Source organism: Pseudonocardia sp. P-1 (assembly GCF_058111925.1).
In genome coordinates, this window is record NZ_CM176614.1 from 1,761,229 (window position 1) to 1,817,344 (window position 56,116).

Here is a 56,116-nt window from a genome sequence, read left to right on the forward strand (position 1 = left end):
GGCGAGGTCCTCGACGCCGCGCACGACCGGGATCCGCGGCGCGGTCGCGGCGACGAGGTCGTCGGCGTCGGCGCCGTGCACGAGCAGCGTCGCGCCGCAGTCGTCGAGCATGTAGCCGACCTCGGCGGGGGCCAGGCGGTAGTTCAGCGGGACCGCGACCGCGCCGAGCCGCCACGCCGCGAAGCAGGTCTCCAGGGTGGCGACGGCGTTCACCCCCAGCCAGGCGACCCGGTCCCCCGGCCCGACGCCCCGCTCCGCCAGACCGCCGGCGATCCGGGCGGCGCGCCCGGCCAGCTCGGCGTGGTCGACCGCCCGTTCCCCGTCGGACAGGGCCGGCGCGTGCGGACTGATCCGCGCGCGGCGGGCGGGCCAGGTGCCCAGCCCGAGGCCGGGACCGGTGATCGGGCTCATGGGGCTCCCTCGCTCCTTGATATCAACTAGCTTGATAGCAAGGTGCTTGCCATGGGGTCAAGCATCGCCGTCCGGCGGGATCCCGTCGCGACCGGCCAGCGCGGCGAGGCACCGTTCGAGGGCGTCGGCGAACACCTCGGCCTGGTCGGGCTCCAGCGCGTCGAGCATCCGGCGCTCGACGACCCCGGCCGCGGCGTGGCAGCGGGCCAGCGTCGCGTCGCCGTGCGGGGTGAGCCAGACCTGCAGGATCCGGCGGTTGTCCGGGTCCGGCCGGCGCTCGACGATCCCGTCGCGCTCCATCGCGGCGACGAGCTGCTGCATCGCCTGCGGGGTCACGAAGTGCCGTCGCGCGAGCTGCGCCGAGGACAGCCCGCCGCGGCGCTCCAGCACGCTGAGCGCGGTGTACTGGGCCAGCGTCACGCCCAGCGGGCGCAGCGCCTCCTCCATCCGGGCCCGCTCGGCCATCTGCAGGCGCTTGACCAGGTAGGTCAACCGCTGCCCCCGCGTCCCCGTCGGTACCGACGCCGCATCCGTCACGTGTGCGATCCTAACGATCGTGGCGCTGATCACAAGTAACTTGCTATAAAGCTGCTTTCCATCTCACGGAAGGCAGGGAGCTGCGATGACGCACCCCCGGTTCTCCTCGACCCAGCGCCGGCGCGCGGTCCTGTCGAGCTATCTCGGCAGCCTGATCGAGTACTACGACTTCCTGCTGTACGCGACGGCCTCGGCCGTCGTGTTCAACGCGGTCTTCTTCTCCGACCTCGACCCGCTGGTCGGCACCGTCGCCGCCTTCGGCACGCTGGCCACCGGATACCTGGCCCGCCCGCTCGGCGGGATCGTGTTCGGCCACTTCGGGGACCGGGTCGGGCGCAAGAGGATGCTGGTCATCAGCATGGTGCTGATGGGGGTGGCGAGCACCCTGATCGGCCTGCTCCCGACCTACGCGCAGGTCGGCGCGCTGGCCCCGGTACTGCTGATCGTGCTGCGGGTCGTGCAGGGCGTCGCGGTCGGCGGGGAGTGGGGCGGCGCGGTCCTGATGTCGGCCGAGCACGCGTCGTCGCGGCGGGGCCTGTGGGCGAGCTTCACGAACGCCGGCGCGCCGAGCGGCATGGTGCTGTCGACGCTGGTGCTGGCGCTGTCGGCGGCGCTGACCGGGGACGCGTTCCTCACCTGGGGCTGGCGGATCCCGTTCCTGCTGAGCGTGGTGCTGCTGGGCATCGGCCTGTTCGTCCGGCTGTCGGTCACCGAGACCCCGGTGTTCGCCGCGGCGGCCGCCGCACAGCCGACGACGCCGGCCCGCGCCCCGCTGCTGGAGGTGCTGTCCCGGCCGCGCAACCTGCTGCTCGCCGTCGGCGTGGGGTTCGGGGCCTTCGTCGCGCAGGGGACGCTCACCACGTTCCTGATCTCCTACGCCGTCGGTGCCGGGTTCGAGCGCCAGACCGTGCTGAACGCGCTGACGCTGTCCTCGCTGGTCGCCAGCGTGGGGATCATCGGCTTCTCCGCGCTGTCGGACCGGGTCGGACGACGGCCGGTCGTCCTGGGCGGGGCGGTCGCCACCGGGCTGTGGTGCGTCGCGATCTTCCCGATGATCGACACCGGCTCGGCGGTGCTGCTCACCCTCGCCGTGGTGGTCGGGCAGGGCGTGACGCACGCGGCCTGGTTCGGGCCGTCCGCGGCGCTGTACTCGGAGATGTTCTCCACCGGCTCGCGCTACACCGGGGCCTCCCTGGGCTACCAGATCTCCGGGATGGGCGCGGGCCTCTCGCCGGTGCTGTTCGCGTCGCTGCAGGCCGCCGGGTTCGGCACCGGGACGCTGTCGGCGGTGATCGGGCTGCTGGCGCTGGTCTCGGTCGGGTCGGTGCTCGCCCTGCGCGAGACCTCCCGCGACGGGCTGGACGACCCGGACGTCCCCGCCCCCGCCGGCACCACCGGGAGGACCGCGACCCGCTGACCCGGCGGACGGGCCTCAGGTCCGGGCGTCCTGCGGGGCCGCGGTGGGTGCCGGTAGGCGGGACGCGGCCACCGCGACGACCACCGTCACCAGGGACACGCCCGCCGCGACCAGGAAGGCCGCGTGCACCCCGGCCGCGTCGACGCCGGCGCCGGCCGAGGCCAGCGTCATCACGGTGATGAACAGCGCCGTCCCCGCCGCGCCCGCGACCTGCTGCAGCGTGGTGAGGATGGCGCTGCCGTGCGAGTACAGCTCGCCGGGCAGCGAGCCGAGCGCGTCGGTCATCAGCGGCGTGAACATCAGCGCCAGCGCCGCGGACAGGCCCACGTGCAGCACCACGACCAGCCAGATCGGCGTCGCCGCGGCCAGGGTGGTGAACCCCCACATCACGATCGCGAGCAGGACCGAGCCGGGCAGCACCAGCGGACGGGCGCCGACCCGGTCGTAGGCCCGGCCGACGAACGGGCCCAGCAGCCCCATCACGAGCCCGCCCGGCAGCACCACCAGGCCGGCGACGAACGCGCTGTCGCCCAGCACCTCCTGGATGTAGAGCGGCAGCAGGATGATCGCGCCGAACAGCGACATGAACCCGGTCGCGACGAGCACCAGCGACAGCGAGTACCGGCGGACCGCGAACGGGCGCAGGTCCAGCAGCGGAGCCGTGCCGGTGCCGCGCTGCAGGCGGACCTGGCGGTGCACGAACACCGCCAGCGCCGCCGCACCGAGCACCAGCGGCACCCACGGCAGCACCGCGGTGTGCGCGCCCCCGGCGGCGGACTCGCCGATCGCGGACAGCCCGTAGACGATCCCGGAGAACGCGACCGCCGAGATCAGGACCGAGGCGACGTCGAGCGGGGCCCGCGTGGTCTCCGCGGCCACCCGCAGCCGCAGCGCCCCCGCGACCAGGGCGACCAGCGCGATCGGCAGCACGATCCAGAACATCCAGCGCCAGCCCAGCGCGGAGAGGATCACCCCGGACAGCGTCGGGCCGACCGCGGGCGCCACCGCGATGACGATCGAGATCGTCCCCATCGTCTGCCCGCGGCGGCTCGCCGGGACCAGGCGCAGGATCGTCGTCATGAGCAGCGGGATCATCACCGCGGTGCCGGTGGCCTGCACGACCCGTCCGGCCAGCAGGAACCCGAACGCCGGCGCGACCGCGCACAGCAGAGTGCCGGTGCTGAACAGGCCCATCGAGGCGAGGTAGACCGACCGCGGCGGGAACCGCCCCAGCAGGTAGCCGGTGATCGGGATGACCACGGCCATCGTCAGCAGGAAGCCACTGGTCAGCCACTGCGCGGTGGCCGGGGTGACCCGCAGGTCGGCGATCAGCGCGGGCAGCGCCACGCTCATGATCGTCTCGTTGAGGATCATCACGAACGCCGAGCCGACCAGCAGCGAGATGATCAGCAGGGCTCCGGCGGGCAGCCGCTCGGCGTCGCGGCCGGCGGCCGGCTCGGTGGTCACAGCGTGCTCCTCGGTACGTGACGGACGCGCCCACCCGCGGCGCCGGCACACGGCGCGGCCGGACGAGGGGGTGGCGGTGTGCGAGTGCACCACGGCCGGGCGGGCGGTGGCGAGCCGTTTCCGCCCGGGCGCGGAGGGGGACAATGGCGCCATGTCCACCTACGACGTCGTCGTGGTCGGGGCCGGTCCCGCCGGCTGCGCCGCGGCACTCAACGTGCTGCGGCTGCGACCGTCGGCGTCGGTGCTCCTGCTCGACGCCGCGGCCTTCCCCCGCGACAAGACCTGCGGCGACGGCGTCGCGGCCGAGGTGTTCGACCTGCTCGACGAGCTGGGTGCCACCGGGGTCCGGGCCCTCGGCGTCGCGGCACCGCGGCTGCGCCTGCGCACCCCCCAGGGCCGGGTCGTGCACCGCACCGCACCCCGGCCGAACCGGGTGGTCACGCGGCTGGAGCTGGACGCGGCGCTGGTCGACGCGGCCGTCGCCGCCGGGGCGCAGCTGCGCCGCCACCGGGTCCGCACCGTCGTCCCGCACGGCGACCGGGTGCTGCTCGACGACGACGTCGTCGCGAGGATCGTGATCGGCGCCGACGGGGCCCACTCGGTGGTCCGCCGCGCGCTCGGCGCGCCGGGCGTGCCGCCGTCGTCGACGGCGGTGGCGATCCGCGGGTACACCCCGGTCGCCGCCGAACCGGGGACGCTGTCGATCGAGTACGCCGGCGGCGCCGTCCCGGCCTACGCCTGGTCGTTCCCGATCGCGGGCGGCGGCGCGAACGTCGGCTACGGCGTGTTCGACGAGCGCGGCGCCGGGAACCGGGCGTCGCTGCTGGAGCGGCTCGCCGCGCTGCTGCCCGGCCAGGAACCGGACCCGTCGACGCTGCGCGCGCACCACCTGCCGCTGTCCACCGCGCCCCGGTTCCAGCCCGACGGCCGGGTGCTGCTGGCCGGCGACGCCGCGGCGAAGGTGAACCCGCTGACCGGCGAGGGGATCTTCGACGCCGTCGCCTCCGGGATCCTCGCCGGGCGCAGCGCGCTGCGCGGCGACGACGCGGGCGCCGCCCACCGCGCCGCCATGGAGCGGACCTTCGCCCGCCACCACCGCCACGTCGGGACGCTCGCCCGGCTGGCCGCGCGTCCCGCGTTCCTCGACGCCGCGATCGGCGCCGCCGCCCGGAGCAGGCGGGTGTTCGACTGCGCGGTCGAGCTGGGGCTGGCGCGGGGCACGGTCTCCCCCGCCGCACTCGCGGTCGTCGCCGCGCACCTGCCGGGTGCCGCGCTCGGCGGCGCGGTCCGGCGCCGCGCAGCCGCCCGCCCCGGGGTGTGAGCCGGTACCGGCCGACGGGCCGCGGCCGCCGGGCTCCGGTAGACAGGACGGCATGGAACAGGTCGTGCTGCTGGACGACGACGGCAACCCGGTCGGCGTCGCGGACAAGGCCACCGTGCACGGTGCGAGCACCCCGCGGCACCTGGCGTTCTCCTGCTACGGCGTCGACGACGCCGGCCGGCTGCTGGTGACCCGGCGCGCCCGCACCAAGACCGCCTTCCCGCTGGTCTGGACCAACACCTGCTGCGGGCACCCCGCCCCCGGCGAGGACATGGCCGACGCGGTGCACCGCAGGCTGGCCGACGAGCTGGGCATCCGCGCGACCGAGCTGCGGATGGTGTTACCGGACTTCAGCTACCGCGCGTCGCAGGACGGGATCGAGGAGAACGAGCTCTGCCCGGTGTTCGTCGCCCGGATCAGCGGCGAGCCCGAGCCGCGCCCCGACGAGGTCGAGGACGTGGCCTGGTGGAGCTGGTCGCGCTTCCGCGCCGCCGCCGACGACCCGGCCTCCGGGCTGTCGCCGTGGGCGCGGATGCAGGCCCCGCTGCTCGACGTGCTGGCCGACCCGCTGCTGGTCGGCGCCCGGGGCTGAGCCCGGGACTGGTGGAATGGGCGGGTGGTCCCCGACCTGTCCCCCGACCTGTCCGGCGCACTCGGCGCCGCCCTCGACGACGCGCTCGACCGGGTCCCCGCCGCGCGGCTCGCGCCGGTGGTCGACCGGCTGATCCGCGACTACCGCAGCGGCACCGTGCCCACCGCGCCGATCCTGCGCACCGACGACGACGCGGCGGCCTACGCCGCCTACCGGATGCCCGCGACGCACGCGGCGGTCGTCGACGTGCTGGAGCGGGCCGCCGCGCGGGTGCCGGAGCCGGTGTCGCTGCTCGACCTCGGCGGGGGGACCGGTGCCGCGGTGTGGGCCGCGGCGCAGGTGTGGCCGTCGCTGGAGCGGGCCACGGTGCTGGAGGCCGCGGCGCCGGCCCGGGCGCTGGGGCGCAGGCTCGCGGGCGGGGCTCCGTCGGCGCTGCTGCGCGGCGCCCGCTGGGAGGCCGCGGTGCTCGGCACCGCCCCGGCGCTGCCGGACACCGACCTGCTGACCGCCTGCTACCTGCTCGGGGAGCTGCCGGTGCCGGTGCGCGACGCCGTCGTCGACGCCGCCGCCCGGGCCGCGCGGGTGGTCGTGCTCGTCGAGCCGGGGACGCCGGCCGGGCACGCGCGCATCCTCGACGCCCGTGCCCGGCTGCTCGCCGCGGGCCTGACCGTCGCCGCGCCCTGCCCGCACGACGGCGCCTGCCCGGTGACCGGTGACGACTGGTGCCACTTCGCCGTGCGCGTCGGGCGCAGCTCGCGCCACCGGGTGCTGAAGGCCGGCTCGCTGGGCCACGAGGACGAGAAGTTCTCCTACGTCGTCGCCGTGCGTGACGACGACGGCACCGTCGGACGGGCCCCGGGCCGGGTGGTCCGGCACCCGCACACACGCAAGGGACTGGTGACTCTGCGTGTCTGCGAGGCGGACGGGACGCTGCGGGACACACCCGTCCCACGCAGTCGCAAGGAGCTGTTCCGGCACGCCCGTGACACCGCGTGGGGCGACGCCTGGCCACCCGGGTGAGCCCTCCGGGTTGCTCGCAAGCGGGAGAGGCGAACGTCACAGACCGGACGCGCCGAGGAACGTTGTGAATCTGTAACACCGACCGGCATCGTGGGCGACTGACCGGGCGAGACGGCCATCAGGTGGGCCGCGAGCAGCAGCATTCTCACAGATCGAGCACGACCATGAACGACTTCGTCACCGGCGCCCCCGCCGACCGCCTGCCCACCCTCGTCCGCACCCGTACCGGATACCGCGTGTACGACCCGGCCCTGATCACCGGCACCGACTACGTCGTCGACGACGCGGGCGACCTCGTCTACACGAAGCTCCCGGCCGGTGCGATGACCGGCACCGCCGTCGTCGCCGCCGCCGTGGTGGCGCTCACCGTGGGTGAGAACAGCTGGTCCTGGTCGGCGCTGGCGTTCCTCGTCTGCCTGCCCGTCGCGCTCGGGCTGGCGATCGGGGTGCTCTCGATCATCCACGCGGTCACCGACCCGGTCCGGGCCTACCGCGCCCGCACCGGGCACACCCGTTTCGCCCGCGACATCGCCGCGACCGACCCCGCCTCCTGGCAACTCTGCGCACGCGCCGAGCGGCTCGCGGCGACGCCGTCGTGGCAGGCGGGACGGATCGACCCGACCCGCACCCTCGGTGTCCTGCTGTGGACCGCCGTGGCCGGTGGGGAGGCGTGGGCCGCCGACGCGCTGACCCAGCTGGCCGAGCCGGCGACGGGCCCGGACCTCACCTCGGTCTGATCTCGGGTCCAACCGCCCCCACCCGCCGCTCGAGCCCCGCGTCATGTCCCCAGGGTCACCCTCGTAGCGCTCTACGCCCCGAAAGTGACACTGGGAGCAACAGCAGCAGGGGAAGACGGGTCAGACGGCGTAGCGGGCGACGGGGAGGAGGGCGTCGACGTCGCGACGGTCGGAGTCGGTCGCGACGCAGGCGCGCAGCGCGCGTTCCAACGCGGCCTCGTCCAGCCCGGTCCCGATCAGGACCAGGGTGGTGCGGCGGGGCTCGTCGGGGTCCCACCGGCTCCGGCGGAACCGTACGTACCGGCCGACGGTGTGCAGGTCCCAGCGTTCCCGGTCCGGGGCGGCGGCGAAGCGCACCGAGCCCTTGATCCGGTACAGCCCGGACGGCCGGGCGTCGAGGAGGTCCTGCAGGCGGGCGGCGTCGAGCGGCTCGTCGCACAGGAACGTCAGGCTCTGGTAGCCGGCGTGCAGGTGGTGGGAGTGCGGCTCGTCGACGCGCTCGCCCAGCATCAGCTGGCGGCCCGGCACGATCTCGATGTCGAACAGCAGCGCCGGGTCCACCGCGCCGTCGCGGACCGGGACGATCAGGGCCCGCGGGTTCGCCTCGCGGCACAGCCGCCGGACCCGCCACAGCGGCCCCGGCCCCACCCGGTCGATCTTGTTCAGGACCACGAGGTCGGCCATGCCGACGTGCTTGTCGAGCTGGGGGTGGCGGCGCCGCGAGTCCTCGAACTCCGCGGCGTCGACGACCTCGACGAGCCCGCCGAAGCTCAGGTGCTGGCCCAGCGCGTCGAGCACGAGCTGGACCAGCGTGCCGGGCTCGGCGATGCCGCTGGCCTCGATGACGACGACGTCGATCTCGTCGCGGCGGCGGGTCAGCTTCTCCAGCACCGAGGAGACGCCGCCCTCACCGACCTCGCAGCACAGGCAGCCGTTGCCGAGCCCGACGACGTCGCCGGCCTGACCGGCCACGCGCAACGCGTCGATGCCGACCGACCCGAAGTCGTTGACGACCACGCCGATCCGCGCGTCCCCGCCCGCGGCGAGGAGGTGGTTCAGCAGTGTCGTCTTGCCGGCTCCGAGGAATCCGGCCAGCACCACGACCGGGATCTTCCGGGGCATCCGTCATGCCTACCACGTGCGTGTCGACGCACCGTGACGTGGTCGTGACCCGTCACGGACCTGTCCGGGGACCCCGATCGGACCACTACAGTGCGGCCATGCCCGACACAGCTGCCGGACGCCCGCCACGCGGAGTGATCGCCGTCGCCGGAGAAGCCCTCGTCGACATCGTCCCCGCCCCCGCGCAGGGGTACTGGGAGCTCGCGCCCGGCGGCAGCCCCGCGAACGTCGCGGTCGGGCTGTCCCGCCTCGACGTGCCGGCCCGGATGCTGGCCCGGCTCGCCGACGACCTGCTCGGGCGCAAGCTGCGCGACCATCTCGCGGACAACGGCGTCGACCTGTCGCACTCGGTCAAGGCGGACGAGCCGTCGTCGCTGGCGATCGTGGAGCTGGCCGCCGACGGGCAGGCGTCCTACGACTTCCGGATCGCGGGCACCGCGGACTGGCAGTGGACCGACGACGAGCTCGCCGGTGCCCTCGACGACGGCCCGGCCGGCCCGGTCGTCGCCGTCCACTCCGGATCGCTGGCGCTGACCACCGCGCCCGGTCACGACGCGCTGCGCGAGCTGCTCGCCTCCGCTGTGGACACCGCGACGGTGAGCTACGACCCGAACTTCCGGCCGCTGCTGATGGGGACGCCGGAGGAGATCCTGCCCGGCGTGCACGAGCTGCTCGGCGTGGCCGACGTGGTGAAGGTCAGTGAGGAGGACCTGGGCTGGCTGCACCCGGGCCGCGAGCCCGGCGACGTCGTCGGCGAGTGGCTCGAGCTCGGTCCGGCGGTCGTCGTGGTCACCCTCGGGGCGAACGGGGTGCTGGCCGGGACGTCGTCGGGGCTGCACCTGGTGCTGCCCGGCCGCGCCGTCGAGGTCGTCGACACCGTCGGTGCCGGGGACAGCTTCTCCGCGGCGCTGCTCGCCGGTCTGCACCGGCGCGGGCTGCTCGGTGCGACCGCCCGCGACGACCTCTACCGCATCGACCGGCCGACGCTGGAGGCCGTGCTGACCGAGGCCGTCGCGGCGTCGGCGATCACCTGCTCGCGGCACGGCGCGAACCCGCCCACCCGCGCGGAGCTCGACGCCGCGGTCTGAGCCTCAGCGGTGCTCGCGGGCGAGCATCGCGGTCTGCGCCTGCTGCTCGGGCTCCGACAGCTCGCGCGGCTTCCGGTCGGGGAAGTCGCGGGGCTGCCCGGTCGCGGCCGAGCCGGGCGGCAGGCTCAGCGTGGCCACGGTGCTCTGCGGCAGCGCCCACTGCCGGGCCCAGTCCATGTGCATCGCGGTGGGGCCGCCGGCGTTGCCGAAGTAGTCCAGCTGCATGGTCATGTTCATCGGGCGCGGCGGGAACTGGTCGGTGTCGGTGTTGGAGTACCACTCCTTCCCGTTCACGTACGCGGTGATCTTCTCCGGGGTCCATTCCAGCGCGTAGGCCGACCACTGCGTCGAGTCGTGCTTCACCGACCCGTAGTCCTGGTCGTTGCCCGGTCCGTAGTGGAGGAAGAAGCTGGTCTTCTGGCGGGAGTCGTCCATGATCTCCATCCAGTCGACCTCGCCGCCGACCGGGAAGTCCTCGGCCACCGGCCAGAGCAGCAGCAGCGCGTTGATCCCGCCCCGGCCCTCGTCCGACTTCACGCAGGCCTCCCAGCGGCCGTAGCGCTGGCCGGGGTGCCAGCTGACGGCGCCGGTGTTGCCGTCGGCGTCGGCGGAGATGGTCATCGCCCCGTCGGCGACGGTGACCGCCTCCGGGGTGCGGGTGCCCTTCTTGTTGTGGCCGGGCTCGGGGCCGTAGGGGTGCCAGTCCGGCGGGACCGTGGTGCCGTCGAAGTCGGACTCGCGGGCGGGCGCGCCCCAGCCGAGCTCCTGCGCCGCGGTCTCGGTGCAGTGCGACGACGCCGGGGGTGCGGCGGAGTCGGCCGGGGTCTTCACCGTCCCGCCGGCCGGGTCGCCTCCCGGGGTCGCGGTGCCCGCGGCCGGGCCGGTCGGGTCTCCGCCGGTCGGGGCGGTCGGGGCGGGCGCGGCCGCGCCGCTGTCGTCCCGCGGGGGCACCGGGTCGTCGGCGACGGTCCGGGTCACGGCGGCCGCCGGAGCCGCGGATGCCGCCGACGCCGTCGACGCACCGGCCGTCGTGACCGCCGACAGCGCGAGCGTCGCGGCGAGCACCGCCACCGTCGTCCTGGTCCTGGTCCGCACCGTGGATCACTCCCGTCACTCGGTCACCTGCGGTCCCATCTCACGTGCGGTGGGTGAGGAGCACCAGTCGAACCACCCGTCCGGGGAGCGCGCGGACGAGTGGAATGCGCTCGCCCGTGAACGGAAAGTGACTCTCCTGCGGACACCGGTGACGACGGGTGACCGTCCCGGTGCGCGGCCGCGGGTGCGGCACCCCGTCGCGGCGCGGGGCGCCCCGCGCGCGGGGTGCCGGGCGCGGTGGCGGGTCGCCGCACCCCACGGACGAAGGTGCCGCACCCCGGCGGGGGCTCCCGCACCCGCCGCGACGGGTGCGGCGACCGGACCAGGGGTGCGACGCGCCCCGGGGCCCATGCCCCGGGGCCGCTATGAGGACGGACTGCGCGGCCGCCTGCCACAGTGGCGGCGTGGCTCGCCCCGACCTCGCCGTCGCGCTGGACCTCGCCCCGCACCCGGAGGGTGGCTGGTACCGGCGGACCTGGACCTCACCGGTCGTCGTCGCGACCCCGTACGGTCCACGCCCCTCGGCGACGGCGATCCTCTACCTCTTCGACGCCCCCGGCCGGTGGCACCGCGTCCGGTCCACCGAGCTGTGGTGCCGGCACTCGGGTCCCGAGGCGGACCTGGTCCTCGGTGGTGACGGACCGGACCCCGTCCCCGGCGCCCGGTTGCGGCTCGGGCCGGCCGGCCCGCAGCAGGAGGTCCCGCCCGGGGTGTGGCAGCGGGCGGAGCCGGCGGGGCCGGGGGCGGTCCTGGTCAGCTGCGTCGTCTCACCCGGCTTCGACGTCGCCGACTTCGAGCTGCGCTGACCCGGGCGCCCGGGAGCCCGCCGGCGCAGTAAGGTCGGCGGCGCGGCCCTCACCGGCGCAGCGGCTGCAGGGCAGCGCGCAGCGCGGCACGGGGGCAGCACGGGGACGCAGCGGGTCAGCGGCGCAGCAGGCCCGCGAGGTCGCGGGTGTTGCGAATCCGCTCCGGGTCCACCCCGCAGGCGACGGCGCGGGCGCAGCCGTGGTCGAGCCAGTCGAGCTGCCCGGGGGCGTGCGCGTCGGTGTCGATCGTGAACTCGCACCCGGCCTCGACGGCCAGGCGCAGCAGCCGCTTGGGCGGGTCGAGGCGCTCGGGCCGGGCGTTGATCTCCACCGCGACGCCGTGTTCCGCACAGGCGGCGAAGACGGCGTCGGCGTCGAACTCGGACTCGGGGCGCGTGCGGCGGCCGGTGACCATCCGGCCCGTGCAGTGCCCGAGCACGTCGACGTGCGGGTTCGCGACGGCGGTGAGCATCCGCTCGGTCATCTCGTCGCGGGGCATCCGCAGCTTCGAGTGCACGCTGGCCACCACCACGTCGAGCGAGGCGAGCAGGTCCTCGGACTGGTCGAGGGCGCCGTCGTCGAGGATGTCCACCTCGATGCCGGTGAGCACCCGGAAGTCCGAACCGGACGCGGTGATCCGCTCGTTGAGCTGCGCGATCTGCTCGACCTGGCGGCGCAGCCGGTCCGCGGACAGCCCGTTCGCGACGGTCAGGCGCGGTGAGTGGTCGGTGACGACGAGGTAGTCGTGGCCCAGCCCGATCGCGGTCTCGGCCATCTCGGCGAGCGGGGAGCCGCCGTCGGAGGCGTCGGTGTGGCTGTGGCAGTCCCCGCGCAGGCCCTCGCGCAGCCGCAGCGCCGCCTCGGCCAGGGGCACCCCGGTGACGTCGGCGCGGGCGACGGCGTCCTCCAGCCGTCGCAGGTAGACCGGTTCCTCCCCGGCGACGGACTCCCCCACGCAGCGCGCGGTCACCTCGCCGACGCCCTTCAGGTCCGTGAGGCCGCCCGAGGCGTGCAGCCGGGCCAGCTCCTCGGCGTCGCGACCGCGCAGCGCGGCGGCCGCGGTCCGGAACGCGCGCACCCGGTAGGTCGACTCCTGGGCGCGTTCGAGGAGGAACGCGATCCGGCGGAGGTCGGCGACGGCGTCTCTCACCCCGCGCAGGCTAGCGGCGCATCCACCGGCGGGCGCGTCGCGTCCACGCCGTCTCCCACACCGTGGGCAGCCTGCGCTCCAGGTCGAGCATCGTCGCGGTGTCCCGGCCGTGCAGCACACCGAAGGTGAACCCGTTGTCCCGCTCGGCGCCGGCGCGGGCCCCGAGGGTCCGCAGGGTCTCCCGGGAGACGACGGCGTCCTGGTGCTCGCCGAGCACGTCGGAGACCTTCTTGAGCCGCTTCGCGAACGCCCGCGCGTCCTTCCCGACGCTGGGCCGGGCGACCTCGGTGGCGTAGCGGAGCTGCTTGCCGGTCTTGCGGGCGTCGTGCAGCGAGTCGGGGGCGACCTGACCGGCGTCGAGGTCGGCCAGCGCGCGTTCCATCCGCCGCTCCAGCTTGCGGGCCGTGCGGCCCACCATCGCGGGGAGGACGGTGATCGCGGGCTTGCGGGCCCGGCGCGACAGCGGCGGGTCGGCGAGCAGCCGGCGCAGCGCGCCCTGCAGCGCGGCGTAGCGCTCCCCGTCGACGACGTCGAGCACCGCCGCCCCGGTCTCGGCGCGGGTGCGGGCGAAGTGCCGGGTGACGGCGGCCCGCACGGGTCCCAGCAGCAGCTCCGGCTCCAGTGCGGTCAGCCGGGCGTTCAGGCGCTCCTCCTGGACCTCGGCGTCGCGCTCACCGGCCAGCGCCCGGCCCAGCCAGCGCAGCTCGGCGACCACGTGCGCGGCCCGCGGGCCCTCCAGGAGCCCCGCGTAGGTGCGCAGCGCGCTGCGCATCCGGCGGGCGGCGATGCGCATCTGGTGCACCGCGTCCGGGCGGTCGGCGCGCAGGTCCTGCTCGCGCGCGGCGAGCGCGTCGACCTGGTCCCCGAGGTAACGCAGCAGCAGCGCACCGGCGCTGCCCCTGCGCCCGGTCCGCCGCGGCGGGTCGACGGGCGCCGCCTCGGCCAGCAGCGCGGTCAGCCGGGCGTACCCGCCGCGCGGGGCACGGACCAGGCCGGTGGTGCGCAGGGCGTCGTCGAGCTGCTGCAGCAGGGCGGTCCCGGCCGTCCCCGGTTCGACGACGGCCTCGGTCCAGCTCTCGGCGGTCGCGGACCCGCCCAGCGTCGCGACGTCGACCTGCTCGCGGGTCAGGGTGGCCAGGTCGCGCCCGGCGTCGTCGCGCATCCTGCTGACGGTGCGGGTGACGTGCACCCGGCCCACCGGCACCAGCGGCGCGTCGCCGCGGACCCGGCGGACGAGCGCGTCGATGCCGTCGGGGACCGACCGGTCGGCGACGCCCTCGACCTCGCTGCCGGACAGCGGGACGCGCAGGTCGTCGTCGGGGCCGGCGTCGGGCAGCCGCAGCACCCAGGCCGAGCCGGGCGCCACCACCGAGGCCCGGTCGGGCACCACGTGCTCGACGAGGAGCTCGATGCCCGCGGAGAACAGCCGCAGGTCGGCGGTGTCGAGGCGTTCGACCTCGCGGACCTCGGCCGCCACCACCGGCACCACCTCGTGCACGCCGTCCACGCCGGACAGCCGCGGCGCGCCGGTGTGCGCCGGACCCCGGTAGGTCAGGGCGAGCGCGGACGGGACCAGGGCCGGGTCGGTCGTACTCATCCTCCGGGGTTCCCCGGCGCGGGGACGATCACGCGCGGCCATCCGGGCGATACGGCCGGTTCAGACGGCCTTGCCCGGGTTCAGGATGCCGTCCGGGTCCAGGGCCGCCTTCACCGCCCGCTGCAGGGCGAGCACCTCCGGGCCGAGCTCGCGCTCCATCCCGTCGCGCTTGAGCAGGCCGACGCCGTGCTCGCCGGTGACCGTCCCGCCCAGCTCGACGGCCGCGCCGATGATCTCGTCGAACGCGGCGCGGGTGCGGTCCCGGGCGTCCGGGTCGTCGTGCGGGGTGAGCATCAGCGGGTGCAGGTTCCCGTCGCCGGCGTGCGCGACGGTCGCGATCCGGACCCCGCGGCGACGGCCGATGTCCTCGATCCGGGCGAGCATCTCGGCCATCCGCGGCCGGGGGACGCAGACGTCCTCGGTCAGCATCCCCATCCCGAGCTGCTCCAGCGCCGGGTAGGCCATCCGGCGGGCGGCGAACAGCGCCTCGGACTCGGTCTCGTCGGTCGAGGCCATCGCCTCGGTCGCCCCGTGCGCGGTGAACGCGGCCAGGATCGCCTCGGCCTCGGCCTGTGCGGCGGGCTCGGGCAGGTCGGTCTGGGCGATGAGCAGCGCCGCGGCACCGGTCGGCAGGCCCGCGTTGCGCCACGCGTTGACCGCGGCCAGGCACTCCCGGTCGACCAGCTCGAACACCGCGGGCTGCAGCCCCTGCTCGGTGACGGCGGCGACCGCGGCCCCGCAGTCGGCGAGGGAGTCGAAGAACCCGACGACGGTGCGCGGCGCGGCCGGGCGGGCCGGGCGCAGCTTCACGGTGATCTCGGTGATGATCCCGAGCGTCCCCTCCGAGCCGACCATCAGCCCGGCGAGGTCGTAGCCGACGACGCCCTTCGCGGTGCGCCGCCCGACCCGCACGACCTCACCGGTGGCGGTGACGACCTCGAGGGCGAGCACGTAGTCGCGGGTGACGCCGTACTTGACGCAGCACAGCCCGCCCGCGTTGGTCGCGACGTTGCCGCCGATCGTCGACCAGGGCGCCGACGCCGGGTCCGGCGGGTACCAGAGGCCCTGCTCCGCGCAGGCGGCCCGCAGGTCGTCGTTGACCACCCCCGGTTCGACGACGGCGAGCCTCTCCCCCGCCGAGATCTCGCGGATCGCGGTCATCCGTTCCAGGCCGACCACGACACAGCCGTCGACCGCGTTCGCCCCGCCGGACAGCCCGGTGCCCGCTCCCCGCGCGACGACCGGGACCCGGTGGGCCGCACAGGCCCGCACGGTCGCGGCGACGTCGGCGGTGGTTCGTGCCCGCACCACGCAGAGCGGCGTTCCGTACTCGGCCCACTCGGCCTCGTCGTGGACGTAGGGGCGCACGACGTCGGGGTCGGTGAGGACCCGGTCGGCGTCGAGGGCGGCGGCCAGCTCGGCGAGCACCGCGCGCCCGGCGGCGTCCGGGCCGGAGGCGTCCAGCTCCGCGGGCGCGGTGGACCCGCCGAACGGCCGCCCCTCCGGTTCGACGACGACGGGGGCGGCAGCGGTGGCGCGGTCGGGCATGACCACGACGGTAGGTCGCCGACGCCGACGCGGCCAGGGATCAGCGACCCAGGCGTCCCGCGAGCTCCCCGGCCAGCTCCAGCCCGGACAGCCAGGCCGTCTGCACCCGGGACCGGCCCCAGCCGTCCCCGGCCAGGGCGACGCCGTCGTCGTCGAGGTGGAAGGTCTGCTCCCGCGTGCCGGCGGGGGCGGCGAAGCGCCAGCGGTGCACGTGCGTCCAGTCCGGCTCCGCGGTGATGCCCAGCAGCTCCCGGACGGCGGCGGTCATCGCGGGCACCGCGCCGGCGGGGTCGGCGTCGTGGGCGCGGGCGAGGTCGCCGGTGGAGTGCGCGACGAGCACCGGGGCGTCGTCGCCGCGGCGGTCGCCGTCGTCGGCGACGAGGGACAGCACGGGGTGGTCGTTGACGAACGCCGCGGGCAGCCGCGGCCAGTCCCGCGCGGGGAACCCGGCGGTCAGGGCGAGCACCGGGTTCCACGCCCGCCCGGCGACCGCGGCGCCCGCGGGGGTGTCCGGGTCGAGCAGCCGGGCGGCCTGCGGGTCGGGCATCGCCAGCACGACGGCGTCGGCGCGCTCGCCGTCGACGGTCGGGCCGTCCGGGCCGGGGCGGACCCGCTCGACGGTGCGGCCGGTGCGGACGTCGAGGTCACGGGCGGTGTCGGTGACCAGCGACCGCAGCCCGGCCGGCGCCGCGAACCGCAGCGGGCCCGGGTTGTCCGCGCCCCGGCCGGCGCCGTCGAACACCGCGAGGGTGTCGGTCCACCCGCGGACCAGGCCGTCGTCGCGCCAGCGGCGGACGCGGGCGTCGAACCGGTCGTCGGAGACGGTGAAGTAGGCGGCACCGATGTCGGCGGGACGGCCGTCGTGGCGGTGCACCGCGAGCCGTCCCCCGGCTCCGCGGGCCCGCTCGTACACCGTCACGTCCACGCCGCGGGCGGCCAGCTCCGCGGCGCAGGTCACCCCGGCGATGCCGGCCCCGATCACGATCACACCCACACCGGGACCCTAGGCGGGGGTCGCCCCGGCAGCACGTCCACGGTTAGGGTGACCTAACAACGAGGGGGATGCGATGGAACACGTGACCGACGAGGCCAGGCTCCGGGAGATCATCGGCGAGGTCCCCGCGTTCATCCGGGACAAGGCGCGCGACCGGGTCGACCCGGTGACCGCGGAGTTCCTGGCCGCGGCGCCGTTCTTCCTGCTGGCGACGACCGGGCCGGACGGCGTCGACGTCTCGCCCCGGGGCGACCCGGCGGGCTGTCTGCTGGTCCTCGACGAGCACACGATCGCCTTCGCCGACCGCAAGGGGAACCGCAGGCTCGACTCGATGCGCAACATCCTGCACGACCCCCGGGTCGGGATGATCGTCGTCGTGCCGGGGTCGAACGACACCGTGCGGATCAACGGGCGGGCCCGGATCGTGTACCGGCCGGACTTCGCCGACCGGCTCACCGTGAAGGGCTCGACGCCCGAGGTGGCGATCGTCGTCGAGATCGACGAGCTGTTCCTGCACTGTGCGAAGGCGTTCCTGCGCTCGGCGCTGTGGGACACGGCGACCTGGCCGGGCACCGGCGCGGTGCCCAGCGCCGGGAAGCTGGTGAAGGGCCAGTACCGGGTGCCCGGTCCGGTGCGGGCGATCGACGCGGCGCTGCGCCGCGACGGGCGGGTCAACCAGTACTGACCCGGCCGGCGCCGGTGGCCGCGTCGAGCAGGGCGGCGACGCGGTCGTGCCGGTCGCGCCACCAGGCGGCGCGGTCCGGGGCGGCGGCGACCGCGGCCCGGTGCACCGGCTCGGGCGCGACCCGCGGCACGGGCAGGAAGCCCCCCTGCGGGGCGAGCGGCTCGGCGACGACGTCGGCGGCCAGCAGCGAGACCGTCCCGAGCCCGCAGGCGTGGTGCAGCTCCGGCAGCGCCCCGGCCAGCGCGAGTCCGGCGGCGAGCCCGACGCTCGACTCCACCGCGGAGGACACGACGACCGGCAGCCCGACCTCCTCGGCGATCCGCAGGGACCGGCGCACCCCGCCCAGCGGCGACACCTTCAGCACGACGACGTCGGCCGCCCCGGCCCGCACCACCCGCATCGGGTCCTCGGCGCGACGGATCGACTCGTCGGCGGCGATCGGCACGTCCACCTTCCGGCGGACGGCGGCGAGGTCCTCGACCTCCCAGCAGGGCTGCTCGACGTACTCCAGTCCCCCGGCGGCCCGGTCCAGCTCGCCGATCGCGGCGACGGCCGTGTCGACGTCCCAGGCGGCGTTGGCGTCCACCCGGACCAGCCCGGCGGGGCCGAGCGCGTCGCGGACGGCGGCGACGCGCTCGACGTCCCCGGACAACGGGGCACCGGCGTCGGCGACCTTGACCTTCGCGGTGGTGCAGCCGGAGGCGCGCACGATCCGCTGCGCGTGCTCGGGGCCGACGGCGGGCACGGTGCAGTTGACCGGCACGCGGTCGCGCACCGGCTCCGGCCAGCCCATCTCGGCCGCCTCGCGGGCCGCGGCGAGCCACGCGACGGCCTCGCGGTCGTCGTACTCGCGGAAGGGGCAGAACTCCCCCCAGCCTGCCGGGCCGGGCAGCAGGAGGCCCTCGCGCACGGTGATCCCGCGGAACCGGGTGGTCATCGGCATGGAGTAGACGTCCATTCCCGCTCGCTTCCTACCGCCAGTAACTTACTGCGGGTAAAGTCTCCGACGTGACCGCGCAGACCGTACCCGGCCCCCGCCGCCGCGTGCCCAGGGCGGAGCGGGAGCGTCAGATCGTCGACGCGGCCGTCGCCGTCTTCGGCGAGCGGGGCTACGCCGAGGTCTCGATGGAGCAGGTCGCGGAGCGGGTCGGGGTCACCAAGCCGGTGCTCTACACCCACTTCGGGTCCAAGGAGGGCCTGCTGCTGGCCGCGATCGCGCGGGCCCGGTCCGAGCTGCTCGACGTCGTCGCACAGGCGGCGGGGGCCGCGGAGTCGCCGGAGGCGATGCTGCGGGGCGGGACGCTGGCGTTCTTCCGCTACCTCGACCGGCGGGCGCCCGCCTGGCAGCTGTTCTGCTCCGAGGCCGGGGTCACCGACACCGCGCTGGAGGAGATCCGCGCCCAGCAGACCGACTTCACCGCCGCCCTGCTGGCCGCGCAGGTCCCCGGCACCGAACCGGCCCGGCTGACCGGCTGGGCGCAGGTGATCGTCGGGGCCTGCGAGCGGCTCGCCGTCTGGCGCGGCCAGGACGAGTCGGTCACCGCCGAGCAGGCCACCGAGTACCTGATGGACCTGGTCTGGACCGGCCTGGCGGGCCTCGGCCACCGGGCCTGAGCGCGCGTCCGGGACAATTCCCGGCCATGAGCACGACCGCACCACGCCTGCTGCAGGTGGCCCGCACCGAGCGGGTCACCCCCGGCATGGTCCGGGTGACCCTGACCGGCGAGGAGCTGGCCGGGTTTCCCGGGCACGGCCCGGACCGCCGGATCAAGATGTTCTTCCCGGTCGAGGGCCAGGAACGGCCCGCCGTCCCGCGCGCCTCGACCGGCGGACCGGTCTGGCCCGCCGGGGAGGCCCGCCCGGCGATCCGCACCTACACGGTGCGCCGCTTCGCCCCCGACGCCGGCGGCCACGGTGAGCTCGACGTCGACTTCGTCGTGCACGCCGGGCACGGCCCGGCCGCCGCCTGGGCCGTGTCGGCCGCTCCCGGGGACTGGGTCGGGGTGTCCGAGCCCGGCGGGCGCTGGGAGCCGGACCCGGCCGCCGTGCACCACCTCGTGATCGGCGACGAGTCCGCGCTGCCCGCCATCGCGACCGTCTGCGAGGCCCTCGCCGAGGCCGCCCCCGGGGTGCCGGTCCGGGTCGTCGCCGAGGTCGCCGACGCCGGCGAGGAGCAGACCCTGCCCGGCGACGCCGCCGTCACCTGGGTGCACCGGGGCGACGCCCCGGCGGGTGAGCCGCTGGTCGCGGCGGTGCGGGCCGCGCAGCTGCCGGGCGGGCGCGGCCAGGCGTGGCTGTCCGGGGAGTCCGCCGCGGTCAAGGAGCTGCGCGCGCACCTGCTCGGCGAGCGGGGGTTCGACCGGCGCGCCGTCTACGCCACGGGGTACTGGCGCGCCCGGTGAACCGACAGCCGGCGCACAGCTGTCGCACAGGTTCGTGCGGTGTGCTCCTAGCATGACCGAGGTGATGGACCGGGACGCCGACCCGCTGCGCCGCGCCGACGGCGGCCCGATCCGGGTGCTCGTGGTGGACGACGAGTCGACGCTGTCGGACCTGCTGTCGATGGCCCTGCGCTACGAGGGCTGGGAGGTCCGCGCCGCCGCCGACGGCATGTCCGCGGTGCGCCACGCCCGCGAGTTCCGCCCGGACGCGATCGTGCTGGACGTGATGCTGCCCGACGTCGACGGCTTCGAGGTGCTGCGCCGGGTCCGCGCCGACACCCCCGAGGTGCCGGTGCTGTTCCTGACCGCGCGCGACGCCGTCGAGGACCGGGTCGCGGGCCTCACCGCGGGCGGCGACGACTACGTCACCAAGCCGTTCTCGCTGGAGGAGCTGGTCGCGCGGCTGCGCGGGCTGCTGCGCCGCGCCGGGATGGCCGCCGCCCAGCGCTCCTCGGAGCTGGTCGTCGGCGACCTGGTGCTCGACGAGGACGCACACGAGGTGTCGCGCGCCGGCGACCCGGTGGAGCTGACCGCGACCGAGTTCGAGCTGCTGCGCTACCTCATGCGCAACCCGCGCCGGGTCCTGTCGAAGGCCCAGATCCTCGACCGGGTGTGGAACTACGACTTCGGCGGCCAGTCCAACGTGGTCGAGCTCTACGTCTCCTACCTGCGCAAGAAGATCGACGCCGGGCGCCGGCCGATGATCCACACGGTGCGCGGCGCGGGCTACGTGCTGCGTCCCGCGGCGGAGTGACCCGGTGGTCGTCACCCGCGTCTCCGGCCGGGTCCGCTCGCTGCGGGCCCGGCTGGTCGTCACGGTGCTGCTGCTGTTCACGGTGGCCTGCGTGGCGATCGGCGTCGCGACGACGCTCTCGCTCGACCGCTACCTGTCCACCCGGCAGGACCACGAGCTGTCGTTCTCCCTGGAGGGCTTCATCGCCCAGCAGACCGGGCGCGCCCCCGGGCGGCTGACCCAGGACGAGGGCGACGGGACCGGCACCCCGGCCGGGGACGGCGGCCGGCGCCCCGGCCCACCCGACGGGGTGTTCCTCGGGCCCGGCCCGAGCGCGAACGCGATCGGCGCGGTGTTCGACGACGGCCGTGTCGTCGTGGCCCGGCTCGCCCAGCGCGGTGGCACCAGCACCGCGGTGTCCGGCGACGACCTCGGCGCGCTCCGGTCGGTGCCCGCCGACACCGCACCGCACGACGTCACCCTGTCCCTGGGCGACTACCGGGCGGTCGGCTGGACCGAGGGGACGACGACCTACCTGATCGCGCAGCCGGACAACGCCGGTGCCACCGTGACCAGGCTCGTCGTCACCGAGCTCGTCGTGCTGGGCGGGGCGGTGGTGCTCGCGGGCATCGCGGCGGCCGTGCTGGTGCGCCGTGAGCTGCGCCCGCTCGAACGCGTCGCCGGCGTCGCCGCGCAGGTCGGGGGCCTGCCGCTGGACCGGGGCGAGGTCCACCTCGCCGCCCGCGTCCCCGACCCCGACCCGCGCACCGAGGTCGGCCAGGTCGGCACCGCGCTCAACCACATGCTCGACAACGTCGAGGGCGCGCTCGCCGCCCGCCAGGAGTCCGAGACCCGGCTGCGGCGCTTCGTCGCCGACGCCAGCCACGAGCTGCGCACCCCGCTCACGGCGATCCGCGGCTACGCCGAGCTGTCGCGCCGCGAACGCGACCCGGTCCCGGAGCGGACCACGCACGCACTGGCCCGGATCAGCTCGCAGGCCGAACGCATGTCCACCCTGGTCGAGGACCTGCTGCTGCTCGCCCGGCTCGACGCGGGCCGCCCGCTGGAGCGCGCCGAGGTGGACCTCACCCGGCTGGTCCTCGACGCCGTCGGGGACGCCCACGTGGCGGGCCGCGACCACCGCTGGTTCCCGCACCTGCCCGACGAGCCGGTCACGGTCACCGGTGACGCCCACCGGCTCGCCCAGGTGGTCACCAACCTGCTCGCGAACGCCCGCACCCACACCCCGCCCGGCACGACGGTCACCGTCTCCCTCGACCGGCCCGTCCCCGGCCGGGTCCGGTTGCGGGTCGCCGACGACGGCCCCGGCATCGCCCCGGACGTGCTGCCGCGGGTGTTCGAGCGGTTCGCCCGCGGTGCGGAGGGACGCACCCGCGCCGGGAACGACACCCCCAGCACCGGGCTGGGCCTGGCGATCGTGGCCGCGGTCGTCGCCGCCCACGACGGGACGGTCGGGGTCGACAGCGACCCCGGCCGGACGGTGTTCACCGTCGACCTACCGGTCTGAGTACGGCTCCGCGGCCCCGGGGTCGACGGGCGGGTCGGCCGGGGCGAGGTCGGTGGACAGCCGGCGGATGAAGTCGTCCATCGCCTGCTGCATCGTCTGGCGGAAGGCGCCGAGCAGCGACTGGGTGGCGACCGGCTGCAGGGCCTCGACCGCCGTGCGCAGGTCCGCGACGCCGCTGCGGGGCAGCCCGGCCGCGACGTGCGCCGCCCAGACCTGCTCCCGGAACAGCTCGACGAAGATCTCGGCGATCTCACGGGTGCGGGTCAGCAGCTCGTCGCCGACCTGCTGCACCGCCTCCGGGGCCAGACCGAGGGCGACGGCGTGCGCCCCGGAGCGGACCATCGACGGGTTGAGCACACGCAGCCGCCCCGGGCCGGTGCGCTCGATCATCCCGGAGGCGACCAGCTGCCCGACGAACTCCGGGGACGTCCGGGCGCCGGCCCACTCGGCCAGGTCCTCCTCGGCGAGCTCGACCGGCTCCTCCGGCTGCCACGGGGCGAGCATGCCGCGGTAGAGGCGCAACGCCTCCTCGGCGCTGCCGGAGGGAGTCTGGTTGATCAGCACGCCGATCGCGGCGAGCGAGAACCCGCGCCGCTGCAGGCCGGCGATCAGCTCCAGCCGGGCCAGGTGGACAGGGCCGTACCAGGCGGTGCGCCCGCGCATCTCCCCCGGCTGCAGCAGCCCGCGGGACAGGTGGGCGCGCACGTTGCGGACGGTCATGCCGGCACGCGCGGCGAGCGTGTCGATCGGGAACTCGTCCCCGGCCGTCGGCGTTCCGGACATCGGGGCGGATCCTACCCGGGGCAACCGGGCGCGCACGGCGACGACGGGCGGGCCGCAACCACCCCGTGACCCGCGGCGACGACGGTCGCGGGCGCTCACCCGACGATCAACGATGTCATCGGTTGTCCGATCCGCACCGCGACATCGAGCAGACCCCGACCCACACCCGGTTCTTGCTGGTCATGGGCGCAGCGTAGCGGAACGTTGACACGACTACGTGGCGGGATAGTACTGTTCATGGGTGTCGTCGTCATCACGGTCGACGCGCCCGACCCCGGTCGCATGCCCGCGACCGGTGCCTGCCGGGCCGGCCGACGGGTCCCCCTCCCTGCCGGCCGGCCCGGTGCGGTCAGCGCGGTCCGTCGACGGTGCGCCCGAGGTGCTCACGCTGCAGCACCGCCATCCGGTACGCGTCGTGGTAGCGGCCGCTGGCGAAGTACTCCTCGCGCAGCTCGCCCTCGACGACGAAACCGGTGCGTTCGTAGGCGCGTACGGCACGGGCGTTGTCGACGTCGACGACGAGGTACACCTTGTGCAGGTTCAGCACGCCGAAGGCGTAGTCGAGGGCCGCGGCGGTGGCGCGGGCGGCGAGACCCCGGCCCTGGAAGGCGGGGGCGACGATGATCTGGAACTCGGCGTTGCGGTGGATGTAGTCGATCTCCACCAGCTCGACCAGGCCGGCGCGCTCGCCCGCGCAGTCGATGATGAACCGCCGCTCGCGGTTGTCGTGCACGTGCCGGGCGAAGATCTCCTGCAGCTCGACGAGCGACTCGTAGGGCTCCTCGAACCAGTACGACATGATCCCGGAGTCGTTCGACAGTCCGTGGACGAACGGCAGGTCCTCGCGCTCGAGGGCGCGCAGCCGCATCTCGGGGGTGGGCGTGCTCATGGGGCCTCCGCGGTCGGCGGACCCGGTGCCCGCCGACCCGGGAACCTACGAGGCCGGGGCGTTCAGCGCCCGGCGCGGGCCCGCTGCGGCGTGCAGGACGGACAGTCGCGCCACGGCAGGGCGCGCGCGTCGGCGGGCCGGGCCGCACCGCAGCGGCAGACGCCGGCGAGGCCGCCGAACCCGGGCATCGACTTGGTCGGACGTCCCGCGCGGACCAGGGTGCGGCCGGAAGCGGACGTGCGTGTGGGCAGGTAGAGGCGCATCAGGATCCCCGACGGTGTGTGGTGGAGAGTTCGGCGACCTGTGGGTCGCCGAGGGACACATCGTCTTCACGCTACGAAACATGACGGACATGCTCAGTGACCTCTGACACAGATCCCCGCACCGGACCCGGCGACCCGACGGGTGGCCCTGACAGACTGCGCCGCATGGCTGGCTCCCCGCTGCTCCAGAACCTCTCCGGCACCGCCCGTACCGCGTACGAGCTGGGCAGCGGCACCGCCCGCGCCGCCGTGGCCCTGACCCGCTCGGGTGTCGTCCGCCCGCTCGGCCCCGGGAAGCTGTACGGGATGGGCCGGGCGCTGGTGCGCTACGGCAACAGCATCACCGCCGCGTTCGCCGTCGGCGCGGCCCGCCACCCGTACCGGCTCGCCGTCGTCGACGACGACGGGGTCACCACCTACGCCGAGCTGGAGGCCCGCACCGACAGCCTCGCGCTGGCACTGCTCGACTCCGGTGCCGGGCCGGGCGCCCCGGTCGGCGTGCTGTGCCGGAACGCCCGCGCGCCGATCGAGGCGATGGTCGCGGCGGGCAAGGCGGGCGCCGACGTCGTGCTGGTGAACACCGGGCTCTCGGCCGAGCAGCTGCGCGGGGTGCAGGAGCAGCAGCAGCTGCACACCCTCGTCGCCGACCCGGACTTCCTCGACATCGTCCCGGACGGGCCGCGCGTCGTGCTGACCCGCACCCCGGACGGGCCGCGCCCCGCGGGCGACCGCGCGCTCGACGACCTCGAGGCGATGGTCGAGCGCGGCGGGCCGGGCGAGCTGCCGTTCAAGCCGGAGCCGTCCAAGCAGATCGTGCTGACCTCCGGCACCACCGGGACGCCGAAGGGCGCCAAGCGGCCGCACCCGTCGACCCTCGCCCCGGCGGCGTCGATCCTGTCGGCGATCCCGCTGCGCGCCGGTGAGCCGACGCACATCGCCGCGCCGCTGTTCCACACCTGGGGCAACGCGGGGCTGCTGCTCGCCTCGCTGCACGGCGCGACCGTCGTACTGCGCCGCAGGTTCACCCCCGAGGGGTTCCTCGACGCCGTGCGCGAGCGCCGGTGCACGACGGTGTTCGCGGTGCCGGTGATGCTCCAGCGCGTCCTGGAGTCCGAGGCCGAGGGCTGGGGCGACGGCTGGGACGACCCGGCGGGCCCGCGGATCGTGGCCGTCTCCGGGTCGGCGCTGCCCGGCGGGCAGGCCAACCGGTTCATGGACCGCTTCGGCGACTGCCTCTACAACCTCTACGGCTCCACCGAGGTCTCCTGGGTCTCGATCGCCGGACCGGAGGACCTGCGCGACGCCCCCGGCACCGCGGGCCGCGCCCCGGCCGGGACCACCCTGGTCATCCTCGACGACGACGACCGGCCCGCCGCGGCAGGCGTCGACGGCCGGGTGTTCGTGGGCAACGACCTGCCGTTCGAGGGCTACACCGGCGGCGAGGACGGCCTGGAGGAGCGCGACGGGCTGCTCGGGACCGGCGACGTCGGACACCTCGACGAGCAGGGACGGCTGTTCCTCACCGGCCGGGCCGACGACATGATCGTCTCGGGCGGGGAGAACCTGCACCCCGGCCCGGTCGAGGAGCTCGTCTCGGGGATGGACGGGGTGCGCGAGGCCTGCGTGCTCGGGGTGGACGACGACGAGTACGGCCAGCGCTTCGCTGCTTGGGTGGTGCTCGAGCCGGGAGCCGACGTCACCGCGGACGCGATCCGCAGCCGGGTGAAGTCCGACCTCGAGAAGTTCGCCGCCCCACGGGACGTGCACTTCCTGGACGAGCTGCCGCGCAACCAGACCGGCAAGGTCCTGCGCACGGAGCTCCCCGGCCGGGAGTGACCCGACCGGGCGTCCCGGGTTGAAGTCAGGGAAACCTTCCCTAAGATGGCCCGATGACGGTCACCGCGGCACGTGGCGCACTCGGCGGTCCCCCCGCCGGGGCGCCCGCCGGGGGCTGTGCCGGGCTGAGCGAGGCCGTCGGCGAGCCGATGACCGGCACCGCGCCGCACGTGCGCCGCCTCGTCGCCGTCGAGCACATCGGGGCGTGGCCGCGGAAGGTCGCCGACCATCCGGACCCGGCGGTCACCGCGTTGTCCGACCGGCTCCGCGCCGACGACGTCGTCCTCCTGCTGATCCGCCGCCCCGGCCGCGAGGGCCGCTGCGACGCCGACGGCGACCGCACCGTCTACGTCGCCGACCTCGCCCCGGGCTGCTCGCGGGCGTGGTCGCGCACCGTGCGCGGCACCGACGACCTCGCCCGCATCGACCTCGACCCGGGCGCGGGCACCCCGGTCACCGATCCGGTGATGCTGGTGTGCGCGCACGGCAGGCGTGACGTCTGCTGCGCCGTCCGGGGCCGCGCGCTCGCCGGGGAACTGGTCGCCGAGGGCGCCGACGTCTGGGAGTGCACCCACCTGGGCGGGCACCGGTTCGCACCGACCGCACTGGTGCTGCCCACCGGCTACGCCTACGGCCGCCTCGACACCGGCGGCGCGCTGGCCGCGCTGAAGGCCGCGGCCGGGGCGGCGTCGACCCGTGGGGCTGCCGCGGGCACACCGGGCTGGACCCGGTCCGCCAGCTCGCCGAGCTCGCCGTGCGCGAGCACACCGGCATCGGCGACGCCGCAGCACTGCTCGTCGACGCCGTCGACGGTCCCGGGGACGTCACGGTCCGGTCCCGCGACGGCCGCGTCTGGACCGTGCCGGTGGTCCTCGACACGTCGCTGCCGCCGCGGCCGCCGTCGTGCGGGGCGGCCCTCGAGGCGGCGACGCCGCTGGTCGCCGGCACCCCCGTCGAGCACTAGCCGAACACGCGCTCCAGGGCGCGGGCCAGGCCGTCCTGCGCGACGGTGCCGGTGGACTCGTCGGCGTCGGCGTGCACCTGCGGCGGGGCCTGCCCCATCGCGATCCCGCGGCCCGCCCAGCGCAGCATCGCGCGGTCGTTGTCGCCGTCGCCGACGGCGAGGACCTCGGAGCGGTCGACGCCGAGCCGGGCCGCGACCCGCGCGAGCCCGGACGCCTTGGACACCCCGGCCGGCACCAGCGTCACCCACGGCAGCTCGTGGTCCAGGGTCGGCTCGGTGCCGGGAACGTGCAGCCGGGCCGCGCGGACGGCGGTCTCGTCCGGATCGCGCCCCGGCCAGTACATGACGAGCTTGGGCGTCGGCTCGTCGAGCAGACCGGCGCGGCCGACCTCGGTCACGGTGCCGGCGAGCACGCCGTCCGGGAACGGGGCGCTGACCCGCTGCCCGACCCCGACGTGCTCGCAGGCGAACACCGCCCCCGGGAACAGCTCGGTCATCGCGTCGAGGGCCGCGGTCACGGCCTCGGGGGCGAGCCGCTCCATCGCCAGCACCCGGCGGGTCGCGGTCTCCATCTCGACCGCACCGTTGGAGGTCAGGGTGACGCCGTCGCGCAGCCCGATCGCGTCCAGCGCGCCGGCCACGCCGACGACGGTCCGGCCGGTGCACAGCATCACCTCGGCCCGGGTCCCGGCGAGCGCGATGGCATCGAGGACCGCGGGGCTCGGGGGCCTGCGCCCGTGGACGATGGTGCCGTCGATGTCGAGCGCGACGAGCCTGATCACGTGGTCGACCCTACGTCGAGCCGGAACCGTGCGACGCCGTCGCGGGTCCCGGTGGGGCGCATCCCGATCCGCTGCAGCACCCGCTCCGAGGCGGGGTTGTCGGGCTCGACGCCCGCGACCAGCGGGGACGCCCCGGCCGAGCGGGCCAGCGCGAGCAGCAGGCGGGCGGCCTCGACGGCGTAGCCGCGGCCGCGCCGGGACGGCACCACGCCGTAGCCGAGCTCGACGGCGGCCGGGCCCTCGTCGGGGGCGGGGAACAGGCCCGCGCCGCCGACGACCGTGCCGCCGTCGCGTTCGACGAGCAGACGGTGCCCGAGCTCGCCCCAGCCCGGCCCGGCCGGATCGCGGGCGAGCAGCCGGGCGATCGTCCGGTCGCCCTCGGCGGGGAAGTCCGGCGCCCAGTCGCCGCGCCGGGTCCCGGCGACGACGGCCGCCGCGACCTCCGGGGTCCAGCCGGGCAGCAGCAGTCGTGGCCCGGCCAGGACCGACTCCGGGGTCGACGCGGGGACCGGCACGTCGCCGATCCTCCCCCGCACCCGCCCACCCCGCACCGCGGCGCCGTCCCGCGTCACACCACCCGCGTCCGCCCGGCGTCCCTGCGTCCCTGCGTCGATCAGTACATGAGGGCTGGCACGACCCGGGCTCGCAGCGCTCAGGTACTGATCGACGGGCCGGGGGTGACCGGCACAGGTGGTTCACAGGTCGATCACCGGTTCCGCACAGCGCGGCGGAGCAGCGTCGCCCGGGTGACGAGCACCCTGTCCCGGCCCCGGCCCGCCCCCGCACCGTCCCCGCCGCCGACCCGCCGGTGGCGGCACCTGCCGCTCGCGGTGCTGCTCGCCGCGACGGCCGCGCTGTACCTGTGGGGTCTGTCGGCCTCGGGCTGGGCCAACGCGTTCTACGCGGCGGCCGCGCAGGCGGGCGGGCAGAGCTGGTCGGCGTGGTTCTTCGGCGCCTCCGACGCGGCCGGCGGGATCACCGTCGACAAGGCGCCGGGGGCGCTGTGGCCGATCGGGCTGGCGGTGCGGCTGTTCGGGCTGTCGAGCTGGAGCGTGCTGGTGCCGCAGGCGCTGATGGGCGTCGGCGCGGTCGCGCTGCTGCACGCCGCGGTCCGGCGCGTCGCCGGGCCGGGGGCCGGGCTGGTGGCCGGGGCCGCGCTCGCGCTCACCCCGGTCGCGGTGCTGATGTTCCGCTTCGACAACCCCGACGCGATGCTCGTGCTCGTCCTGACCGGCGCCGCCTACTCCCTCACCCGGGCGGTCGAGCAGGGCCGCACCCGGTGGCTGGTGCTCGTCGGTCTCCTGGTCGGCTACGGCTTCCTCACCAAGATGCTGCAGGCCTTCCTGGTGCTGCCGGCGTTCTCCGCCGTGTGGCTGCTCGCCGCCCCGCTCGCCTGGTGGCCGCGGATCCGGGCGCTGCTCGTCGCCGGTGCCGCGCTGCTGGTCTCGGCGGGCTGGTGGGTGCTCGTCGTGGAGCTGTGGCCGGCCGCGGACCGGCCCTGGATCGGCGGCTCCCAGGACGACAGCGTGCTGGAGCTGGTCTTCGGCTACAACGGCTTCGGCCGGCTCACCGGCGACGAGGTCGGCTCCGTCGGCGGCGGCGCGGGCGGACGTGCCGGTGGCTGGGGCGAGACCGGGCTGCTGCGGCTGTTCGGGTCGGAGATGGGCCGGGAGGCGTCCTGGCTGCTGCCCGCGGCGCTGGTGCTGCTCGGGGTCCTGCTGTGGTGGACCCGGCGGGCACCGCGCACCGACCCGCTGCGTGCGGCGACCGTGCTGTGGGGCGGCTGGTTGCTGGTCACCGGGCTGACGTTCAGCCTGATGGCCGGGATCGTGCACAGCTACTACACCGTCGCGCTGGCCCCGGCGGTCGCCGCGCTGGTCGGGATCGGCGGGGCGACGCTGTGGCGGGACCGTGCGTCCGCGGCCGCCCGCTGGTGGCTGGCCGCGGCGGTCGCGGCGACGGCGGTGTGGGCGTACGCGCTGCTGCCCGCGGCCTGGCTGGGATGGCTGCGCCCGGCGATGCTCGTGGTCGGGCTCGGCGCGGCGCTCGCCCTGCTCGGGGTGCACCGGATGCCGCGGGTGCTGGCCACCGGGGTGCTCACCGCGGCGCTGCTGGCGGGGGCCGGTGGGACGACGGCCTGGGCGCTGGGGACGGCGGCGACCCCGCACACCGGCGCGATCCCGAGCTCCGGGCCGGAGGGCTACGCGTCCGGACCGGGCGGGGGCCGGGGTGGCCCCGGCGGGATGCGCGGGCCGTGGGCCGGTTCCGGGGCCGGCGCCCCGGGTGGCGCATCCGGCCCGGCCGGAACCGTCACCGGTGGGGCCGTCGGGGCACCGGGCGCGGCCGGGGGCGGCGCGGCTGCGGGCTCGGCCGGGACCGGTGGGGCCGCGGGCGCACCGGGTGCCGCGACGGCGCGCGGGCCGGGCGGCCGGTGGGCCGGTGGCGGACCCACCCGGGGGCCGGGGGTTGCCGGCGGGCGCGGCGGCGGGCCGGGCGGCATCCTCAGCGCCCCCACGCCGTCGTCGCAGGTCACGGGGTTGATCGCGGCGGACGCGGACGACTTCACCTGGGCCGCGGCCACGGTGAGCTCCATGCAGGCGGCGGGCTACCAGCTCGCCTCGGGGGCACCGGTGCTCGCCGTCGGCGGATTCAACGGCACCGACCCCTACCCGACGCTCGCGCAGTTCCGGCAGATGGTGGCGCAGCACCGGATCCACTGGTTCGTCGGCTCCGCGGGCAGCGACATGATCTCCACCGCCTCCGGCGGCAGCGACGACGCGCGCCTCATCGCCGAGTGGGTCGCGGCGACGTTCCCGGCCCGCACCGTCGACGGCGTCACCCTCCACGACCTGAGCGCGTCGTGACCCGGCGGGCGGCCGACCGGCTCACAGCCGACGCACAGGTCGATCACACGGCCACGACAGCGCAGGCCCCGATCGTCGATCCCATGACCACAGTCGTCGCCGGCCCCGCCACCGGCACCCATCCGGGCCACCCCGAGGCGCGTCCGTCCGACCGCGGCCGGACCGTGCTCGACATCGTCGTCCCCGTCTTCGACGAGGAGCGCGACCTGGAGTCCTCGGTGCGGCGCCTGCACGCGTTCCTCACCTCCGGGTTCCCTTACTCCTTCCGGATCACGGTCGCCGACAACGCCAGCACCGACGCCACCCCGGTGATCGCCGGGCGGCTGGCCGCCGAGATCCCCGAGGTCCGCACGGTGCGCCTGGAGCAGAAGGGCCGCGGCCGCGCCCTGCGCCGGGTCTGGTCGGACTCCGACGCCGATGTCCTCGCCTACTGCGACGTCGACCTGTCCACCGACCTCGGCGCGCTGCTCCCGCTCGTCGCCCCGCTCGTGTCCGGGCACTCCGACCTCGCGATCGGGACCCGGCTGGGTCGCGGCTCGCGGGTGGTGCGCGGCCCGAAGCGGGAGTTCATCTCGCGCAGCTACAACCTGATCCTGCGCGGCGCGCTCTCGGCCCGCTTCTCCGACGCCCAGTGCGGGTTCAAGGCGATCCGCTCCGACGTGGCGCGGCGGCTGCTGCCGCTGGTCGAGGACACCGGCTGGTTCTTCGACACCGAGCTGCTGGTGCTGGCCGAGCGGTCCGGGCTGCGCATCCACGAGGTGCCCGTCGACTGGGTCGACGACCCGGACTCCAGCGTGGACATCGTGGCGACGGCCGTCGCGGACCTGAAGGGCGTGTGGCGGGTCGGCCGGGCACTGGCGACGGGCGCGCTGCCGCTCGCCGAGGTCCGCGCGCAGCTCGGGCGGGCGCCGCTGGCCCCGCCGGAGGTGCCCGGGGTGCCCCGGGCGATGCCGTTCCAGCTGGCCCGCTTCGCCGCGATCGGCGTCGCGTCGACGGTGGCGAACCTGCTGCTGTTCCTCACCCTGCGCGGGATGCTCGGGCCGATCGCGGCGAACGTCGTCGCGCTGCTGGTCTGCGCGGTCGCCAACACCGCGCTGAACCGGCGGTTCACCTTCGGGGTCCGTGGCCGGGACCGCGCGGTCACCCACCAGTTCCAGGGGCTGATCGTGTTCGCGCTCGGCCTCGTCCTGACCACCGGCGCCCTCGCCGTGCTCGGCGTCGTCGCACCCGGCGCGCACCTGGCCGTCGAGGCCGCGGTGATCGTCGGGGCCAACCTGGTCGCGACGGTGCTGCGCTTCGTCCTGTTCCGCTCCTGGGTGTTCCGCACCCGGTCCACCACCGCACCGCTCGAGAAGGCGACCGCCGCATGACCAGCACCCTCGACCGGTTCCCCACCCGGGCCGACCCTCCCCCGCCCCCGTCCGACGGTCCGCGCCGCTGGACCCGGCCCGTCCCGGTCGCCGCGCTGCTCGTCGCGACGGGCGCGTTCTACCTGTGGAACCTGGGCGCCTCGGGCTGGGCCAACTCCTTCTACGCCGCCGCGGTGCAGGCCGGGGCGGACGACTGGACGGCCTTCTTCTTCGGCTCCCTCGACCCGGCGAACGCGATCACCGTCGACAAGCCGCCCGCGTCATTGTGGCCGATGGAGATCTCCGCACGGATCTTCGGGTTCTCGTCCTGGAGCCTGCTGGTGCCGCAGGCGCTGATGGGCGTCGCCGCGGTCGGGCTGCTGTACGCCGCGGTGCGCCGGGTGTCCGGGCACGGCGCCGGGCTGCTCGCCGGGGCACTGCTGGCGCTGACGCCCGTCGCGGCGCTGATGTTCCGCTTCGACAACCCCGACGCGCTGCTGACGCTGCTGCTCGTCGCGGCGGCGTATCTGCTGGTCCGGGGCCTGGAGGACGGCCGGACCCGGTGGATCGCCGCGGTCGGGCTGGTGCTCGGGTTCGCGTTCCTGACCAAGTCGCTGCAGGCGTTCCTGGTGCTGCCCGGTCTGGCCCTGGCCTGGCTGTGGGCCGCACCCGGCCGTCCGTGGCGACGGGTGTGGCAGCTGCTCGTCGGCGGTGCCGGGATCGTCGTCGGCGCCGGCTGGTGGCTGCTCGCCGTCGCGCTGTGGCCGGCCGACGCCCGCCCGTACATCGGCGGGTCCGGGGACGACACCCCGCTCGGCCTGGCCTTCGGCTACAACGGGCTGGGCCGGATCGTCGGCGGCGAGGGCGGCCGCGGCCGTGACACCGTGGGCGACGCCGCGGCCGGTGCGTTCCCGGGTGGCGCCCCCGCCGGTGGCGGCATGCCGCCGGGTGGTCCGGGTGGTGGGAGCTTCGGCGGTCAGGCCGGGTTCCTGCGGATGTTCGAGACGTCGTTCGGCACCCAGGTCTCCTGGCTGCTCCCGGCCGCGCTGCTGCTGCTCGTCGCAGCGCTGGTGGTGCGCGGCCGCGCGGTGCGCACCGACGCCGTCCGCGGCTCGCTGCTCGTGTGGGGCGGCTGGACGCTGGTGACGGTGCTGGTGCTGTCGTTCATGGAGGGGATCGTCCACCCCTACTACACGGTCGCGCTGGCGCCCGGGATCGCGGCGCTGGTCGCGGTCGGCGGTCGCGAGCTGCTCGGGCACCGGGACGCCCGGTGGGTCCGCGGGGTGCTCGCCGTCGCCGTCGCCGGGACCGCGGTGTGGGCGTTCGTGATGCTCGGCTGGTCGCCGCAGTTCCTGCCCTGGCTGCGCTGGGTGGTGCTGGTGGCGGGCGTCGTGGCCGGCGCGGCCCTGCTGGTCCCCGCCCGCGGACGGCGGTGGCTCGCCGTGGCACTCGGCGTCGCGGTCCTGAGCGGGGTCGCCGCCCCCGCGGCCTACGCGGTCCAGACCGTGGCGACCCCGCACGAGGGCTCCATCCCGACCGCCGGGCCGGAGGTCGCCGGAGGCGACCGGGGCCCGGGCGGGTTCCGCGACCGGCGGGGCGACCGGGACCGGGGCCTGGACGGGACCGGCGCGGCGGCTGCCGGCGCTCCCGGGGCCCCGGCGGCGGCAGCTCCCGACGGCACCGGGGCCCCGGTAGCGGCAGCTCCCGGTGGTACCGGAACCCCGGCCGGTGCCGACCCGTCGGCCGGCGGCGGACTCCCGGCCGGTACCGGGCAGGGCGGCGCGGGTGGGCCGGGCGGGACGTCCGGCGGCGGTCCGGGGACCGAGCGGACCGGCGCGCAGGTCGTCGCGCTGCTGCGGGACGCGGGTCCGGCCCGCTGGGCCGCGGCGACCGTCGGCTCGCAGGGCGCGGCGTCGATGATGCTCGCCGCGGGCGGGGACACCGCCGTCATGGCGATCGGCGGCTTCTCCGGCAGCGACCCCTACCCCACCCTGGACCGGTTCCGGCAGTACGTCGCGCAGGGCGAGGTCCGGTACTTCGTCAGCGGCGGCGGGCGAGGTGGCCCCGGCGGTGGTCGCGGCGGCACCGGGGCGGAGATCGCCGCCTGGGTCGCGCAGCACTACACCGCGACGACCGTCGACGGCACCACCGTCTACGACCTGTCCGCACCGGCCCACTGACCGTCGTCGCCCGCCGAGTGGCACACCTCGTACCCGGACCCGGATCCCGGACGCACGTGGTGTGCCACTCGGCGGCACCCCTCGGTCGGCCACGCCCCCACTTTCGGCCACAGTGGGATCTCCGACGGCGTGCTCGGATGCTCCCGCCGGGTGCCGTTCGGCAGAGTGGGACCATGACCGCCACCGGCCCCCGCACCGGCGACCCCGGACCCGGGGTCCCGACCGACGCGCTGCCGCTCCCGTTGCGCCCACCCGCGAACCGGGTCGACCCCCGCGCGATCTGGTGGTGGCGGCTCTCGGCGGTGCCGGTCCCGCTCGTGCTGCTCGCCGGCCAGGTCGTCGCGTGGTTCCTGCTGCCCGCGGTCCCGTGGCACGGGGTGCTGATCGCGACCGTGGTGCTGACGGTGCTGTGGCTGCTGGTCGGGACGCTCGTCGTGCCCGGTCTGCGGTACCGGCTGCACCGCTGGGAGGTGACCGAGGACGCCGTCTACACCCGATCGGGCTGGCTGGTGCGGGAGTGGCGGATCGCGCCGATCCCGCGGGTGCAGACCGTCGACACCGAGCACGGCCCGCTGCAGCAGGCGCTGCGCCTGGCGACGGTGACCGTCACGACCGCGTCGGCCCGCGGCCCGGTCCGCATCGCCGGGCTCGACGCCGACGCCGCCGCCGAGCTCGCCCGCCGGCTCACCGAGACGACCGGGCGGCACAGCGGGGACGCGACGTGACCGAGCCCGCACCCGTCGCACCCGCGGACGGCACCGGCACGACCCCCGACGAGGTCGGCTGGCGACGGCTGCCGGGCCGGATGCTGCTCGTCGGCCCGGCCACCGCGCTGCTGCGGCTGGCCCCCGCGCTGGTCGTGCTGGTCCTGTTCGGCGCGGGCAGCGGCAACTCCACCCAGGTCTGGATCGCGGGGGCGGCGGTCGTCGTCGCGGTCGCGGTGGGCGTCGTGCGCTGGCGCACCACCCGCTACCGGATCACCGACGAGCGCGTCGAGCTGCACAGCGGACTGCTGAACCGGCAGCGCCGCTCGGTGCCGCGGGACCGGATCCGCACCGTCGACCTGACCGCACCGCTGCTGCACCGGCTCGTCGGGCTGTCGGTGGTGAAGGTCGGCTCCGGGCAGAGCGGGTCGGACGCGGGCCTCGACCTCGACGCCGTCACCACCGACGAGGCCGAACGGCTGCGCCGCGAGCTGCTCGCCCGCCCCGCCCCGGCACGCGGACCGGCCGCGGTCGCCGGCGGGACCGGGGCGGACCGGGCCCGGGTCGAGGGGGACGGTGCCGACGGCAACGGTGCCGACGGGGACGCGGCCGCCGGCGACGGGACCGCAGGCCCGGCCGATCACGTCGACCCCGCGGGCGCAGAGCTCGACCGGATCCGCTGGTCCTCGCTGCGCTTCGCCCCGCTGACGGTCAGCTCGCTGGCCGCGATCGGTGCGCTGGCCGGCGCCGGCTGGAACGTACTCAACGAGACCGGCCTCGACCCGCGCTCGCTGCCCGGCGCGGACGCCGTCGCCGGGGAGCTGTCGGCCGCGCCGGTCTGGGCGACGGTGCTCGTCGCGGTCGGGCTCCTGCTGCTGGTCATGGTCGCAGGCAGCATCGTGCTGTTCGTGGAGCGCTGGTGGGACTACCGGCTCAGCCGCGAGCCCGACGGCACGCTGCGGGTGCGACGCGGCCTGCTGACCAAGCGGTCGCTGTCGGTGTCCGAGCAGCGGCTGCGCGGGGTGACGGTGTCCGAGCCGCTGCTGGTGCGTGCCCTGGGCGGCGGGGCCCAGGCCGGGGCGCTGACCGTCGGGCTCGCCGGGGAGGACACGGACTCCGGCGGTGGCGCACTCGGCCCGCCGGTGCGCCGCGCGCACGCCCACGCCGTCGCCGCGACGGCCGCACGCGCGACCGGCCCGGTCACCGACGGCCCGCTGCGGGCGCACCCGGCGCGGGCCCGGACCCGGCGCCTGGTGCGCGCGGTCGGCCCCGCGCTCGTCCCGGCCGTCGCCCTCGGGGTGGTCGCCTGGTTCGACGCCGCGGTCTGGCCGGTCGTCGTCGGCGTTGCGCTGGTCGTGGTGGCCGTACCGCTCGCGCTGGACCGCTACCGCGCCCTGGGGCACCGGCTCGACGAGCGCTACCTCGTCGCCCGGCACGGGTCGCTGCTGCGCACGACGACCGCGCTGCGCCGCGACGGCGTCATCGGATGGCGGGTGCGGCAGAGCCTGTTCCAGCGCCGCGCCGGGGTGCTGACGCTGGAGGCGACCACCGCCGCGGGCGGCGGGGCGGTGCGGGTGCTGGACCTCGACCCCGCCGACGCCGTCGCGCTGATGGCCGCGGTGACCCCGGACGCGGTCGCCCCGTTCCGGGTCTGACCCGTGGGTCAGCGACGCCGGCGGGTCCCGAACAGGCTGCGGGTGATCTCGCGGGTCACCGTGTTGGTGAGCTGACGACCGGTCGGCGACTGCAGGAAGTCCCCGATCTTGGAGAAGAATCCGCCGCCCGGCGAGTCCTGCGGCGGGGGCGGCGGGGCCTGGCCCGGCTCCGGGGCGGGTGCCGGGGGCGCCTCGACCGGCGTCGCCTCGCCGCCCGGCCCGGCCGCGATGCTCGCGGTGAGCTTCTCGTAGGCGGATTCGCGGTCGACCATCTGGCCGTACTTCGCCTGCAGCGGTGAGGCGGCGGCGTCGGCGCGGACGTCGTCGACCGGCAGGGCCGCCATCAGCGAGCGCGGGGCCCGCAGCCGGGTCCAGGCGACCGGGGTGGGCGCGCCGCGCTCGGACAGCACCGTGACGACCGCCTCACCGGTACCCAGCGAGGTCAGCGCCGACTCCAGGTCGTAGACGTCGGACTTCGGGTAGGTCCGCACCGTGCGCGACAGCGCCTTCTGGTCGTCCGGGGTGAAGGCCCGCAGCGCGTGCTGGATCCGCGCGCCCAGCTGGGACAGCACCTCGTTCGGCACGTCGGTGGGCAGCTGGGTGCAGAAGAAGACGCCGACGCCCTTGGACCGGATGAGCTTGACGGTCTGCTCTATGCGGTCGAGGAACGCCTTCGAGGCGTCGGTGAACAGCAGATGGGCCTCGTCGAAGAAGAACACCAGCTTGGGCCGGTCGAGGTCGCCCGCCTCGGGCAACTCCTCGTACAGCTCGGCGAGCAGCCACATCAGGAACGTGGAGAACAGCACCGGGTTCGCGGCGCGTTCGGTCAGCTCCAGCAGGGTGACGACGCCCTTGCCGTCGATCTGACGCATCAGGTCGGCGGGGTCGAACTCGGGCTCGCCGAAGAACTCCTCGCCGCCCTGGGCCTCCAGGTTGACCAGCGCGCGCAGGATGACCCCGGCCGTCGCCGGGGAGACCCCGCCGATGCCCTTGAGGTCGGCCTTGCCCTGGTCGGAGGTGAGGTGCGCGATGACCGCGCGCAGGTCCTTGGTGTCGAGCAGCGGCAGCCCGCGCTGGTCGGCCCAGTGGAAGATCAGGCCGAGGGTGGACTCCTGGGTGGCGTTGAGGCCGAGCACCTTGGCCAGCAGGATCGGGCCGAACTGGGTCAGCGTCGCCCGCACCGGTACGGCGACGCCGCCGTCGCCCAGCGACAGGAACTGCACCGGGTACGCGGTCGGGACCCAGTCGTCGCCGGTGTCGGTCGCGCGGGCGGTGACCTTGTCGTTCGGCTCGCCCGCACGGGCCATGCCGGACAGGTCGCCCTTGACGTCGGCGAGCAGGACCGGGACCCCGGCGTCGGACAGCTGCCCGGCCAGGGCCTGCAGGGTCTTGGTCTTGCCGGTGCCAGTCGCCCCGGCCACCAGGCCGTGCCGGTTCAGCGTCGCGAGCGGGATCCGGACCCGTGCCTGCGGGTCGCACACCCCGTCGACCAGGACGGCGCCGAGCTCGAGCGCGGCCCCCTCGGTGGCGTATCCGGCGGCGATGGTGCGGGCAGGTGTGTCGTCAGCCACGGCGCGAGCCTAGGGCACTCCCCCGACGGTGACGGCCGAGGCTCGCGCCGGTCGCGCCGACGTCACCTAGGCTGTGGCGATGACCGATCGGCTGGTGTGGATCGACTGCGAGATGACCGGGCTGGATCTGGGCTCCGACGCCCTGATCGAGATCGCGGCACTGGTCACCGACGGCGACCTCAACATCCTCGGCGAGGGCGTCGACGTGGTGATCGCTTGTGACGACGCGAAGCTCGACGCGATGCCCGACGTCGTGCGCGACATGCACGCCCGGTCCGGGCTGACCGAGGAGGTCCGGCGCGCGACGGTCACGATCGAGCAGGCCGAGAAGATGGTGCTCGACTACGTCCGCACCCACGTCCCGGACGCCCGCTCGGCGCCGCTGGCGGGCAACTCGATCGCGACCGACCGCGGCTTCATCGCCCGGGACATGACCGAGCTCGACGGGTACCTGCACTACCGCATGATCGACGTCAGCTCGGTGAAGGAACTGGCGCGGCGCTGGTTCCCGCGGGTGTTCTACGCGAAGCCGGAGAAGGGCCTCGCGCACCGCGCGCTCGCCGACATCCGCGAGTCGATCCGCGAGCTGGCCTACTACCGGCAGGCGCTGTTCGTGGCCCCGCCCGGTCCGACGACCGAGCAGGCGCAGGCCGCGGCGGCCGCGGTCGCGCACGTCGCGGCACCCCCGGAGGGTGGTACGACCCCCGCCTGACACCCCCCGGAGCGGGCGGGCTACAGTGGTTCAGCGCTTCCGGGAGTGCCCGGGAGAACGCATGGTGGGTGTAGCTCAGTTGGTAGAGCACCTGGTTGTGGTCCAGGGGGCCGCGGGTTCAAGTCCCGTCACTCACCCGGTCGCCGCCTCGGCGATCGATCCCACCGCACGTCCGGGGTCGATCTTCCGTGCGTGGGCGAGGCACGACAACTCCACACGCGCCGTTAGCTCAATTGGCAGAGCAGCTGGCTCTTAACCAGCGGGTTCGGGGTTCGAGTCCCTGACGGCGCACGCAGTACCACAACTGAACACATGCGCCGTTAGCTCAATTGGCAGAGCAGCTGGCTCTTAACCAGCGGGTTCGGGGTTCAAGTCCCTGACGGCGCACCGCCACGGCCGTCCTCCTCACACGGGAGGGCGGCCGTCGTCGTTCCCGGGTTATCGTCGTCCCAGTTTCGTTAGCTCCGGACAAGGAGATGTCGTGGGGAACGACGTCGTCGTACCGGCCGGTCCCGCCGGACGCCGGCACCGGCTGCTGATCCTGGCCGTGCTGTGCACGAGCATCCTCGTCGTCTCGATGGACGTCACGATCATCAACGTGGCGCTGCCCGCGCTGGTCACCGACCTGCGCGCCTCGATCACCGAGCTGCAGTGGACCGTCGACGCCTACACCGTCGTCCTGGCCTGCTTCCTGATGCTGGCCGGTGCGACGGCCGACCGGGTCGGGCGCCGCCGCGTCTTCCAGACCGGGCTCGTCCTGTTCGGGATCGGGTCGCTGCTGTGCAGCCTGGCCCCGACGGTCGGCTGGCTGATCGGGGCACGGGTGGTCCAGGCGCTCGGCGGCGCGATGCTCAACCCGGTCGCCATGTCGATCATCACCAACGTCTTCACCGACGTCCGGGAGCGGGCCCGCGCGATCGGGGTGTGGGGCGCGATGGTCGGCATCTCGCTGGGCGTCGGCCCGGTGCTCGGCGGGCTGCTCGTGGACAGCGTCGGCTGGCGGGCGATCTTCTGGGTGAACATCCCCGTCGTGCTGGCGGCCTGGGTCCTGACGGCCCGGCTCGTCCCGGAGTCGCGGGCCGCCCGTCCGCGGCGGGCCGACCCGGTGGGTCAGCTCCTCGTGGTGGCGCTGCTCGGGTCGACGGTGGCGGCGGTGATCGAGGGGCCGCGGCTGGGCTGGTCGTCGGCGGGGGTTCTCGGGCTGGCGGTGCTGGCCGTCGTCGCGCTGGTGTCCCTGGTCGTCTGGGAGCGGCGCCACCCCGAACCGCTGGTGGAACTGCGGTTCTTCCGGAGCGCCCCGTTCGCCTCGGCGACGGTGATCGCGGTCTGCGCGTTCGCCGCGTTCGGCTCGCTGCTGTTCCTGTCCGCGCTCTACCTGCAGGACGTCCGCGGGCTCGGTGCGCTGCAGGCCGGGCTGACCCTGCTGCCGGCCGCCGTCGCCACCACGGTGGTCGCGCCGCTGTCCGGGCGGATGGTCGCCGCCCGCGGGGCACGCCTGCCGCTGGTGCTGGGCGGGAGCGCGATGGTGCTGGTCGCGCTCACCTTCTCCCAGCTCTCCCCGACGACGCCGCTGTGGCTGATCCTGCTCGCGCACGGGGTGTTCGGCTGCGGGTTCGCCCTGCTCAACCCGCCGATCACGAACACCGCGGTGAACGGGATGCCGCCGGAGCGGGCCGGGGTCGCCGCCGCGGTGGCCTCGACGAGCAGGCAGGCCGGGCAGTCGTTCGGCGTCGCGGTCAGCGGGACCGTGGTCGCCACCGCGGCGAGCACCGCCGCCGGGGTCGCGACGGCGTGGGCGGTCGTGACGCCGCTGACGGTGGTGGTCGTGGTGCTCGGCGTGCTGGGGACGACGGCGCGGGCCCGTGCCTCGGCAGCACGGGTCGCAGCGCTGTTCCCCGCGGCCCCGTCCCCCGCCCGCGCGTCCTGAGCGGGGGGCGGCGGCATCCCGCCGATGACCCCGGCCGCGGGCCGTCCGGGGACGGGCCGCGACCGGGTACGGCTCAGACGGCGAAGAGCTGCTCCGGGTCGGCGAAGGCCTTGAACTCCAGCGCGTTGCCCGCGGGGTCGAGGAAGAACATCGTCCACTGCTCCCCCGGCTCGCCCTCGAACCGCACGTAGGGCTCGATGACGAAGTCGGTGCCCGCGGCGGTGAGCCGCTCGGCCAGCGCGCGGAACTCCGGGACGCTCAGGACCAGGCCGAAGTGCGGGACCGGCACGTCGTGGCCGTCGACGGGGTTGGTCCCGGCCACACCGGCGCGCGGGGTGTCCGACGGCTCGCCGACCTGGTGGGTGACGACCTGGTGCCCGGCGACGTTCCAGTCCGTCCAGCGCTCGGCGGAGCGGCCGCGGCCGAAGCCGAGCAGCGTGCCGTAGAACTCCCGGGCCGCCTCGATGTCGTCCACCGGGATCGCCAGGTGGAACGGCGGGCGGACGGACGTGACGATCGCGGGGGTTTCCGTGGTCGGTGCGGACACTGGGGTACCTCTCATCCTTCGGTGTCGCGGCCGGACACGATGGCGTCCAGACGCAGGGGATCCCCGGACCGGAGCCGGCCGAGGAGGTCGATGTCGCACCTCGCCTCCCGTGCCGCCCAGAACGCGGAGAGCTCGCCCCGGTCGGCCGACCAGGCCGCGTGCAGGCCCTCCTGGCCGCCGTCGATGTGGGCCAGCACGAGACGGCCGAGCTCGTCGGCGTCGCCGTCGGCCAGTGCCTGCACCATGCCCCGGTGCTCGTCCTGCACGCGCTCGTAGGCGCCGGTGCCGTGCACGTAGAACCGGGAGTAGGGCTCCAGGCGGTGGTAGAGCTGGGAGATCAGCTCGTAGCGCAGCGGCAGCCGGGCGAGCCGGTACATGTCGAGGTGGAAGGCCAGGTTGGTGCGGGACCACTCGGCGGCGCCGGTCCGGGCGACCTGGTCCATGTCGCCGGCCATGCCGTCGAACCGCGCGACGTCGCGCCGGGACACCCGGTCCGCGACGTGCGGGGCGAAGCTCGGCTCGACCATGCGCCGCAGGTCGTAGATCTCGTCGATCTCGGCCAGGTCCAGCTCGGTGACGAAGGTGCCGCGGCCGGCCTCGCTGCGCAGCAGGCCCTCGCCGACCAGGGTGCGCAGCGCCTCCCGCAGCGGGATGCGGCTGACGCCGTAGCGGTCCGCCAGCTCCTCCTGCACCAGCCGGTGGCCGGGCGGGTACACGCCTTCCACGATCGCGCGACGCAGGGCGTCGACCAGCGGATCTTCCGGTGCCATGTGCTCTGTATACGGTGGATACAGCGTGTACGGAAGCCCCTCGGCGCTCGCTTAACAGGAACGACACCGACCGACACACGCCCGTCGCCGGGTGACCCGGATCGCCCGGACATGACCGGGACCGCGCGAACGGCCACGATGTACCGCATGGGCCGACCCGACCACGCCGTCTTCCTCAAACGCTCGTTCTCGAAGATGGACCAGCTCGCGACCCCGTTCCTCACCGGACGGCGACTGTGCCGCCAGCTCGCCGCCGTCGTCCCGCGCGGGACGAACGGCGTCGTCGTCGAGCTCGGCGCCGGACCGGGGGTGCTCGCCGAGCCGATCCGCGAGCGGCTCGGGCCGCACGCGCGCTACCTCGCGATCGAGATCGACTCCGAGCTGGTCGCGCACCTGCGCCGGCACAAGCCGTGGCTGGAGGTCGTGCAGGGCGACGTCGCCGACCTGGACCGGATCCTCGACGAGGCCGGCATCACCGAGGTCGACGCGTTCGTCTCGACCCTGCCGTGGGCGGTGTTCCCGCAGACCCTGCGCCTGCAGGTCATGGGCACGATCGCGCGCCGACTGGTCCCGGGCGGGGTGATGAGCATGATCATCACCTGGATGGCGCTGCCGAACCGGGTGCGGGTGCTGCGCGACCTGCTCGACACCCACTTCGACGAGGTCGTGGAGACCGCGACCGAGTGGCGCAACCCGCCGCCCGCCCGCACCTTCCTGTGCCGCCGACCGCTCCCCCCGTTCAACTCCCTCGATGGACAAGACACTCGATCGGCGAGCTAACATGGTCGGGTGACCGCGGAACGGACGATCGTCGCGGGCGGTGGCCCCGGCGGCATGCTGCTCGCCTACCTGCTGGCCCGGGCGGGCCTGCCGGTGACACTGCTCGAACGCCACCGGGACTTCGACCGCGACTTCCGCGGCGACTCCCTGCACCCGTGGACGCTCGAGCTGTTCGACCGGCTCGGGCTCGCCGGACGCCTGCTGGAGCAGCCGCACGTCCCGGCCCGGCGGTTCCGCTTCCGCACCGGTCGCGGGACGGTCACCACCACCGACTACGGCCTGCTCGACACCCCCTACGACTACGTCGCGCTCATGCCGCAGGCCCGGTTCCTCGACGTCCTCGCCGCCGAGGCGGCGACCCTGCCGACCTTCGAGCTGCGCACCGGCGCCGCGGTGAACGGCCTGCTCGGCGCCGGCACCGCCGACGACCCCGTCCGCGGGGTGACCCTGCGGTCCGGGGAGCGGATCGACGCCGGGCTGGTCGTCGCCGCCGACGGCCGGTTCTCCCGCCTGCGCACCCTCGCCGGCCTGACCGCGGAGTCCCAGGGGGCCACCACCGACCTGCTGTGGTTCGCCCTGCCCCGCCACGACGACGACCCGCCCGACGCCGCCGTCGACCTGTTCCTCGGCACCCGCAGCTACGTCGGCCTGCTCGGCGGCGAGGACCGCTGGCAGGTCGGCCTGTCGCTGCCCAAGGGCGGCTATCCGGCGCTGCGCGAGGCCGGGGTGGAGCACGTGCGCCGCGAGGTCGCCGGGCTGGTGCCGTGGCTGGCCGGCCGGGTCGGTCTGCTCACCGACCTCAACGACGCCACGCTCCTGTCGGTCGACATCTCCCGGGTCCCGGACTGGCACCGGCCCGGCCTGCTGCTGATCGGCGACGCCGCGCACGTCATCTCCCCCGTCGGCGGCAACGGGATCCTGATGGCCCTGCAGGACGCGCTCGCCGCGGCGAACCACCTGGTGCCCGCGCTGCGGGCGGGCACGGTCGGCACCGCGACGCTCGCCGCGGTCCAGGCCGAGCGGGAGCCCGCGATCGTGTCCGTGCAGAGCCGACAGGTCCGCATCGAGCGGGGCGTCGCACGGGCCCGCGAGCGCGGCCGCACCATCGCCCCTCCCGCGTTCGTCCGGCTGCTGATGCGCCTGCCCGCCGTGCGGCGGCGCTCGGCCCGGGACAACGCCTACGGTCCCGTCCCGGTGCATCCGACGCCGGAGCTGGCACGGGAGCTGGGTCTGGCCCCGGTCCCCGCCTGAGCGTCCGCCGCGGCGGACGTAGCGTCGGCCGCATGAGCACACCCGGCACCGTCCCACCCGTCCTGGCCGCCGCCGTCCCGCTGGCCGTCGTGGAGCGGGAGGGCACGGTGGAGTCGGTGCACCTGGGCACCGTCGCGGTGCACCGCCCCGGCGGCACCGTGACCGGCTCCGGCGACCCGGACGTGGCGTTCCTGCCGCGCTCGGCGCTCAAGCCGGTGCAGGCGGTGGCGATGCTGCGGGCCGGGCTGGACCTCGACGGCGAGCTGCTCGCGCTGGCCTGTGCCTCGCACTCCGGCGAGCCCGGCCACGTCGACGGCGTGCGGCGCATCCTCACCGGTGCCGGGCTCGACGAGGCCGACCTGGACAACACCCCGGACCTGCCGCTGGGGCCGGCGGCCGCGGCGGCCGTCCGCGCGGCGGGGTCGGGACCGTCGCCGGTGCTGCAGAACTGCTCGGGCAAGCACGCCGCGATGCTCGCCGCCTGCGTGGCCGCGGGGTGGCCGACGGCCGGCTACCGCGACCCCGCGCACCCGTTGCAGCGGCTGGTCCGGGAGACCGTCGCCGAGCTGACCGGGGTGCCGGTCGACCTCACCACCGTCGACGGCTGCGGCGCCCCGCTGTTCGGCACCACCCCGGCCGGGCTGGCCAGGGCCTTCGCGATGCTGGCGACGGCCGCACCGGACACCCCCGAGGGGCGGGTCGCGGCCGCGGTCCGCGCGCACCCGTGGTGGGTCGGCGGCACGGACCGGCCGGTGACCCGGTTGGCCGGCGCGGTGCCGGGCCTGGTCGTCAAGGACGGAGCCGAGGGTGTGCTGGCGGCCGCGCTGCCCGACGGGCGGGCGTTCGCCGTCACCGTGCTGGACGGGTCGCCGCGGCCGCTGCCGGTCGTCGCCCGCGCCGTGCTGGAGTCCCTCGGCGCCGGGTCCGACGCGCTCACCGCCGCGACCCGCACCGACGTGCTCGGCCACGGCACGCCCGTGGGCGCGGTCCGCGCCGTGGGCTGAGCGGTCCGGTCAGCCGCCGCCGTTCGCGCGCGCGTGGTCCGCGGCCCGCCCGAGGCGGGCGGCGACCGCGTCGAGGTGCTCCACCAGCTCGACCGGCTCGACCACCTCGAAGTCGACGCCGAAGAAGCACAGCCACACCGCCAGCGACTCCAGGGTCCAGGCCCCGGCCGCGAGCTCGCAGCGGTCCCCGCCGAGGTCGGTCACGATCCCCGACGCCGGGGTGACGTGCTCGGCGATCCGCTCCGCCGGGGCGTGGAACACGATCCGCGCCCGGTGCGGGTAGGCACCCGAGGAGATACCGCGCTGGGCGAACGCGGCGAGCCCGCCCTCCGGTTCCGGGCGCGGGACGAAGCGCGGCCCGGCGGGCAGCTTGGGCCGCATCCGGTCGACCCGGAAGGTGCGGCGGTCGTCGCGGCCGGTGTCCCAGGCGACGAGGTACCAGCGGCGCCCGGTGTGCACGAGACCCTCGGGTTCGGCGACCCGGCGGGTCTCGGTCCCGTCCCCCGCGACGTAGTCGAACCGCAGGACCTCGTGGTCGCGGCAGGCGGCGGCCAGTGCGGACAGCACGTCCGCGTCGACGGTCGGGCCGCGCGCGGCGAGCGTGGACGTCGCGGTGCCCAGCGCGGCGACGCGGCGGCGCAGCCGGTTCGGCAGGACCTGCTCCAGCTTGGCCAGGGCCCGGACCGAGGTCTCCTCGATGCCCGAGACCGACCCGCCCGCGGCGGTCCGCAGCCCGACCGCGACGGCGACGGCCTCGTCGTCGTCGAGCAGCAGGGGTGGCAGCGCGGCCCCGGCGCCGAGCCGGTAGCCGCCGGTCACCCCGGGTGTGGAGTGGACCGGGTAGCCGAGGGTGCGGAGCTTGTCGACGTCGCGGCGGACGGTGCGCACGTCGACGTCGAGGCGCTCGGCCAGGGCGGGCCCCGTCCAGTCGCGCGGCACCTGCAGCAGCCCGAGCAGGCGCAGCAGCCGCGCCGATGTCCCCATCACGACGACCAGTGTGCCGCCGATTCCGGTCCGATCCTGTCCTGGATGGCGGCGGGTGGATCGGAGTGGACCGGAACCACGGCATCCGAGGAGATCGTCGGCACCGCCTCCGGTGCGGAGGGACGGCCCCGGCGACGCCGCCCGGCCCGCCGGCCGAGCCCGCCCCGGCCCCGCGACGCCGGGAGCGGCCGTCTACGGTCGCCGCCGTGGAGACGAGCGAGCGGGTCGGCCGGTACGTGCGGATGGTGGCCCTGGAGGGACAGGGGACCGAGCTGGCGGGCGCGCTGCTCCGCGTCGCCGACGACATGGCCGCCCAGCCCGGCTGCCTCGCCTACGTCGTGAACGCCACCCCGGATGAGCCCGACGTCGTCTGGGTCACCGAGATGTGGTCCGACGCCGCGTCGTCGGAGGCGGCGCTGAGCCGCGACATCGGCGAGAGCGGCCTGGGCGACGTGCTGGCGCTGCTCACCGCCCCGCCGGACTACATCGAGGTCACCCCGCTCGGCGGGCCCGGCCTGGCCGGCCTGCCCGGCTGAGCGCCGGGCCGGCCGGACCGGCTCAGTCGCGCTGCTCGGAGCGCTCCTTGCGGGCACGCAGCGACCCGGCGTGGGCGGTCATCGACGGGTCGTTGCGCGTCTTGATCAGGCTCGCGACGGTGACCACGGCGAGGATCCCCAGGATCACGACCAGGCTGGCCATGGTCGGGATCTCCGGGACGGCCGGGTTGATGTCGACGTGGGCCCAGTGCAGGACCAGCTTCACCCCGATGAAGCCCAGGATGACCGCCAGGCCGGTCGAGAGGTAGACCAGGCGGTCCAGCAGGCCCTTGACCAGGAAGAACAGCGCCCGCAGGCCGAGCAGGGCGAAGGCGTTCGCGGTGAAGACGATGAACGCCTCCTGGGTCACGCCGAACACCGCGGGGATCGAGTCGAGCGCGAACAGCAGGTCGATGCCGCCGATCGAGACCAGCACGATGAACATCGGGGTGGCGACCCGGCGGCCGTTGTCCCGGGTGAACAGCTTCCCGCCGTCGTACTCCTCGGTGACCGGGAAGAGCCTGCGCGCACCCTTCACGACCATGTTGTCCTCGATGTCGGGGTCCTCGTCCTTGTGCCGGTAGAGCTGCACGGCGGTCCACAGCAGGAGCAGACCGAAGACCAGGAACATGAACGAGAACAGGTTCAGCAGCGTCGCCCCGACCGCGATGAAGATCGCGCGCATGATCAGGGCGAGCACGATGCCGAAGGTCAGCACCTTGTGCTGGTGCTCCTCCGGCACCGCGAACGTCGTCATGATCACGACGAAGACGAACAGGTTGTCGACCGACAGGCTCTTCTCGACGATGTAGCCCGTGAAGTACTGGGTGCCGAAGTCCCAGCCGTGGATCGTCGCGAACACCAGCCCGAACGCGATCGCGACCAGGATGTAGAACACCGACCAGGCGGTGGCCTCCTTGAATCCCACCCGGTGCGGCCGCAGCCAGCCCAGGACGAGGTCGAACGCGAGCAGCGCGATGATCACGCCGATCGTGACGGCCCATTCGAGGCCGCTGATCTCGAGCACCGGGGTCCTCCTGCAGGTCACCACACCGACCACGATGGTCGGTTGCGGAGCGCACCATATCGGGCAGTCGGGACACCGCGCCCGTCCTGAGGCCGGGCGCGGAGTGCGATCAGCCCTTCGGACGCGCCGCGAAGACCCCCTCGGCGGGGAACGCCCCGTTCGCCAGGGCCGTCCGGACGAACGCCCCGCCGAGCTCCCCGAGCCGCGCGGCTCCGTCGGCGCCGAGCGCGGACCACGGGGCGGCGCCGAGGCGATGGGTGTCGTTCTCGATCCGCTTGCGCAGCGCCGTGCCCTCCTCGGTCAGGACCGGTTCGACGGCGTCGTCCCCGGCCGTGTCGGCCGGCTGCAGCAGGCCGCGGTCCGCGAGTCCGGCGACGGCGGCGTTCCACTCGGCGGCCGACCAGCCGCGGCTGCCGCGGGCGAAGGCCACGGTGAACCCGGTGCCCGTCGCGGTCGCGGTGACCAGCGCCTCCAGCCCGGACAGCCCGGCCTCGACCAGCAGCGCGATGTGTCCGTCGCCGCGGTGCTCGCGCAGGATCGACAGCGCGTGCCAGAGGACCAGGTGCGGCGCGGTCGGCCAGGGCACGTCGAGGTGCCCGGCGGCGAGCGGGCGCCCGTCGGGGGTGACGGCCCCGGCCGCGGTCCGGGCCAGCCCGGCGGCCTCGGCCATCTCGGGTGAGGCGACGGCGTCGTCGCCCAGGGTGCGGCACAGCGAGGCGTCGGCGACGGCGAACCGCACGTCGAGCAGGTCCGGTGCGGACACCAGGTCCCACGCCCGCGGGACCGACTTCGCGACCAGGCGCGGGGAGAAGTTGTAGAACGTCGCGGTGACCACCGAGGCGCCGACCGCGCCCATCGGTGCGGCCCGCGGGGCGAAGTAGCTCATCCGGCCCGGCTCCAGCCCGGCGGCGGTGTAGGCCGGTTCGGCCTCGGGGGCGAAGTAGACCTGGGAGTGCAGCGGTTCCAGCCCACGGGCGAGGCGCCCGGCGGCGACGGCGGCGTCGTTCATGCCCGGACGTTAACCCGTTCAGAGCACCCCGGGCAGTACGAGCAGTGCCCAGGCCAGCAGCGGACCGACCAGCACGACCACGCCGGCGTAGGCGAGCATCTGCCGGTAGAAGCGGTCCCGGTCGACGTCGGCGGGCGCGTTGGCGAGCACCAGCGCCCCGTTCGTGGAGAACGGGCTGACGTCGACGACGGTCGCGGCGACCGCGAGCGCCGCCACCATCCCGACCGCGGACACCTCACCCTGCTGCAGGAACGGCAGGGCGAGCGGGATCGCGACGCCGAGGATCGCCACCGAGGACGCGAACGCCGAGAGCACGCCGCCGACGTAGCAGAGCAGCAGCGCCGCGAGCAGCGGTGCGCCGATCCCGCTGATCCCCGAGGAGACAAGGTCGACCGCACCGGCCTCCAGGAGCACGCCGACGTAGGTGACGACACCGCAGATCAGCAGGACGGTGGACCAGGAGATCCTCCCGACGACGTCCGGGCGGCGCGGGGCGACCAGCCGCAGCACGATCGCGACGGCGAGCGCGACGACGCCGACGTCCCAGCCGAACGCGGCGGAGCCGACGGCCATGAGCGCGATGCCGGCCAGCGTGATGCCCTGCTCCAGCCCCACCCGGCCGGCGACCGGGGCCCCGGTCACGGTGCCGGCCGCGGCGCCGCTCCCGGCCCCGGTGCCCCCGGCGGGGGCGGCGTCGGCGTCCGGAGCCTCGACCGGGTCGACCGTGCGCCCGACGAGCGACCGGCCGCCGAGCACCAGGAAGATCACGACGGCGATCACGACGTTGACCACGAGCGGGGTCAGGAACAGCGCGATCGGGTCGCTGGGCAGGCCCACGCCCGCCATCGTCGAGTTCACGAACGCGCCGTAGACGGTGATCGGCGAGAACGCCCCGCCGAGCGCGCCGTGCACGACCATCATGCCCATGAGCAGCAGGTTGATGCCGTAGCGCCGGGCGAAGGGCATCGCCAGCGGTGCGACGATCGCGACCGCGAACAACGCCCCGAGCCCCGAGAGCCCGCACGAGATCGCGAAGAACACGAACGGCGCGAGCACCAGCCGTCCGCGGACGGCCCGCATCGCCCAGTGGACGATCAGGTCGACGGTGCCGTTGGCCGTCGCCAGCGCGAACAGGTAGGTCAGCCCGACGAGCAGCAGGAACAGGTCTCCGGGGAAGCCCGCGAGGACGTCGTCGAGGCTCAGCCCCAGCACGCCGATCCCGACCGCGGTCGCGCCCAGCAACCCCAGTGCGCCGAGGTTGACCGGCATCGTCGTGGCGATCACGAACATGACCACCAGCACGGCGATCGCGATGATCTCGGGCCCCATCGGCCTCGCTCCTCGGTGTCGACCGGCCCGGACGGCGGTGACCGGGCCGGTCGACACCGTGACAGATCACCCACATCGTGAGCAAGCGACCACATCGCGGCGTTCCACAGTCTGGTCAACCATTGACAGTCGACCGTGCACCGGCGCACGGTGCGATCGTCGGCCACAGCGGGGTGGCACGGCGGCGCGGCGTGGAGGGGCACCGGATGGGTCTGTTCGAGACGATGCAGCAGCGCTCCACACCGGTCCGGGCCGGCGTGATCGGTGCGGGCACGTTCGCGACGATGTTCCTGCACCAGGCGGCCCGGGTGCCGAACCTGCAGGTCAGCGCCGTCGTCGACCTCTCGGAGGAGCGCGGCCGCGCCGCGCTGGACACCGCCGGGCTCACCGGGACCCGGGTCGCGACCTCGGTCGACGCGGTGCTCGGGGCCGACGACGTGGACGTCGTCGTCGAGGCGACCGGCTCCCCCGTCGCGGGCGCCGCGCACGCGCTGGGCGCGATCGAGGCCGGGCAGCACGTCGTGATGGTGACCGTCGAGGCCGACGTGCTCGTCGGTCCGGTGCTCGCGGCCCGTGCCGCGGAGCGGGGCGTGGTCTACACGATGGCCTCGGGCGACCAGCCCAGCCTGATCTGCGAGCTGGTGGACTGGGCGCGGACCAACGGCTTCGCTGTCGTCGCCGCCGGGAAGGGCACCAAGTACCTGCCGGAGTACCACCGCTCCACGCCGGAGACGGTGTGGGGGCACTACGGGTTCACCCCCGAGCACGCGGCGGGGTCCGGGCTGAACCCGGTCATGTTCAACTCCTTCCTCGACGGCACGAAGTCCGCGATCGAGATGGCCGCCGTCGCGAACGCGACCGGCCTGCTCCCGCCGGAGGACGGGCTCGCCTTCCCGCCCGCGGGCACCGACGACCTGCAGCGGGTGTGCATCCCGCGCGAGGCGGGCGGGGTGCTGGACCGGACCGGGACGGTGGAGGTCGTGTCGTCGCTGCACCGCGACGGGAGCCCCGTGGACCGGGACCTGCGGTGGGGCGTCTACGTGACGCTGGAGGCGCCGAGCGACTACGTCGCGGGCTGCTTCGCGAACTACGGGCTGCGCACCGACCCCTCGGGCCGCTACACCGCGATGTACCGGCCGTACCACCTCATCGGGCTGGAGCTGGCCCAGAGCGTGTGCGCCGCGGGGGCCCGCGGCGCGGACTCCGGGCGGCCGCGGGGCTGGGTGGCCGACGTCGTCGCCACCGCCAAGCGCGACCTGGTCCCCGGGGACCGGCTCGACGGCGAGGGCGGCTCGACCGTGCACGGGGTGGTCCGCCCGGCCGCCGCGGCCCGGACCGGCGGTTTCCTGCCGATCGGGCTGGCCGACGGTGTCACGCTGCGGCGCGCCGTCGCCGCGGGCGCCCCGGTGACCCGCGACGACGTCGAGCCGGTGACCGGGTCCGGTGTCGCTCACCGGTTGCGGGCGGAGCTGGAGGCCGGGTGACCAGCCCGACGCCGGAGGTCGGGGACCTCGCCGCCCATCCCGGCCTCGGCGACGCGGCGGCCGACCGGGTGCGGGGCCTGATCCTGTCCGGGGAGCTGCGCGACGGTGACCGGCTGGTCGAGCGCGAGCTCGCCGCGCGGCTGGGAATCAGCCGCGGCCCGGTCCGCGACGCGCTGCGCAGGCTCGACGCCGAGGGGCTGGTCGTGCTGCTCCCCCGCCGCGGCGCCCGGGTCGCGACGCTGACCGCCGACGACGCCGAGGAGATCATCGCGCTGCGCGCCGCGACCGAGCCGCTCGCCGTGCGGGCCCTGGCCACGACCGGATCGGCGGAGCACGCCCGGGAGCTCGGCCGGATCGTCGACGACCTGCACGCCGCCTGCGCCGCGCGGGACAGCGCCGCCGCGGTGACCCTGGACTTCGCACTGCACCGCCGGATCCACGAGCTCTGCGGACGACGGCGCCTGCTGCACACCTGGGAGACGATCTCGGCCCCGCTGCAGCACGTCTTCCGGCTGTCCCGCGACCTCTACGACGACCTGGGCGACATCGCCGACAGCCACCGCTCGCTGCTCGACGACATCACCTCCGGCGACCCGGCCCGCGCCGAGGCCGCCGCGCGGACCCACGTGACCCGCTTCGGACCGGAGCTGCTGCGGCGGATGCCGCACGAGGAGGGGGACCAGTGACCGAACCGGACGCATCGACCGGACCGGGGGCGACGAGGGGGCCGGACGCGGAGACCGCACCGACCATGTCGGCGCAGCGCATCGCCGTCGCCAGCTTCATCGGCACCGCGATCGAGTTCTACGACTTCTACATCTACGGCACCGCCGCGGCCCTGGTCTTCGGCACGCTGTTCTTCCCCGACCTCGACCCCCTGGTCGGCACGCTGGCGGCGTTCGCGACCTTCGGCGTCGGGTTCGTCGCACGCCCGGTCGGCGCGGTCGCCTTCGGGCACTTCGGCGACCGGGTCGGCCGCAAGGCGACTCTGGTGGTCTCGCTGCTGACGATGGGCGTCGGCACCGTCGCGATCGGACTGCTGCCGACGTACTCGACGATCGGGATCGCCGCGCCGGTACTACTGGTGCTGTGCCGGTTCCTGCAGGGCTTCGGGCTCGGCGGCGAGTGGGGCGGTGCGGTCCTGATGGCCACCGAGCACGCGCCCGAGGGACGTCGCGGGCTCTATTCGAGCTTCCCGCAGGTCGGCCCGGCGGTCGGATTCATCATCGCGAGCGGGGCGTTCCTCGCGCTCTCCGCCGCCCTGACCGACGCCCAGTTCGCCGCCTGGGGCTGGCGGGTGCCGTTCCTGGCCAGCGCGGTCCTGGTGGTCGTCGGGCTCTACATCCGGCTGCGGATCGCCGAGACCCCCGTGTTCGAGAAGGCGATGCGCGAGCAGGAGCGCGAGAAGGCGCCGGTCGCCGAGGTGGTGCGCCGTCAGCCCCGGTCCCTGCTCCTCGCGACCGGCGGAATGATCATCACCCACACGATCTTCTACACGGTCACCACGTTCAGCCTGTCCTACGGCACCTCCGAGCTCGGTCTGTCCCGGACGACCCTGCTGGTCGCGGCCATGGTCGCGGCGGCGGTGATGGGCGTGGCGACCCCGGTCCTCGCGGTGCTCTCGGACCGGGTCGGACGGCGCCGGGTGTGTCTGTGGGCCTGCATCCTGGCGGTGCTGTGGGCGTTCCCGCTGTTCTGGCTGCTCGGGACCGGTGACGGGGTCCTCATCGCAGTCGGCTTCTCGGTCGCGATGATCGCCTTCGCCGGTGTGTTCGCCCCGATGGGCGCGTTCCTGCCGGAGCTGTTCGCGACGCGCTACCGCTACACCGGCGCGTCGATCGGCTACAACGCCTCCAGCATCGTCGGCGGCGGCATCACGCCACTGCTCGCGACGAGCCTGGTCGCCACGACCGGCGCGTCCTGGCCGGTGTCGCTGCTGATCGCCGGACTGGCCGCCGTGTCGGGCCTGTGCGTGTGGGGCCTGCACGAGACCCGCACCGCCGACCTGACCGACGCCGGGGCGTTCACCCGCTGACCGCCCATCCCACCTTCACCGACGGCGCCCTCCGGCCGGGCGCCACGATCGCGAACCGCTCAGCGGAATCCGCAGTGGTGGACCGCCCGGTCTGCTACCGCTTCCCCATGCGGCGCGACACCTCCCACGACACCTCCCACGACATGCTCGGCGGACCCGACCGGAGCTCCCGGGGTATCGCTGTTCCGCGAATTCGCTTACCGGGTAAGCGAATTCGCGGGAAGGGGTCGTCGGATCCGGCCGGCGGCTCCGACCCCGACCCCGCCCGGCCACGCGGCGAGGACCGGTCGACCGTCGCGTCGGGTGGGGAGGTCCGCGGAACTCGCTTACCCGGTAAGCGAATCCGTCCGGACTCCACTTTGGGGAGCCCGCTCCCCGATGGCCTCGGATCATCGGAGGCCGTCCGAGACGTCGGAGTCACCGGGGCAGCCGGAGACACCGGGGCCGCCGGGGCCGCCGGGGACATCGGGGCCGTCGGGGACATCGGGGCCGTCGGACGGGACACGCGCGCGTGGCGGACGGAGGCGGAGGAGGACCGCCGGATCCGGGCCGAGACCGCGGAGGTGCTCGGACCGCTCCTCGCCAGGGCGGAGCTGCTCGGCTTCTACCGGATCCGGTCCGTCGCCGAGCGGTTCGGGCTGACGGTGCACGAGTACACGGTGCTCGCCGAGCTGCTGCTCGCCCGTCGGGCCATGACCGGCGCCGAGGTCGCGGAGACCGTCGGGCTCGCGACCGGAGGCACCACCCGGCTGCTCGCGCGGCTGGAGGAGCGCGACCTGATCGAACGCGAGCCGGATCCCGAGGACGGTCGCCGGCTGCTCGTCCTGGCGTCCGCCCGGGCCCACGAGATCCTCTGGGAGGACGTGACCGACACCGGCGCCCGGCGGATCGTGACCGGTGTCCCCGGGGAGTGGATCGACTGGTTCGCGCCGGTGACCGGGCGGATCCTCGACGTCGCCGTGCGCCGGTTCCAGGAGATGCGGGACCACCAGTACCGGGACCGGGTCCGACGGCGTCGGCAGCGGGCGGCAGAACGCTGAGGCGTCCGCGGCACGTCCCCGCGAGGCTCAGTCCGGGCGTGCCCACCCCGTGCTCCGCTGCACCGCGCGGCGCCAGTTGTCGTGCTCGCGGCGGCGCAGGCCGGGGTCCATCGTCGGCTCCCAGGCAGCCGCCCTGTGCCAGTTGCGGCGCAGTACCTCCGGGTCCGGCCAGTAACCGACGGCCAGGCCGGCCGCGTACGCCGCGCCGAGCGACACCGCCTCCGAACCCAGGGGGCGTTCCACCGTGAGGTCCAGGACATCGGCGACGCACTGCATGAGCAGGTGGTTCGCGGTCATGCCGCCGTCGACCTTCAGGCGGGTGACGGGCAGGCCGGAGTCGGCGTTCATCGCGTCGAGCACCTCACGGGTCTGCCACGCGGTCGCCTCCAGTACCGCGCGGGCGAGGTGGCCGCGGTGGATGTAGGAGGTCAGGCCGACGATCACGCCGCGGGCGTCGGGGTACCAGTGCGGGGCGTAGAGACCGGAGAAGGCGGGGACGACATAGCAGCCGCCGTTGTCCGGGACGGTCAGTGCGAGCGTCTCGATCCGGGCCGCCGTGGAGATCATGCCCAGCGCGTCGCGGAACCACTGCACCAGCGAGCCGGTCATCGCGATCGAGCCCTCGAGCGCGTAGACCGGCCGGTCCCCGAACAGGTAGCCGACGGTCGGGATCAGGCCGGCCTCGGACCCGGCGATGCGGGAGCCGGTGTTCTTCAGCAGGAACGCACCCGTGCCGTAGGTGCACTTCGCCTCGCCGGGCGCGAAGCAGGTCTGGCCGACCAGCGCCGCCTGCTGGTCGCCGAGGGCACCGGCGACCGGCACACCGTCCAGCAGACCGGAGCACCGGCCGTAGACGCGGGCGTTCGGCACGATGGTCGGCAGCATCCCCCGCGGCACCCGCAGCGCCGAACACAGCGCGTCGGACCACTCCAGCGTGCGCAGGTCCATCAGCATCGTGCGGCTGGCGTTGGTGACGTCGGTGACGTGCACGCCGCCGTCGGGGCCGCCGGTGAGGTTCCAGATCAGCCAGGACTCCATCGTCCCGAACAGGACCTCGCCGCGTTCGGCGCCGTCGCGCGCACCCGGCACGTGGTCGAGCAGCCACTGCAGCCGCGGTCCCGCGAAGTACGTCGCCGGGCCGAGCCCGCTGACCCGGGCCCAGCGGGCGGCGTCGGCGTCAGCGGCGAGACCGGCGACGATGTCGGTGGTCCGGGTGTCCTGCCAGGTGATCGCCCGCGCGAGCGGGACCCCGGTGCGGCGGTTCCAGACGACCGTCGTCTCGCGCTGGTTCGCGATCCCGAGCGCGACCACGTTCTGCGGCCCCAGGCCGGCGCGGCGCAGCGCGGCGGGCACGACCCGGGTCACGGCGCGCCAGATCTCCGAGGCGTCGTGCTCGGCGCGGCCCGGGCTCGGGAAGTGCTGCCGGTGCTCCCGCTGGGCGACCGCGACCATCCGGCCCGAGCGGGTGAACAGCAGGCAGCGCGTCGACGTCGTCCCCTGGTCGATCGCGGCGACCACCCGCTCCCCCGGCGACAGGCCGCTCACGTCAGTC

At 75.3% G+C, this 56,116-nt stretch carries 53 protein-coding genes, 3 tRNA genes and 1 pseudogene (2 of these 57 running past the window's edge); 33 read left to right on the forward strand and 24 right to left on the reverse strand.

Annotation, left to right across the window (positions count from 1 at the left end):
- Positions 1-411 carry the 5' portion of an acyl-CoA synthetase gene (locus tag AC0GKK_RS08425; RefSeq protein WP_253068504.1) on the reverse strand. The gene continues 1,098 nt to the left of window position 1, outside the view, so only the first 411 of its 1,509 coding nucleotides appear in the window; it begins with the start codon at positions 409-411; its stop codon lies off the left edge, out of view.
- 57 nt (positions 412-468) lie between these two features.
- Positions 469-948 (reverse strand): MarR family winged helix-turn-helix transcriptional regulator, encoded by a 480-nt coding sequence (locus AC0GKK_RS08430; protein WP_226355660.1) that lies wholly within the window; start codon positions 946-948, stop codon positions 469-471.
- Positions 949-1,033: 85 nt separating this feature from the next.
- Between AC0GKK_RS08430 and AC0GKK_RS08435 the strand changes: the two genes are divergently transcribed.
- On the forward strand, positions 1,034-2,365 hold the full coding sequence (locus AC0GKK_RS08435) for an MFS transporter (RefSeq protein ID WP_253068503.1): 1,332 nt from the start codon (positions 1,034-1,036) through the stop codon (positions 2,363-2,365).
- A 15-nt stretch (positions 2,366-2,380) separates the two neighbouring features.
- On the opposite strand, the gene AC0GKK_RS08440 is transcribed toward AC0GKK_RS08435, so the two are convergent.
- Positions 2,381-3,832 (reverse strand): DHA2 family efflux MFS transporter permease subunit, encoded by a 1,452-nt coding sequence (locus AC0GKK_RS08440; protein WP_253068502.1) that lies wholly within the window; start codon positions 3,830-3,832, stop codon positions 2,381-2,383.
- A gap of 151 nt (positions 3,833-3,983) precedes the next feature.
- Between AC0GKK_RS08440 and AC0GKK_RS08445 the strand changes: the two genes are divergently transcribed.
- The 4 genes from AC0GKK_RS08445 (at position 3,984) to AC0GKK_RS08460 (ending at position 7,502) form a co-directional block, all read left to right on the forward strand.
- Positions 3,984-5,153, forward strand: coding sequence for a geranylgeranyl reductase family protein (locus AC0GKK_RS08445; protein ID WP_476654087.1), 1,170 nt, complete (start codon positions 3,984-3,986; stop codon positions 5,151-5,153).
- A 52-nt stretch (positions 5,154-5,205) separates the two neighbouring features.
- Positions 5,206-5,745, forward strand: a complete 540-nt coding sequence (gene idi, locus AC0GKK_RS08450) for an isopentenyl-diphosphate Delta-isomerase (RefSeq protein ID WP_062400875.1) — start codon at positions 5,206-5,208, stop codon at positions 5,743-5,745.
- A 24-nt stretch (positions 5,746-5,769) separates the two neighbouring features.
- Positions 5,770-6,765: a small ribosomal subunit Rsm22 family protein gene (locus AC0GKK_RS08455; protein WP_226355656.1), complete on the forward strand. Its 996-nt coding sequence runs from the start codon at positions 5,770-5,772 to the stop codon at positions 6,763-6,765.
- A 164-nt stretch (positions 6,766-6,929) separates the two neighbouring features.
- Positions 6,930-7,502: a hypothetical protein gene (locus AC0GKK_RS08460; RefSeq protein ID WP_405418771.1), complete on the forward strand. Its 573-nt coding sequence runs from the start codon at positions 6,930-6,932 to the stop codon at positions 7,500-7,502.
- 120 nt (positions 7,503-7,622) lie between these two features.
- On the opposite strand, the gene AC0GKK_RS08465 is transcribed toward AC0GKK_RS08460, so the two are convergent.
- Positions 7,623-8,624: a CobW family GTP-binding protein gene (locus AC0GKK_RS08465; RefSeq protein WP_489883535.1), complete on the reverse strand. Its 1,002-nt coding sequence runs from the start codon at positions 8,622-8,624 to the stop codon at positions 7,623-7,625.
- A gap of 98 nt (positions 8,625-8,722) precedes the next feature.
- On the opposite strand from AC0GKK_RS08465, the gene AC0GKK_RS08470 reads away from it, so the two are divergent.
- Complete coding sequence (locus AC0GKK_RS08470; RefSeq protein WP_489883536.1) at positions 8,723-9,712, forward strand: carbohydrate kinase family protein; 990 nt, start codon at positions 8,723-8,725, stop codon at positions 9,710-9,712.
- 3 nt (positions 9,713-9,715) lie between these two features.
- Here the strand turns inward: AC0GKK_RS08470 and AC0GKK_RS08475 are convergent, their stop codons facing one another.
- The gene (locus tag AC0GKK_RS08475) at positions 9,716-10,807 is read right to left on the reverse strand and encodes a glycoside hydrolase family 16 protein (protein ID WP_489883537.1); all 1,092 of its coding nucleotides are present in this window, start codon (positions 10,805-10,807) and stop codon (positions 9,716-9,718) included.
- A 404-nt stretch (positions 10,808-11,211) separates the two neighbouring features.
- Here AC0GKK_RS08475 and AC0GKK_RS08480 point away from each other — a divergent pair, with 404 nt between their 5' ends.
- Positions 11,212-11,613 (forward strand): cupin domain-containing protein, encoded by a 402-nt coding sequence (locus AC0GKK_RS08480; protein WP_253069184.1) that lies wholly within the window; start codon positions 11,212-11,214, stop codon positions 11,611-11,613.
- 115 nt (positions 11,614-11,728) lie between these two features.
- Here AC0GKK_RS08480 and AC0GKK_RS08485 read toward each other — a convergent pair whose 3' ends face one another.
- The 4 genes from AC0GKK_RS08485 to AC0GKK_RS08500 are packed head-to-tail and all read right to left on the reverse strand — an operon-like array spanning position 11,729 to position 16,902.
- Positions 11,729-12,763, reverse strand: a complete 1,035-nt coding sequence (locus AC0GKK_RS08485) for a PHP domain-containing protein (RefSeq protein WP_489883538.1) — start codon at positions 12,761-12,763, stop codon at positions 11,729-11,731.
- Positions 12,764-12,773: 10 nt separating this feature from the next.
- Positions 12,774-14,360, reverse strand: coding sequence for a CYTH and CHAD domain-containing protein (locus tag AC0GKK_RS08490; protein WP_489883539.1), 1,587 nt, complete (start codon positions 14,358-14,360; stop codon positions 12,774-12,776).
- A 60-nt stretch (positions 14,361-14,420) separates the two neighbouring features.
- The gene (locus AC0GKK_RS08495) at positions 14,421-15,908 is read right to left on the reverse strand and encodes an FAD-binding oxidoreductase (RefSeq protein ID WP_476654081.1); all 1,488 of its coding nucleotides are present in this window, start codon (positions 15,906-15,908) and stop codon (positions 14,421-14,423) included.
- Positions 15,909-15,948: 40 nt separating this feature from the next.
- Positions 15,949-16,902, reverse strand: a complete 954-nt coding sequence (locus tag AC0GKK_RS08500; RefSeq protein WP_489883540.1) for an NAD(P)/FAD-dependent oxidoreductase — start codon at positions 16,900-16,902, stop codon at positions 15,949-15,951.
- 73 nt (positions 16,903-16,975) lie between these two features.
- Between AC0GKK_RS08500 and AC0GKK_RS08505 the strand changes: the two genes are divergently transcribed.
- Positions 16,976-17,587: an MSMEG_1061 family FMN-dependent PPOX-type flavoprotein gene (locus AC0GKK_RS08505; protein WP_405418782.1), complete on the forward strand. Its 612-nt coding sequence runs from the start codon at positions 16,976-16,978 to the stop codon at positions 17,585-17,587.
- Here the strand turns inward: AC0GKK_RS08505 and AC0GKK_RS08510 are convergent.
- Positions 17,574-18,545, reverse strand: a complete 972-nt coding sequence (locus AC0GKK_RS08510; protein ID WP_489883541.1) for an o-succinylbenzoate synthase — start codon at positions 18,543-18,545, stop codon at positions 17,574-17,576. The genes AC0GKK_RS08505 and AC0GKK_RS08510 overlap by 14 nt on opposite strands.
- A 50-nt stretch (positions 18,546-18,595) precedes the next feature.
- On the opposite strand from AC0GKK_RS08510, the gene AC0GKK_RS08515 reads away from it, so the two are divergent.
- The 4 genes from AC0GKK_RS08515 to AC0GKK_RS08530 are packed head-to-tail and all read left to right on the forward strand — an operon-like array spanning position 18,596 to position 22,289.
- Positions 18,596-19,201, forward strand: a complete 606-nt coding sequence (locus AC0GKK_RS08515) for a TetR/AcrR family transcriptional regulator (RefSeq protein ID WP_224403274.1) — start codon at positions 18,596-18,598, stop codon at positions 19,199-19,201.
- Between the two features lie 26 nt (positions 19,202-19,227).
- Positions 19,228-19,989 carry a siderophore-interacting protein gene (locus tag AC0GKK_RS08520; protein ID WP_489883542.1) on the forward strand — a complete coding sequence of 254 codons (762 nt, stop codon included), beginning with the start codon at positions 19,228-19,230 and terminating at the stop codon, positions 19,987-19,989.
- Positions 19,990-20,041: 52 nt separating this feature from the next.
- Positions 20,042-20,782, forward strand: coding sequence for a response regulator transcription factor (locus AC0GKK_RS08525; RefSeq protein WP_062400865.1), 741 nt, complete (start codon positions 20,042-20,044; stop codon positions 20,780-20,782).
- Between the two features lie 4 nt (positions 20,783-20,786).
- Positions 20,787-22,289, forward strand: coding sequence for a sensor histidine kinase (locus AC0GKK_RS08530; RefSeq protein ID WP_489883543.1), 1,503 nt, complete (start codon positions 20,787-20,789; stop codon positions 22,287-22,289).
- On the opposite strand, the gene AC0GKK_RS08535 is transcribed toward AC0GKK_RS08530, so the two are convergent.
- The 3 genes from AC0GKK_RS08535 to AC0GKK_RS08545 form a co-directional block, all read right to left on the reverse strand.
- Positions 22,278-23,072 (reverse strand): MerR family transcriptional regulator, encoded by a 795-nt coding sequence (locus AC0GKK_RS08535; protein WP_405418786.1) that lies wholly within the window; start codon positions 23,070-23,072, stop codon positions 22,278-22,280. The genes AC0GKK_RS08530 and AC0GKK_RS08535 overlap by 12 nt on opposite strands.
- Positions 23,073-23,421: 349 nt before the next feature.
- Positions 23,422-23,961 carry a spermidine N1-acetyltransferase gene (gene speG / locus AC0GKK_RS08540; RefSeq protein ID WP_226355640.1) on the reverse strand — a complete coding sequence of 180 codons (540 nt, stop codon included), beginning with the start codon at positions 23,959-23,961 and terminating at the stop codon, positions 23,422-23,424.
- A gap of 62 nt (positions 23,962-24,023) precedes the next feature.
- A complete protein-coding gene (locus AC0GKK_RS08545) occupies positions 24,024-24,224 on the reverse strand; it encodes a hypothetical protein (protein WP_062400862.1) in 201 nt (66 codons plus the stop codon).
- A 165-nt stretch (positions 24,225-24,389) separates the two neighbouring features.
- Between AC0GKK_RS08545 and AC0GKK_RS08550 the strand changes: the two genes are divergently transcribed.
- The 3 genes and pseudogenes from AC0GKK_RS08550 (at position 24,390) to AC0GKK_RS08560 (ending at position 27,024) form a co-directional block, all read left to right on the forward strand.
- A complete protein-coding gene (locus AC0GKK_RS08550; RefSeq protein ID WP_476654074.1) occupies positions 24,390-26,060 on the forward strand; it encodes an AMP-binding protein in 1,671 nt (556 codons plus the stop codon).
- A 149-nt stretch (positions 26,061-26,209) separates the two neighbouring features.
- A pseudogene (locus AC0GKK_RS08555) lies at positions 26,210-26,644 on the forward strand (sucrase ferredoxin); the annotation flags it as partial.
- Positions 26,645-26,814: 170 nt separating this feature from the next.
- A complete protein-coding gene (locus AC0GKK_RS08560) occupies positions 26,815-27,024 on the forward strand; it encodes a hypothetical protein (protein ID WP_489883544.1) in 210 nt (69 codons plus the stop codon).
- Here the strand turns inward: AC0GKK_RS08560 and AC0GKK_RS08565 are convergent.
- The gene (locus tag AC0GKK_RS08565; RefSeq protein WP_405418792.1) at positions 27,021-27,806 is read right to left on the reverse strand and encodes an HAD family hydrolase; all 786 of its coding nucleotides are present in this window, start codon (positions 27,804-27,806) and stop codon (positions 27,021-27,023) included. The genes AC0GKK_RS08560 and AC0GKK_RS08565 overlap by 4 nt on opposite strands.
- Positions 27,803-28,321, reverse strand: a complete 519-nt coding sequence (locus AC0GKK_RS08570) for a GNAT family N-acetyltransferase (protein ID WP_489883545.1) — start codon at positions 28,319-28,321, stop codon at positions 27,803-27,805. The genes AC0GKK_RS08565 and AC0GKK_RS08570 overlap by 4 nt, the downstream gene beginning before the upstream one ends.
- A 231-nt stretch (positions 28,322-28,552) precedes the next feature.
- Between AC0GKK_RS08570 and AC0GKK_RS08575 the strand changes: the two genes are divergently transcribed.
- The 5 genes from AC0GKK_RS08575 (at position 28,553) to AC0GKK_RS08595 (ending at position 36,558) form a co-directional block, all read left to right on the forward strand.
- On the forward strand, positions 28,553-30,670 hold the full coding sequence (locus AC0GKK_RS08575) for a glycosyltransferase family 39 protein (RefSeq protein ID WP_489883546.1): 2,118 nt from the start codon (positions 28,553-28,555) through the stop codon (positions 30,668-30,670).
- Positions 30,671-30,753: 83 nt separating this feature from the next.
- Positions 30,754-32,040: a bifunctional glycosyltransferase family 2/GtrA family protein gene (locus tag AC0GKK_RS08580; RefSeq protein WP_489883547.1), complete on the forward strand. Its 1,287-nt coding sequence runs from the start codon at positions 30,754-30,756 to the stop codon at positions 32,038-32,040.
- Positions 32,037-34,199, forward strand: coding sequence for a glycosyltransferase family 39 protein (locus AC0GKK_RS08585; protein WP_489883548.1), 2,163 nt, complete (start codon positions 32,037-32,039; stop codon positions 34,197-34,199). The genes AC0GKK_RS08580 and AC0GKK_RS08585 overlap by 4 nt, the downstream gene beginning before the upstream one ends.
- 173 nt (positions 34,200-34,372) lie before the next feature.
- On the forward strand, positions 34,373-34,924 hold the full coding sequence (locus AC0GKK_RS08590; protein ID WP_251786865.1) for a PH domain-containing protein: 552 nt from the start codon (positions 34,373-34,375) through the stop codon (positions 34,922-34,924).
- A complete protein-coding gene (locus tag AC0GKK_RS08595) occupies positions 34,921-36,558 on the forward strand; it encodes a PH domain-containing protein (protein WP_489883549.1) in 1,638 nt (545 codons plus the stop codon). Before AC0GKK_RS08590 ends, AC0GKK_RS08595 begins: the two co-directional genes overlap by 4 nt.
- A gap of 8 nt (positions 36,559-36,566) precedes the next feature.
- Here the strand turns inward: AC0GKK_RS08595 and AC0GKK_RS08600 are convergent, their stop codons facing one another.
- Positions 36,567-38,129: a helicase HerA-like domain-containing protein gene (locus AC0GKK_RS08600; RefSeq protein WP_489883550.1), complete on the reverse strand. Its 1,563-nt coding sequence runs from the start codon at positions 38,127-38,129 to the stop codon at positions 36,567-36,569.
- Positions 38,130-38,208: 79 nt separating this feature from the next.
- Here AC0GKK_RS08600 and orn point away from each other — a divergent pair, with 79 nt between their 5' ends.
- The 5 genes from orn (at position 38,209) to AC0GKK_RS08625 (ending at position 40,768) form a co-directional block, all read left to right on the forward strand.
- The gene (gene orn, locus AC0GKK_RS08605; RefSeq protein ID WP_208821361.1) at positions 38,209-38,841 is read left to right on the forward strand and encodes an oligoribonuclease; all 633 of its coding nucleotides are present in this window, start codon (positions 38,209-38,211) and stop codon (positions 38,839-38,841) included.
- 64 nt (positions 38,842-38,905) lie between these two features.
- Positions 38,906-38,978, forward strand: a tRNA-His gene (locus AC0GKK_RS08610).
- 81 nt (positions 38,979-39,059) lie between these two features.
- Positions 39,060-39,132 (forward strand) — tRNA-Lys (locus AC0GKK_RS08615).
- A 23-nt stretch (positions 39,133-39,155) separates the two neighbouring features.
- Positions 39,156-39,228 (forward strand) — tRNA-Lys (locus tag AC0GKK_RS08620).
- Between the two features lie 94 nt (positions 39,229-39,322).
- Positions 39,323-40,768: an MFS transporter gene (locus AC0GKK_RS08625; protein ID WP_224403284.1), complete on the forward strand. Its 1,446-nt coding sequence runs from the start codon at positions 39,323-39,325 to the stop codon at positions 40,766-40,768.
- A gap of 73 nt (positions 40,769-40,841) precedes the next feature.
- Here AC0GKK_RS08625 and AC0GKK_RS08630 read toward each other — a convergent pair whose 3' ends face one another.
- Entirely contained in the window at positions 40,842-41,315 is a 474-nt protein-coding gene (locus AC0GKK_RS08630; protein ID WP_224403285.1) for a VOC family protein, read from the reverse strand.
- 11 nt (positions 41,316-41,326) lie between these two features.
- Positions 41,327-42,085 carry a GntR family transcriptional regulator gene (locus AC0GKK_RS08635; RefSeq protein WP_489883551.1) on the reverse strand — a complete coding sequence of 253 codons (759 nt, stop codon included), beginning with the start codon at positions 42,083-42,085 and terminating at the stop codon, positions 41,327-41,329.
- Between the two features lie 147 nt (positions 42,086-42,232).
- On the opposite strand from AC0GKK_RS08635, the gene AC0GKK_RS08640 reads away from it, so the two are divergent.
- From AC0GKK_RS08640 to AC0GKK_RS08650, 3 genes are read left to right on the forward strand one after another with little or no spacing between them, the layout of a single operon-like run.
- Positions 42,233-42,865 (forward strand): class I SAM-dependent methyltransferase, encoded by a 633-nt coding sequence (locus tag AC0GKK_RS08640; RefSeq protein WP_489883552.1) that lies wholly within the window; start codon positions 42,233-42,235, stop codon positions 42,863-42,865.
- A 9-nt stretch (positions 42,866-42,874) separates the two neighbouring features.
- Positions 42,875-44,116: an FAD-dependent oxidoreductase gene (locus tag AC0GKK_RS08645; RefSeq protein ID WP_405418810.1), complete on the forward strand. Its 1,242-nt coding sequence runs from the start codon at positions 42,875-42,877 to the stop codon at positions 44,114-44,116.
- A gap of 32 nt (positions 44,117-44,148) precedes the next feature.
- Positions 44,149-45,120 carry an asparaginase gene (locus AC0GKK_RS08650; protein WP_489883553.1) on the forward strand — a complete coding sequence of 324 codons (972 nt, stop codon included), beginning with the start codon at positions 44,149-44,151 and terminating at the stop codon, positions 45,118-45,120.
- 9 nt (positions 45,121-45,129) lie between these two features.
- Here AC0GKK_RS08650 and AC0GKK_RS08655 read toward each other — a convergent pair whose 3' ends face one another.
- The gene (locus AC0GKK_RS08655; protein ID WP_251786833.1) at positions 45,130-46,107 is read right to left on the reverse strand and encodes a helix-turn-helix transcriptional regulator; all 978 of its coding nucleotides are present in this window, start codon (positions 46,105-46,107) and stop codon (positions 45,130-45,132) included.
- A gap of 203 nt (positions 46,108-46,310) precedes the next feature.
- Here AC0GKK_RS08655 and AC0GKK_RS08660 point away from each other — a divergent pair, with 203 nt between their 5' ends.
- A complete protein-coding gene (locus AC0GKK_RS08660) occupies positions 46,311-46,640 on the forward strand; it encodes a putative quinol monooxygenase (protein WP_251786832.1) in 330 nt (109 codons plus the stop codon).
- A 22-nt stretch (positions 46,641-46,662) separates the two neighbouring features.
- Here the strand turns inward: AC0GKK_RS08660 and AC0GKK_RS08665 are convergent, their stop codons facing one another.
- From AC0GKK_RS08665 to AC0GKK_RS08675, 3 genes are all read right to left on the reverse strand, one after another.
- Positions 46,663-47,667 (reverse strand): TerC family protein, encoded by a 1,005-nt coding sequence (locus AC0GKK_RS08665; protein WP_208821349.1) that lies wholly within the window; start codon positions 47,665-47,667, stop codon positions 46,663-46,665.
- A 109-nt stretch (positions 47,668-47,776) separates the two neighbouring features.
- Positions 47,777-48,676 carry an SCO6745 family protein gene (locus AC0GKK_RS08670; protein ID WP_489883554.1) on the reverse strand — a complete coding sequence of 300 codons (900 nt, stop codon included), beginning with the start codon at positions 48,674-48,676 and terminating at the stop codon, positions 47,777-47,779.
- An 18-nt stretch (positions 48,677-48,694) separates the two neighbouring features.
- On the reverse strand, positions 48,695-50,005 hold the full coding sequence (locus AC0GKK_RS08675; RefSeq protein ID WP_489883555.1) for an SLC13 family permease: 1,311 nt from the start codon (positions 50,003-50,005) through the stop codon (positions 48,695-48,697).
- Positions 50,006-50,211: 206 nt separating this feature from the next.
- Between AC0GKK_RS08675 and AC0GKK_RS08680 the strand changes: the two genes are divergently transcribed.
- From AC0GKK_RS08680 to AC0GKK_RS08695, 4 genes are all read left to right on the forward strand, one after another.
- Positions 50,212-51,489, forward strand: coding sequence for an NAD(P)H-dependent oxidoreductase (locus AC0GKK_RS08680; RefSeq protein ID WP_489883556.1), 1,278 nt, complete (start codon positions 50,212-50,214; stop codon positions 51,487-51,489).
- Positions 51,486-52,175: a GntR family transcriptional regulator gene (locus AC0GKK_RS08685; protein WP_489883557.1), complete on the forward strand. Its 690-nt coding sequence runs from the start codon at positions 51,486-51,488 to the stop codon at positions 52,173-52,175. The genes AC0GKK_RS08680 and AC0GKK_RS08685 overlap by 4 nt, the downstream gene beginning before the upstream one ends.
- Positions 52,176-52,240: 65 nt before the next feature.
- Positions 52,241-53,524, forward strand: a complete 1,284-nt coding sequence (locus tag AC0GKK_RS08690; RefSeq protein WP_062404310.1) for an MFS transporter — start codon at positions 52,241-52,243, stop codon at positions 53,522-53,524.
- Positions 53,525-54,087: 563 nt separating this feature from the next.
- Positions 54,088-54,564 (forward strand): MarR family winged helix-turn-helix transcriptional regulator, encoded by a 477-nt coding sequence (locus tag AC0GKK_RS08695; protein WP_073575442.1) that lies wholly within the window; start codon positions 54,088-54,090, stop codon positions 54,562-54,564.
- Positions 54,565-54,591: 27 nt separating this feature from the next.
- On the opposite strand, the gene glpK is transcribed toward AC0GKK_RS08695, so the two are convergent.
- Together glpK and AC0GKK_RS08705 are read right to left on the reverse strand one after the other, a co-directional pair.
- Positions 54,592-56,109 (reverse strand): glycerol kinase GlpK, encoded by a 1,518-nt coding sequence (gene glpK / locus AC0GKK_RS08700; RefSeq protein ID WP_083474585.1) that lies wholly within the window; start codon positions 56,107-56,109, stop codon positions 54,592-54,594.
- Positions 56,106-56,116, reverse strand: the end of a protein-coding gene (locus AC0GKK_RS08705; RefSeq protein WP_178374095.1) for an IclR family transcriptional regulator. The gene runs 751 nt beyond the window's last position; only the last 11 of its 762 coding nucleotides appear in the window; its start codon lies off the right edge, out of view — the gene reads right to left on this strand; it ends in the stop codon at positions 56,106-56,108. The genes glpK and AC0GKK_RS08705 overlap by 4 nt, the downstream gene beginning before the upstream one ends.

Coding starts and splice junctions, on each gene's coding strand:
- AC0GKK_RS08435 (WP_253068503.1), top strand. CDS start 1,034: ATGACGCACCCCCGGTTCTCCTCGACCCAGCGCCGGCGCGCGGTCCTG.
- AC0GKK_RS08445 (WP_476654087.1), top strand. CDS start 3,984: ATGTCCACCTACGACGTCGTCGTGGTCGGGGCCGGTCCCGCCGGCTGC.
- idi (WP_062400875.1), top strand. CDS start 5,206: ATGGAACAGGTCGTGCTGCTGGACGACGACGGCAACCCGGTCGGCGTC.
- AC0GKK_RS08460 (WP_405418771.1), top strand. CDS start 6,930: ATGAACGACTTCGTCACCGGCGCCCCCGCCGACCGCCTGCCCACCCTC.
- AC0GKK_RS08465 (WP_489883535.1), bottom strand. CDS start 8,624: ATGCCCCGGAAGATCCCGGTCGTGGTGCTGGCCGGATTCCTCGGAGCC.
- AC0GKK_RS08470 (WP_489883536.1), top strand. CDS start 8,723: ATGCCCGACACAGCTGCCGGACGCCCGCCACGCGGAGTGATCGCCGTC.
- AC0GKK_RS08490 (WP_489883539.1), bottom strand. CDS start 14,360: ATGAGTACGACCGACCCGGCCCTGGTCCCGTCCGCGCTCGCCCTGACC.
- AC0GKK_RS08495 (WP_476654081.1), bottom strand. CDS start 15,908: ATGCCCGACCGCGCCACCGCTGCCGCCCCCGTCGTCGTCGAACCGGAG.
- AC0GKK_RS08505 (WP_405418782.1), top strand. CDS start 16,976: ATGGAACACGTGACCGACGAGGCCAGGCTCCGGGAGATCATCGGCGAG.
- AC0GKK_RS08510 (WP_489883541.1), bottom strand. CDS start 18,545: ATGGACGTCTACTCCATGCCGATGACCACCCGGTTCCGCGGGATCACC.
- AC0GKK_RS08520 (WP_489883542.1), top strand. CDS start 19,228: ATGAGCACGACCGCACCACGCCTGCTGCAGGTGGCCCGCACCGAGCGG.
- AC0GKK_RS08525 (WP_062400865.1), top strand. CDS start 20,042: ATGACCGAGGTGATGGACCGGGACGCCGACCCGCTGCGCCGCGCCGAC.
- AC0GKK_RS08535 (WP_405418786.1), bottom strand. CDS start 23,072: ATGTCCGGAACGCCGACGGCCGGGGACGAGTTCCCGATCGACACGCTC.
- speG (WP_226355640.1), bottom strand. CDS start 23,961: ATGAGCACGCCCACCCCCGAGATGCGGCTGCGCGCCCTCGAGCGCGAG.
- AC0GKK_RS08545 (WP_062400862.1), bottom strand. CDS start 24,224: ATGCGCCTCTACCTGCCCACACGCACGTCCGCTTCCGGCCGCACCCTG.
- AC0GKK_RS08550 (WP_476654074.1), top strand. CDS start 24,390: ATGGCTGGCTCCCCGCTGCTCCAGAACCTCTCCGGCACCGCCCGTACC.
- AC0GKK_RS08580 (WP_489883547.1), top strand. CDS start 30,754: ATGACCACAGTCGTCGCCGGCCCCGCCACCGGCACCCATCCGGGCCAC.
- AC0GKK_RS08585 (WP_489883548.1), top strand. CDS start 32,037: ATGACCAGCACCCTCGACCGGTTCCCCACCCGGGCCGACCCTCCCCCG.
- AC0GKK_RS08590 (WP_251786865.1), top strand. CDS start 34,373: ATGACCGCCACCGGCCCCCGCACCGGCGACCCCGGACCCGGGGTCCCG.
- orn (WP_208821361.1), top strand. CDS start 38,209: ATGACCGATCGGCTGGTGTGGATCGACTGCGAGATGACCGGGCTGGAT.
- AC0GKK_RS08635 (WP_489883551.1), bottom strand. CDS start 42,085: ATGGCACCGGAAGATCCGCTGGTCGACGCCCTGCGTCGCGCGATCGTG.
- AC0GKK_RS08640 (WP_489883552.1), top strand. CDS start 42,233: ATGGGCCGACCCGACCACGCCGTCTTCCTCAAACGCTCGTTCTCGAAG.
- AC0GKK_RS08650 (WP_489883553.1), top strand. CDS start 44,149: ATGAGCACACCCGGCACCGTCCCACCCGTCCTGGCCGCCGCCGTCCCG.
- AC0GKK_RS08670 (WP_489883554.1), bottom strand. CDS start 48,676: ATGAACGACGCCGCCGTCGCCGCCGGGCGCCTCGCCCGTGGGCTGGAA.
- AC0GKK_RS08675 (WP_489883555.1), bottom strand. CDS start 50,005: ATGGGGCCCGAGATCATCGCGATCGCCGTGCTGGTGGTCATGTTCGTG.
- AC0GKK_RS08680 (WP_489883556.1), top strand. CDS start 50,212: ATGGGTCTGTTCGAGACGATGCAGCAGCGCTCCACACCGGTCCGGGCC.
- AC0GKK_RS08690 (WP_062404310.1), top strand. CDS start 52,241: ATGTCGGCGCAGCGCATCGCCGTCGCCAGCTTCATCGGCACCGCGATC.